Raw genomic sequence first — 49,493 nt, forward strand, 5'->3', positions numbered from 1 at the left:
TTTGCTTGACGTTGTTTATGTGTCTTATTCCTGTTCAGTTTTCAAAGATCTCTGCCCCTCTCCTTCCGAAGAGTGCTGTATTAATATACCAAGTATCTATCCTGGTGTCAATTACTTTTATAAACTTTTTGAGAAAAATTTTAGAAAAGTTTGTCTAAGCTAATTTAAACCTTATTCATTCTCAAGATTCTGGCTTGAGCTCATCTTTAAATAAAGCTGATAATACTTATCAATGCACTCTTTATTAAACGGTTCTTTCTCCTCTTCCATATCCATAATTAACTTATCCAATTGTGCTTCAACGATATCCATAACATCATCTGAATAATTCATCTTCTTCGCGTGTTCGAAATATTCGTTTTCATCAAGAACCTGATATGTACGATCTGGATAGAGCTTTACATCTAAATCATAATCAATATTCTTGATTGCTTCACCATCATATATTGTTGGGGACGCCAAGTTACAATAATAGTAGATACCACTATGACGAATCATAGAGATGACGTTGTACCATTTCTTTCTATAGAAAAAACATACAGCCGGTTCGCGTGTAAGCCACTTACGGTTATCCGCTTCAATCACCCATGCATGGTCAGTAACTGCAACGATTCTGTCCTCATCTGCTTCAAGAACAAAACCCTTGCACCATGTGCGATGTAAACTTCCGTCGTGTTTAAAACTTTGAATATGAACTGATGAACCTACTGTTGGATACATGAAAATCTCCTGTCGTCTGTTATTCATTCTACAACTGATTTCATATTTCGCAAGCGAGTTATTTGATTATTACATCCTACCTTATATATACATTCAACAAAAAAACCTTCATGGTGATGAAGGTCCAAAACTTTTATAAGTTGAAAATTTGTGATGCGATTGAGAAATACACCATAATTGCAAGTGTATCTACAATAGTTGTAATTAATGGTGCAGCCATAATTGCTGGGTCCATCTTTAATCTCTTTGCAACAATCGGTAATACACATCCTACGAACTTGGAAATCATAACTGTTACAACAATTGAAGCTGAAACAACAAACGCTAGATATACATCATGGTTCAACAATACAATTCTAATGCCGTTCGCGATACCTAGCATAATGCCCACAACAATAGAAATTCTAAATTCTTTGAAAACTACCTTGAAGAAATCGCTGAACTTAATTTCATCAATTGCTAAACCACGGATAATCAAAGTTGAACTCTGAGATCCACAGTTTCCACCTGTATCCATTAGCATAGGAATAAAGGACACCAGTACCGGCATCACTTCAAAAGCGTGTTCATAGTTAGAAATGATACTACCTGTTAGTGTTGCTGAAAACATCAAGATTAATAGCCAAACAATTCTACTACGTGCATGTTCCCACACAGATGTTGTTAGGTATGGCTTATCATTTGCCACAATCGCAGCCATCTTCTGCATGTCTTCTGTTGTCTCTTCTGTTAAGACATCAATCGCATCGTCAAATGTTACAATACCAACAATGCAATCTTCTACATCTAATACTGGCAAGGCAATCAAGTCATACTTCTTCATCTTTTTAGCGATGTCTTCTTTATCATCCCCAGTATATGCATAGATAAATTCTGTCTTCATGATGTCCTTGATAAGTACATCAGAGTCACTCAACATCAAGCTCCTCGCACTGACGATACCAATTAGTTTTCTGCTTTCTACTACATAACAGGTATACACCGTCTCACTATCGATACCAACACGCTTGATTTTAGCTAGCGCATCCGCAACTGTCATTTCTTTTGTAAACTCAATGAATTCAACCGTCATGATACTTCCTGCAGTATCATCCTTATACTTCAATAAGTGATTGATATCTTTGCGAACATCATCATCAACTTTATCTAATAGCTGTGTAACTAGATTTGCTGGCATATCAGATAGGAAATCAATTGCGTCATCTGAATATAGTTCATTAATCACGTTTACAATCTCGGTATTGTTAAATGTTTTGATTAACCGATTGCGTTCTTCATTATCTAAATAAGAGAAAACATTTGCTGCTTCTTCTTTTTCCAAAATTCTAAAGAAGATTGCTAGTGTACTATCATCCAACTCGTGGAGAAACTCCGCAATATCAACGACGTTTTGCTTCTTTAGATATTCATGTAATTCTTTTAAATTGTTGCTTTTGATCCACTCTAAAACTAAGTCCTTGTTCATAATAAAAAATCCTCCCTCATGATTGACTGATACAGCCATCATAAAAAAGGACCTTTATGGCTATATCATTTATTCGTTTTTACATCCGTGTTACACTCACCAGATATATCATCCATAGATATAGCCTCCCTCTTGTTTCATTATAATTCCATGTTTATTTTAATCAACCCTATGCTATGATTTTCTCATGAAAACGATATTAAATAAACAAATATGTGCTTTTTTAGAAGAAAGCGATAAGATTGCGGCACTTTCCAATGTCAGTGCTTGCATTCAAATAAATTACAAAAATATCAACTGGATTGGGTTTTATTTTGTAAAAGAAGGTCAACTCGTTCTTGGCCCTTTCCAGGGAAAACCTGCTTGTACAAGGATTCCTTTTGAGAAAGGTGTCTGCGGCAAATGTTATCGTGATAAATGTGTGCAACGTATTGATAATGTGCTAACTTTTCCAGGACACATTGCTTGTGATTGTGATAGTCGCAGTGAACTTTGTGTGCCGATTATTGTAAATGGAGAGTGCGTTGGTGAGATTGATATTGATTCTCCTATTATAAATCGCTTTGGCCAAGAGGAAGAAAATGAAATGCTGCAGGCTGCTTATGACATTGCACAAGCATACCTACAGCATCATTGGATTTAACGATATAAATCGTATACCATGGTCTTATCAAAATAACGCATTGCTTCATCAATTGCATTTGCAGCTGAGAATAGCGTAATCTTGCAACCACCTAACATGGTTTCTCTAACCATGTTTTTCTTTCGCATCATTTGCCCAACTTTCAGGAAGATATCACTATCTAACTGTAAATCGAGATATTTTCTCCACACATCTCCTTCTGCCGTCTTGACCTTTGCGCCTTGAATGCCGATTGGTCGACAATCGGAGCGATACTCCGCTAGATGCATGCATGTTGCGGAATCAAAATCACAACCAATTAAAAGTACATATCCTTTTAATTCATAGAGTCTTGCTGTAGGAGATTCATCTGCTAATGGAAAATGTGTTGATTGATGATTGCATAATAATCTTGCGTATCTACCCCATGCAGAATAAGAGTAGGTAGGATGTGAGGAAGTAATCACACCATCTCTCAATTTAAAGTTTTCAACAACCGATCCCATGTAATGTACATTACTTGTCTTTGCATCGTAAGCCGGGATTGCTTCACGAATTTCTTTGTATAGTGTCGGTGCAACCGCTGGATATTCCCAATCACTCGGTTCGCTGTTATCAACTGACTGTGTTGGCATAAGAATTGTTCCGCCATTTTCGCACAACTCCATCAAGCCATCTACGATTGTTCGTGCACCACCAATTACACATCCGAAACTAGACATCTGTGAATGTACTTCCAAAATCTGATTGCCAGTAATACCAAGACTTTTCAGTGCTTGAATAAAACTATCTTTTGTTACTGGATCAGAAACTGTCCGTTTCATCTCTGTCATAAGCTTACTTAAAATATTCCTTTGCAATTTCTGTGCCAACAGCCGCGTTATTGAATACTAATTGAATGTTAGATTCAAGGGACTTACCACCAGTGATTTCTGCAATCTTAGCAAGTAAGAATGGTGTGCATTCTTTTCCTTTAATCCCCTTTTCATCCATTTCCTTGATAGCAGAATCAATCACTGCGTTAATAGCATCTGCGTCCATAGAATATTCTTCTGGAATTGGGTTTGTGATTAATACACCACCATCTAAACCAAAGTCTCTCTTTGCATGAATGATTTGCGCAGCTTCAGCATAGCTTTCTAATTTGTGGTCAACCTTTAACCCTGATTTACGTGTATAGAATGCAGGAAGTTCATCTGTTTGGAAACCTAATACCGGAACACCCTTTGTTTCCAAAATTTCTAATGTCTTTGGCAAGTCTAAGATAGCCTTAGCACCTGCACAGATAACTGTAACGTTTGTATTTCCTAATTCTTCTAAGTCAGCGGAGATATCAAATGTAGTTTCTGCACCACGGTGAACACCACCGATACCACCAGTCACAAAGAACTCAACTCCTGCCTTAGCCGCAAGAATCATTGTTGTCGCAACAGTAGATGCACCCCAACTCTTTTTTGCGATAATCACTGGAATATCTCTACGAGATACCTTAGGAATGCTTAATCCACGCTTGCCAAATTCTTCAATTTCTTCTGGTGTCATACCAACAACTGCTTCACCATCAATAATACCGACTGTTGCAGGTACACCACCATGTTCACGGATGATTGCCTCAACCTTTAATGCTGTTTCAACATTCTGTGGGTATGGCATACCATGTGAGATAATTGTTGATTCTAGAGCGATAACAGGCTTGTGTTCTGCTAGTGCCTTTGATACTTCTTCATTTGTTCTTACTTTCATAATGTTTTCTCCTCTATCTTCATATCTGAAATCTTAGCGTTTACTTCTTCTGTATTTAAATTGCGTCTTCTAACTGCATCTTGTTCAATGCTGATAACAGCCGCACTAATACCAAATCTCATTGACTCTAATGGACTCTTTCCTGCAAGTCGACTTGCTACATATGCTCCCAGTAAGGAATCCCCTCCACCAGTCGCATTTTCCATATTGATTTGACGATGTGTAAACCAAGTCTTATGCTCTTTTGTTCCTAGCAAGATACCACGATCCGCCATTGAAATAATCACTTCTTTAACGCCATGCTCGATAAACCAATCCAAACTCTGTCTTGCCGTTTCTTCGTCCTTAATCCAAATACCAGTTAATTCCGATGCTTCAAACTGATTTGGCTTAAAGATATCTAGGTGATTTAATACAGACTTTAGTCTAGCTGCTTTATGCGCACTGACCGGGTCTGCCGCAATCCTTGCTTTTGCATGTGTTGCGATATATTCAATGCTCTCCATATCTAAGTTGGAGTCTATGATAATGATATCATCTTCATGCAATGTTTCTAAGATTGGTTGTAACATTTTTGCGTCCATACGACGTAAAATTCTCATGTCACTCATGCCAAGTTTCATATCACGATTATTATCTAATAACGCAATATACATGGAACTTGGAAGATCTTCTTCAGTAGACGACATGGATACATCCATTCCTAACCGCTTGCAATCTTCCTTCATTGCTTGACCATAACTATCCCCAGAGAAACAAGTCACAAACTTAATATTCTCACCAAGTAGTGCACAAATCTGTGCAATATTTCTTCCTACTCCTCCATAGGCGATGGAAATTTCACCAGGATTGGAATCAAAATTCTGTAATGGATCGATACTTGAACCAACGATATCAATGTTCGCTCCACCAATCACGCAAATACTACTCATGATGACTCTCCTTCTGTTTTAGATGTTCTGTTCCTTTAAGGGCTTCCTCTAGAATGCGAGCTTGTGCTGAAATCTGCTCATATGTATATTCTTCTTTCATTAACATCAAATAGGAATCCATGAGAGCTCGCTTTAAGATAGCGGCGTGTTCTGGTTCTAATTGATTTAAATCCATGCCATTTGTTGACTCAATCATCATTTGTAAATGATACATCTGTTCCATGATTCTAGCTTCTTGTTTTGCTTCCTCAAAAATCATTTCTAACGTCCATTCACGATTCGTTTGTGTTGCACTAACCATGATGCCATCAAATGGTACATCTGCCCCATCAAAAGATTCACTCATAATCATAATTTCCTCTTTTGATAATCCATCCATCAAAAGATAGGAACCATCATACTTCTCGTGTATCTCTGATGTAGATTCTTGCATATTTAAAACTTGCTTAAATCTTTTACTAAGACAGTCATCTCCGATGATTATCATATTAATACCCATCTGCTCTAATATATCTTTATATATTTGTGTTGCAGATGCTGATATTCCGTAAAATATTACCTTTTTCACTGATTACCTCCGTGTTATTGATGCAAATAAAGCATTGCTCTTTTATTTTATATCAAATCCATTTAAAATATACTTATTGAAAGGGGGACCATGCACATGGCTATGCCTATTTATGAATCCGCTGAAGACTATTTAGAAGCTATACTAGTGATTCAACAGCGAAAAGGAATAGTACATTCCATTGACGTTGCTGAAGAAACTGGTTTCTCCAAAGCAAGTGTAAGTGTTGCGATGAAGAAGCTGCGCGAGAATGGATATATCTCCATGGACAAAGACGGTTCTCTCAAATTACTCGCTCCTGGCAAAAAGATTGCTGAACGCATTTGGGAAAGAAATCGTGTATTAACTCATTTCTTCATCAGTATTGGTGTTGACGAAGAAACTGCCGCAAGAGATGCGCACAAGATTGAACACGATCTCAGTGATGAGACATTTGAGAAGATTAAAGAAAAATTTGCTGATCATTTTGAATAATCCGATTCTTCGGATTTTTCTTTTTATGCGATAAAAAGTCCCAGTCTATAACCGGGACAATTTTTATTTTTATTGAACCGGTATCGTATTTTCTTTTATCCGGCATCGTAGGTTTGAAACCATATTTTAAGCGCTTGCAGACAAAAATTCAATCCCTAATTTTCAATGTTTTTTAATTTTGCACAAAATAGGTAAATCCACCCTTTGCGACCAGTTTTGCCACATCGTTATAAATCTCTACTTCAATAAAATGAATATGTTTTCCGCGTTTAATATCTTTCGCAATCGCAACAAGACTTTCAGTATCTGCAGTAGAGCGAAGATAATCATAGTTTGCGGATACAGTTGGACCATATCCACCTGCTGAATAGAAGGTACATCCTGCCACAATATCCGCAAAGTTGTAGCTAATACCACCATATACTAGACCAAGGGGATTGATATCCTTTGGGGTAACTATCATTTGTGCCATCGCTACACCATCATTCATACAAATCATCGTCATATGGAATTTCTCTGCCGCATCTAATAGCAGTGGATATAATTGTGTCTCTAATTCTTTTAAATTTCGATGATTTTCTTCTTGTAGATCAACCTTCATCGCAGGCTCAAGAATCAACTTATTATCAAACTGTAGTGCAATCGCTACACGATAATCAAACAGTGCTTCTTGCGAAGTGTGGATTGGAATAATCTGTCTGGCTAGAGTCCCTATTTTCTCATCTGATATTTCAGTATGCAAAATAGGTACCAGCGCATAATCATCTTCACCATCTACAGTAATATCTTGATTACCACAGATTAGAATCTTTTTATCATCCACTTCTATGCGATATGTATCCTCAGCGATTCTTTCAATCTGTATATCACGATAAATAAACTTCTTACCTATCTCAAGTAAATCTTGATTGATGATTTTGGTTTGATTTGTTGTGATATGTAATTGTACCAATGATTTATTCGCTTCCGTGGTCTGAAGGATAATATCTGCTTGTTTGCTATAATCTTTCCCCTTTTCAGGATTCACATATAAAACGGTATTATTTTTTGAAGTTAAGCGACAACTATAGTCACCTAAATATAAAAGTTCTATCATGATTCCTCCTCTTTTACGCTGGCAAGTAATAAACTATGGATTCCTTTTGTCATTCTTAATTCAACATCTTGGAAGTGATTACCAGGATTATACTCATACATAAAATGAATATTTTGTTTCTGCAGGATTTTTATCACAGATTCAAAACATGTTCCAACGGTAGCCATGACTTTATTTTTTGCGTTTGATTCTCTATCGCCCAGACTCAGATACACAGCGTTTGTATAAATTGGATGTTGTTCAAGATAGTCCACAAAACTCATATACCACACAGACGGAGAAACAGCCGCAACCTTCTCGAAAAGATTTGTTTGACATGATGCCCATAATGCAAATAGTCCAGCCAAAGAATATCCACAAAGATACAAATGATCTGACTCTATCTGACGTTCACATTGAAACCAATCCCAAAAACTTTCTAACTCAGATAATAATACTGATGCATTCCCTGCAAAATCATGTTTTCCAAAAATTGCAGGTGCAGACCATGGAGACAGTTCCCCTTGCCAATCATGGATAGCTACCGCAATCATGCATACTTGATTTTGATGAGATATTTTTTGGAATATTTGCTTATAATCCTCTGGATTAGATTCATCTACCAAATACATCAAAAATGTACTAGCCTGTGTATCTCCTAGTAGCGTATATTTTCGATTTTGGTACTCTATTGTTTTCATATCTATATTTTACAGAGTTTTAAGTGATTAAAAAAGTGTTACAATCTCCTTTCACTTAGAAAGGCACCCGTAACACTTAACATTTATTCTCTACACAACCAAATTTGATATAAAGACACTAACATTGGCACAACCAATAGACAATATGAGATGAAGAAATAAATATACCCAATACGGAATATCAAATAGACTGTAACTAACATGATGAGTGGGACAATAGATGCCATAAATTTGAAGAATCCATCTCTTCTGCTCAACTCCATGCATTCATGTTCTTGAATACCATTATTTTTAATCATATTAAATGTTTGAATTCCTGTTATACACGGAATAATGTTGATGATGACAATTCCAATTCCTACCCCAATAAGTGAAACACAAACCAGTTGAAACATTGGTGTACTTGTCATATGTACAAAAGGTGATAAGGTTAACTTTCCATTTACATCCATTCCCAGTGTATCAAAGGATGGAACTTGATTCATCTGGACAAATATATAGGCTGAAATGCTTCCAACTACAGCACCGATTCCTAACATGATGAATGATAGAACGGTCGTAAAGACAGTAACGATTCTTATTTTGTTAATCTTATTCATCATATCCTCCTGACATGCATAAGCATTTTAAAAGATGAAATTTCATATGAAGTTTCATCTTTATTTTATCACTTATTGTTGTGCTTTTTTCAAGTTTGCAACGGAAGTTGGACATGTTTCAGGTGTACAAGCGCCGTTTGGACCTAAATCAGATGAGCGATTGATAAATCCTTCTGTATGTAACATGTGATGAGCCTTCTCACTTAGTGGAGCGTCATAGAACTCATTATACAACACTTGGATTTCAGGGTTATCCTGTGGTGCCTTGATTGGCTTGAGCTTATCTCTTTCATATAAGGACGCAATACGAGATTCCTTCGCAGCCTTGACTTGAGGAAGCTTATGACGTGGCATTCCTCCACCACCAATACATCCACCAGGGCAGGCCATTACTTCGATAAAGTCATAATGTGTTCCTGTTTCCTTCATATGTTCATAGAACTTACGGAAGTTACCTGTACCATGAATTGCGGCAACGTGTAATACTTTATCACCGATTTGTACATCTGCTTCACGACTATTTTCAAAGCCACGAATCGCATCAAAGCGAATCAAGTTAGCAGGTACTTCATCCTTTGTAACAAACTTATATGCAGAACGCATTGCGGATTCCATAACACCACCAGTATTGGCAAAGATAATTCCTCCACCAGATGCTTCACCCATTAATGGATCAAACTTACCATCTTCAAGATTAGCGAAATCTAATCCAGCCTCGCGAATCCAACGTGCAAGTTCACGCACTGTAATACTGTAGTCGGAATCACGCATCTCTTCTTCATTCCAATATCCTGCAGATGAATTCATTTCTGGACGACGAATTTCTGCTTTCTTGGCTGTACATGGTGTTACACATACAGAAACAATCTTATTAGGGTCAATATTGTTCTTTTTAGCAAAGTAAGTCTTCTCCGTTGCGGCTTGCATAGCGATTGGACTCTTCGCAGTTGAAAGATGTGGAATCAATTCTGGGTAGAATGTTTCCGCAAATTTAACCCAAGCTGGGCAGCAGCTTGTATATTGAGGTAATTGTCCATTACCATTGATTACTCTTTCAATTAACTCAGAAGCTTCCTCCATAATGGTCATATCTGCTCCAAAGTTTGTATCTAGTACGTAGTCACCACCAAGCTTACGTAAAGCTGTGATCATCTTTCCTTGTACGAATGTTCCGGCAGGCATACCGAACTCTTCACCAAGTCCTACACGTACTGCTGGTGCAGTCTGGAATACAACAACCTTTTCAGGATCTTGGATCGCAGCCTTTACACCGTCTAATTCTGAACGTTCATTTAAACTGTCAAATGGGCAAGATACTACACATTGACCACAATTGATACAGATTGGGACATCTCCGTTTGTAGTCAAGTCATAATAGTCAAATACACCGGCATCGATGGCACAAGCACGTCTGCATAGGGTACAATTCTTACATTTTGATAAATCCTGGACAATAGAAATATTGTCGTCAGCTATCGGCACTCTCTTATCTAAAAACTGATACTTACTCATGAATTTCTCTCCTCTATCCACACTTCTGAATTTACCATTATTTAATAAAAAAAACAATTCTAAGCACAGTAATTCATCCCCATGCTATACATCTTTTGTAGTTTAACATTTTAATAAATTCAGTCTATAATGAACTTAAAATTAGGAGTTCATTATGAAGACAATTTACTACTATTATGTTCGTCACGGAGAGACCATATTTAATTTGGAAAACCGCATGCAAGGTATAACAGACTCTCCATTAACTTCCAAAGGAATAGAACAGATTTTGCAAACAACGGAAGCGTTAAGAAACCAGTCTTTTAATTCTGCATATACATCCCCTTTACCAAGAACAATTCAAACCGCAAAACTAATCCTAGAGCCTCATCACATGCATGTAAAAATCTTTGACTCATTACGTGAATTTAGTTATGGATCATGGGATGGAAATATTAAAAATGAAAGTGACCCAGAATATCAATATCGTTTTTCAAATGATCTTTTTGATGATTTAGGTGGTGAAAATCCAACAATGATTCAACAGCGTATTCAAAATGCTTTTAGTGAGTTACGCAAACTGAGTCACGATCAAGATAAAGTTCTTCTTGTTTCTCATGGAGCATACTTTAGACATCTATTATTTAGTCTTATGAAAGAGAATATTCCTGATGAGCTTCTTCATCGTGAATGCTTAATTGGAAATGGTGGAATTGCTGTTTTTAAGGATGAAGATGGAAACTTCTCACTAGTCGAGGGGCCACTAAACCAAGCGGAGTATATGAATCGACATGCTAATGATTAATTCAAAAATACTTGCATGCATTCTATCACTTTCTCTATTGTCCGGTTGCACGCATTTTACAAAACATGATGCAAATCCGATTCCACCAGCAAATAGACTCATTATCTTTACAAGTCATAAGTCCGAAGTATACGCACCAATTATCAAGGAATTTGAATTACGAACAGGTATCAGTGTTGAAGTACAAGCTGGCGGCACTACAGAAATGCTCGAAAAAATAAAAAATGGAGAAGATGCAGATGTCATGTTTGGTGGCGATGTTCAAAACTATACATACTATCAGGACTATATTGAACCTTATGTGGCTAGTGAAAGCTCATCTCTTGATTTTCGATATTTAGAACAACATGATAACTACACCCTCTTCTCCCAGTTACCGCTTGTCTTTATCTACAATAATAAGTTAGTCAATAACCAAAGAGCTCCACAAAAATGGTCTGATTTTTGTGATGAATCTTGGAAAGGGAAAATATCATTTGCTGATCCACACACTTCAGGTACGAGCATCTCTATCTTGAATGCGTTCATGACATTGAATGACCCTACATACATTGATAAATTTTATCAACAGTTAGATGGTCATGTTGCCAGTGGGAGTGGAGAAGTCATCCGTGAAGTAAGTACAGGAACACGATTGATTGGAATTACCTTAGAAGAAACCGCAAAAAAGGCAATGTTAACAGATTCAAACATTACAATGGTTTATCCTGATTATCTCTTCGTTATATCCGATGGTAGTTTTCTTGTAAAAAATGCAAAGAATAAAGATAACGCACAGAAATTTATTGATTTTACAATCAGTAAAGATGCACAACAATTCCTATCATCCACAATGTACCGACGTAGCGTAAGACAAGATATTAATCAACTCACGGCACTAACTGATCTCGCAGATTACCAAAATCTTGTACCATGGTCAAAATTTAGGCAGGAGGAAATACTACAATTATGGGACATTTCTACGAAAATAAACAAATAGAGAAAAGTCAGTCTGTTCGTATTCGCCTACTCAATCGTTTCATTGCGATTTCGGTTGTACCAATTGTACTATGTGGCTTTTGTTTGATTTTCTTGTTTCAAGCGATGACATTCAATACATATGAAACTACTGTAAAAAAAGAGACAAAAGAAATTAGTACAAGCTTTCAATCATTTTTAGATGGAATTGATAAAACTCTTTCTACATTATCATCACACCAAGAATTTCTAAGTTCATCAGATAGTGAATCAATATATAATACGCTTTATCAGTTAACCAACCCCTATCGAAATTACGCAACATTCTCAATTTACGATCAGAACGGTAATTGTATGTATGCAACATGCGAGCTTGCACGTCGACCTACTTACTGGGGAATCTTACATGCATTAGAAAATCCATCTAAAGACATCATTAAGCAAGTTGATAGTGAAGGCAATCAAATCGTTTTAAATATCGCAACAAAAATAAAACATAATAATAGAACAATTGGTTATATTGTCGCTTCTATCGACAATCAAGATTTCACATATCTATTTAGTAATCAACTCTCTAACGATGAAGGATTTGGAATTATCAGTAAAGAGAATGAACCAGTTTATATAAACACTAGTTTAGGGACGTCTGGAATTTTTAATAAGTTACATCATGCATGGATATCGGGTTCAAAGTATGAAGATTACTTTAATGATTATTACATCACAATTCAAAATATAGGTAATACAGGTTTTAAACAAATTATTATTCACCCTAAAGTACTTAGTACATCTACGATGCATCGGATGTATCTGATGGTTGGCTTACTCGCTGCTCTTAGTTTTATCGTATGTATTGTTGTTGCACAAAAAACTACGACCTCTTTTACACAGCCAATCAACCAGATGAATCAAGCAATGAAGCAAGTACAAGAAGGAAAGCTAGATACATCAATTCCTGTAGTACGCAATGATGAATTCGGAGTATTATCTCAAAATTTCAATATTATGACAGAAGAGCTTTCTAACTTCTTAGAACAAAAGATAGAAACACAAAGACAATTAGCCGATATCCAAATCGCGATGATGCAAGCACAACTTAACCCGCACTTTCTATATAACACATTAGATACAATCAAGTGGATGGCAAAAGGTGCTAAAGTTGAACCAATTTCTCAGCTTTCACAAAAACTTGCACGCATATTAAGAACTTCTATCGTGAAAGAACAGTTCATAACAATCGAAGAAGAGTTTCAGATTTGTTCCGATTATGGAGAAATTCAAAATATTCGCTTCCAAGGGAAATATCAATTCCTATTCGATTGTCCAAAGGAGTTATTATCCTATAAGATTCCTAAGCTGATTATTCAACCCTTAGTAGAGAATGCAATTATTCATGGTTTACGTATGAAAGAGACTGGCGTCATCCAAGTATATGCATGCAAACAAAATGACGCAATCATCTTATCTGTAAAAGATAATGGCATCGGTATTAATGACGAAATGATGCATCTAATTAACACGCATCAATGGAATCAAATTGATGGTCATATCGGTATGTATAATGTTGATTCTATATTACGTTTACACTTTGGTGTAAATTCAGGTCTTCACGCACAGCGTCTAAAAGAAGGTGGAACTTTAATACAGATAACACTGCCATATAAGGAGGAGCCATGTACAAAGTAATGATTGTTGATGATGAACTATTTGCTAGAGAAGGAATGGTTCATGATATCAATTGGAATTCACTTGATTTTACAGTTTGCGCAGTTGCCAAAGATGGTCTTCAAGCACTCGAAAAATATCAAGAAACATTACCTGACTTAATCATCTCAGACATTAACATGCCACTTTGTAATGGTATAGAAATGTTACAGCAATTACGTAATCAAGGTAGTGATGTTCAAATCATCTTCCTAACAGCATATAGTGAGTTCGATTATGCTCGTGATGCATTACGCCTATATGCTGCAGACTACATTTTAAAACCATTTGAAGATGGCACCATTGAAACAAGCGTACAAAAGCTTATCCCAAAACTTACTAAGGTAAAAAATCCACAAGCGGTTAATGATACGAACCGTTATGTCAAAAAAGCAATTGAATACATCGAACAAAATTATGCAAACCCTAATTTATCCATCTATGAGATAGCATCTTATTTAGAAATCAGCGAAGGACATATCTCACGACTATTCCATAAGGAAACAAACTATACCCTTGCTGGATATATTACGAGTATACGATTAGAGAATGCTAAGAAACTACTTTGTAAACATAACTGTAGAATCAGCGAAGCTGCTGAACAAACTGGTTATACATCTGTTGCTTACTTCTCTTCCCTTTTCAAAAAACGCTATGGACTAACACCTAGCGAATATCAAAATCAAAATCTCTAATATCAGAAATTTAAAAAAAATATCATTTTTCTTTAATTTAAAGCGCTTACATTCTCTTTTATAATATGACTAGATTCATTAATCAGGAGGGAAAAAATAATGAGTAAGCGTTTTTTATCATCAGTACTCTCTGTAGTACTGGCCGCATCATTGGTTGGATGCGGTGGAAAAGGAACTAATAACACTTCCACAAACGATACAGCCAATCAGTCTGAAATAGACAAAATTATCGCAGAAGCACAGACAATGTCACTCGAAGAGCTTGGAAAGAAAGCAATCGAAGAATCTAATGGTAAGACATTCTTCGGATTAGGTAACTCTAGCCGCGGTAAGTCTGCACTGCCATTATTCATCGAATACTTACAGACAATCGATCCTAGCTACAAATTAGATTTCGAATGGCAACAGCCAAAGAACAATAAGATTTTCGAGCAGTTACAAGCTGACTCCCTTAAGGATCAAGGAACATTCGCAATGACTTTGATTCAGGATGGTAACCAGATTGAATCAAAGATGAATCAAACCGGTATCCTAAAAACATTCATTCCTAAGGAATGGGCAGATGCAAATGGCGTAAAAGCTAGTGACTACAAAGGCTTCCTACCATTACAAACACTAAATAAAGTATTTATGTACAATTCAACAGGCTCCAAGAAATTCACAAACTGCTGGGATTTCGTACGTAAGGATACACATCCACTATTCATGGATATCGACTCAGAAATCGTCGGCAAGAATTTCTTGTATATGTTGACAGAAGATAAGTATGCAACTGAATTAAAGAATGCCTTCGATAAGCTACCAGCTGACGCAAAAGCGGAATTCCAACCAACAATTGATGAAGTTGCGAAAGATGCTGAAAGCTTTAACTTAGGTGAAAATGGTAAATATGCTTTAGCTTGGATCAAGCTTTGGGTAAATGGATACAATGCACAAACAGATGATGGACCAATTTGTACAACACTAACATCTGCATCTGCAACGGATCAATGTGGATTATTGGTATATTCCAAATTACGTTCTATCGAAGAATCTTCAGAAACTTCTGTAAATAACATCAAAGTTGCTGCATATGAAGATGGTTACGAAGGAATCGGTGGATTTGGATATTGCCATTACCTATTCTTAACAAAGAATAGCCCACTTCCATGGACAGCTGCTGCATTTATCGCATACATGACATGTACAGAAAAAGGCTTCAGTGCTTGGGGCAAAGATATGGGTGGTTACTCCTCAAATCCAGATGTTATGACAGCAACAGAAAAGACATTCAATCATGCACAAGGTGGATATGTTGATGGTGTAGATAAGTTCCCATCTAAGGATGACCGTGGATATGATTGGTGGACAACAAAAGGCCATCTCGTATTAGAAGATCCTGAATACTGTGCTTCAGTAGCATTCACTGTTGGTTCTTGGATTGAAACACTAGACAAATTTAACGGTAATACTTCTAAATAAACAAACAGTTATCATGAGGCACCCTACGTGGTAGTTGGGTGCCTTCCATTTTTTTGAAAGGAGACACAACTTGGATACAACAATTTCGAAAAAACGCAATGCGATTTTCTTTAATAAGATTAAAACCTATTTCACGCAACCATTTAATGTGATTCTGCTCATCTTTGGTATCTTATGTACGATTGCAACAATATCACCTATTGTGGCAATCATTCGTGATACATTTGAGATTCACCCAGGAACAATTGACCAACATTTAACTGGGCAAACATCAGGATTAACCCTCATCAATTACATTGATTTATTCACAAGTAATTTAGCGAAGACAAATCTTTGGACACCGATGGGTAATACTTTAGCACTTGCCGTCCTTACATGCATGATTTCAATCCTATTCGGTGGTGTATTTGCTTTCCTTGTGACAAGAACAAATATGAAGTGCAGAAAGTACCTCAGCTCTATATTTATCTTCCCATATATTATGCCGCAGTGGACATTAGCAGTTGTATGGCAGCATTTATTTAATTCCAATGCGGTTACTGGTACATCTAACGGATTGCTTGCCTCACTATTTGGCATCAACATGCCACTATGGTGGTGTGTAGGATTATTCCCATGTGCCATGGTATTAGGATTACACTATGCACCATTTGCATATATCTTGATTGGTGGTATCTTCAAGAACATGGATGCAAACCTAGAAGAAGCCGCAACAATCCTAAATACACCTCGTCATAAAATATTGACACGTATTACAATTCCAATGATCAAGCCTGCTATCCTTTCGACAATCTTACTCGTATTTGGTAGCGCAATGGGATCCTATCCAGTTCCACATTATTTAAATTTAACTACCCTTTCTACCAAGTATATTTCACTCAACAGTAAATATACTGGTGAAGCATCTATTCTGGCAGTTCTAATGATGATCTTTGGTATGGCAATTCTCGCACTCAACCAAGCATCACTAAAGAGTAGAAAGAACTATACAACTGTTACTGGTAAATCTGGACAAATATCAAAGATCAACCTAGGTAAGATTGGTAAACATTTAGTTGCATTTATCTTTGTTATCATTACATTCTTTACAAGTATCTTCCCAATTATCTCGTTTGCTTTTGAAACATTCCTACCTAATCCAGGTGATTACTCCTTCCTATATACAGGTAACTTCGCTAATCTAACAACAAAATGGTGGATTACAAATGAAAACATCACTGAAAATGGTATGTATGGACAACGCGGTATTTTATTCAATAGTACGATTTGGGATGCATATAAAGGAACTATCCTTGTCTCAATCGCCTGTGCACTAATTGCAGGTATCATCGGTACTTTAATTGGTTATGCTGTTTCAAAGAAACGCCGCTCGAAATGGGCTAATTACGTAAATAGTATGGCATTCCTTCCATATCTAATGCCGAGTATCGCAGTTAGCGCAGCCTTCTTCATTCTATTCTCAAATCAACATATCAATTTATTTAATACGTATACGTTACTTGTTATTGTCGGTGTGATTAAATACATTCCATTCGCAAGTCGTAACGCATTAAACTCTATGTTGCAATTATCTGGAGAAATCGAAGAAGCCGCAATCATCCAAGATATACCTTGGATCAAACGAATGACACGCATTATCATCCCAATTCAAAAATCTTCGATCATCAGTGGATTCATGTTACCATTCATGACTTGCTTACGTGAGTTATCACTATTCTTATTACTATGTACGCAAGGATTTATCTTATCAACTACATTAGATTACTTTGATGAAATGGGACTATATGCTTTCTCAAGTGCAATCAACCTGATCTTAATTGTAACAATCATGCTTTCAAACTTGATTGTAAATAAATTAACTGGTGCAAGCCTTGATGAAGGAATTGGTAATTAGGAGGAAAAAATATGCCTGAAATCAAACTAACAAATATCACAAAACGTTGGGGTAAATTCTATGCTGTAGATAACCTCAACTTACATATTGAAAACAATTCATTTATTACAATCTTAGGACCATCCGGCTGCGGTAAAACAACAACACTACGTATGATTGCTGGTTTAGAAACACCTACAAGCGGACAGATTAAAATCGGTGACCAAATTGTTTATGATTCCGATCAAGGAATCAACATTCCGCCAAACAAGCGTAAAGTAGGATTCTTATTCCAGAACTATGCGTTATGGCCAAATATGACAGTTTATGACAACATCTCTTTTGGATTAAAAAACATCAAAGAAGAACTTCCAGTAATGGATATTGAATTAAAAACAACTAGTGATGTGATTCGTTCATTACAAAATACAAATAAACTCACACAAATCTTTGAAGAATGTAAAGAGAAGACAGGCAAAATTGACAAGAAACGTCTTCTTCTAAAACTGATCAATACCTATACAATTTCCAAATATACAGCTGAAAAGATCTTCAAGTTCAACTTACATTCATCAAACGCCATCGAACAAGATGCAAAAAAATATATTCAGCAATTTGAAGAGAAAAAGAATAAATTAATTGCTGCACATCAAAGCAAAAATGAAACTGTAAATGAAAAATTTGAAGTCGTAGAAAATGATTCAGTGAAAAAAATAATTCGTAAACTAAGCAATGAAGAAATCGATTTATCTGTAAATCGTGTAGCAAGAATCGTAAAAATTGGTATGTTTATGGATCGTTATCCTGCTGAACTTTCAGGTGGACAACAACAGCGTGTTGCGATTGCTCGTACTCTTGCACCTGAACCACAAGTTCTATTTATGGATGAACCATTATCTAACCTTGATGCAAAGTTACGTTTAGAAATGCGTTATGAACTACAGAGATTACATGTAGAAACAGGCTCAACATTTGTATACGTTACACACGACCAAATGGAGGCAATGACACTTTCAACAAAAATCTGCTTAATGAATAATGGTTTACTACAACAGTATGATTATCCATTATCACTCTACAACAAGCCAAACAACCTATTCTGTGCTGACTTCGTTGGTAATCCATCTATCAACTTCTTAGAAGCAAAAGGAAAACAGAACCAAGATGGAACATTTACATTCACAGTATTAGACAATAAGACAGCAGTCTTTACACCAGAACACAATTTCAACATGCAGGAATGGTTTGAACACCGTGATGCAGAAAAACATTCTAATGATCTTGATGAAAAATCTAGCACTAAGGTTGAAAAAGAAAATAAAGATGAAGTATTCAAATATCACATCCAAAAAGTTAATGAGGACTATATCAGCGATGATGATGTAATCATTACAAATGAAGACTTCATCTTAGGCATCCGCCCAGAAAAGATTACAGTCGATATAAATGGTAAGTTAGATGCAGCAGTTGATGGCTCTATGCCTACTGGTATGGAGTCAACATTAAAGCTTAACATCAATAACTATCTTCTTACATCTGTCATCTTTGGTAATCAATCATTCGTCATTGGTGACCAGGTTCATATCACAGTTCTACCATATGACATTCTTCTATATGATAGAAAATCAGGACAACTCATTGCTTCTGGTTCCGTAACAATTCAATAAACTTAATCGAAGGTCAGAAAATGGCCTTCTTTTCTTTTAAAAAAGTACTGAACTTCTTACATTCAGTACTTAAAACTTATCTTCTGTTTTTCAACATTAACTCTTGCCATCACACCAAATGGAACAATCGCACGTGGTGTAGCGTGCCCTACATTCAGATTCCACACAATTGGCAAGTTTGGGTTATTTACAACACCTACCAGAATTTCCTGATATTCCTTTGTATACATTTCATCCATTGGCTTTCCAACAAGAATACCATTGATGACGTCAAAGATACCTGTATTCTTTAATGCCTCTATCATGTGTCGATACTTTTCAGGAGTTGGCTGTTCTTCGCTAGATTCCAATAATAATATCTTTCCCTTCCAATCATTTAAATCAGGAAAGAGATTATATTTTCTACATAGTTCAACAGAATCACTATGCCTTGTTGTATCAAAAATATCATATAAACTATCGATACATCCACCTAATATCTTTCCCTGGAATACTCCACTACCTTGTAATAATTCAAATCCTTGATTTGCATGCATGATACGTTTTGTGCCGACAGATTCTGCACTATAATCACTACGTTCTTCGTACCATACATCACTTGGTGTTATTTCGTGGATTGCTCCAGTTTCTAATAATTCCAAGAAATACTTCTCAGTGTATGGCAACATTCCTTCATCTAACTCACATACATCCGGAAGAAATGCTTGTCCATAAAATGTATTGAGACCTACTTTATGTAGCATTAAGTGATTAAAGGTTGTATCAGAAAATCCAAGAAATATCTTTTCTTTTACAGCATTTTTTAACTCATCATGCTCAAAAAGATACGGTAATAAACGATACGTATCATCACCACCAATTGCACAAAGTATCATATCAATTGAATCATCTTGAAATGCATTTAACAAATCACTTGCTCTATCCTGTGGATGTTCAGAAATATATTCCAATCCTTTGCATGCATGTTCCATGAATTTCACTTGAATGCCAAATTTTTCTAAACGTTCTAGACCAATTTTCACTTCATGTTGTACAAAATCCTCCCCTAGAATGCCACTAGATAAACTGACAATCCCGATTGTTTTTACCTTCTTCATAGTACTAACCTCATATTATTTTTAGCATTATAACATAAATAAAACACAGTAGAGTTTCTACTGTGTCTTTAAACATTAATTATTCACCCTTTTCAAGAGCTAGTGTTCTAGTTGTTAAATCACAAACCTCAGCTGGTCCATAGTACTGAATTGCACCTGGGTATGTGTAGCATGTTTCCTTAGCCCACTGTTCTCTATGTGCTTCGAAGAACTTGAATGGTTTACCATCGAGCTCAACAAGAGCCTTTCTGATAACTGGCTTATCTTCACCATGTCTTCTTTCGATGTTCATCATCTTAGTGATTGGCATACCACCAGCTACCCATTCATCAGCTGACTTAGATAGGTTAGAAACCTTTGATAGGTATCCATTGTAACCATATTGGATTAACATGAATGCATTGTAACCTAATGAATAGCAGTAGTCTGCATCGAAGTTAGATGGGAATGCACATCTTCCTTCATAACCGAAGAAGTGGTGTAATGCATTGAACTTACCCTTGTAAGTACCTGCAGCCTTTCTCTCTTCTAACTTAGCTTTCACGATAGCAGAGAATAACTTCTCAGATTCAATGAGAGATACCTGTACGTTTCCGTGTGGGTCTCTTTCTAAGAATAACTGCTGCTGGATTCCTTCTGGAAGAATTGCGAATACTGACATTGCTTCCTGAGATAATCCTTTTTCAATAAATGCATACTTTTCTTTCCAGTTAGGTAAAGCATTGAATGCTTCAGCCTTACTACCAGCAAGTAATTCATTAATTTCAGCGATTAATGCAGAGAACTCTGGAACAAATTCAACGACACCTTCAGGGATAATTGCTACACCGAAGTTCATACCCTTAGCAGCTCTAGCTTCTACAGAATCAGCGATATAGTCTGCAATCTGTGATAAGGACATCTTCTTTTCAGCAACTTCTTCAGAAATCAAGCAAACGTTTGGTTGTGTCTGTAATGCACATTCCAAAGCAACGTGAGAAGCAGAACGTCCCATTACCTTAACGAAATGCCAGTACTTCTTCGCAGAGTTAGCATCTCTTTCGATGTTACCGATAACTTCGCTATATGTCTTAGTAGCTGTATCGAAACCGAACGAGCATTCAATATCTTCATTCTTTAAGTCACCATCGATTGTCTTAGGGCAACCGATCACCTGTACACCAGCATCATGTGCTGCAAAGTACTCAGCTAAAACAGCAGCATTTGTATTGGAGTCATCACCACCGATAATAACAATCGCTGTGATACCGTGCTTCTTACAAACTTCAGCCGCAACTGCAAACTGCTCTTCTGTTTCAAGCTTTGTTCTACCAGAACCGATGATATCAAATCCACCAGTATTTCTATACTGATCGATATACGCATCATCGAAAATTAAATAATCATCTTCAAGTAATCCACTTGGACCCTTCTTAAATCCATATAATACATTTTCTGGATTAGTTGCCTTTAAAGCATCATATAGACCGCACACTACGTTGTGTCCACCAGGTGCCTGTCCACCAGAAAGGATAACACCTACAACCTGCTTCTTCGCTACGGATGTATTTTGTCCCTTTTGGAATGTAATTTCCTTCTTACCATAAGTATTTGGGAATAAAGCCTTGATCTTTTCCTGATCAGCAACGCTTGTTGTTTCTTCCCCTTCCAAAACTGAAATCTCAGAGATACCATTTCTTAGCATCTTTGGAAGCTTTGGTGCATACTGATATCTAGCTTTTTGTAGTGGTGATAAATCTGTCATATTTTTACTCCTTTTCGATTTAAACCTCATTACTAGAATACCACAACTTTTTTGAAATAAACATACAGAAGATTTGTCTATCTTATTATGATTTAACCATGTTTTAAAAATTGAATACTGATATAAAAACATCGCTATTACGCGATGTCTTAACGATTTATATTTGCTTTTGAATATACTTAACAACTTTTGTTAGTTTACTCTTTTTCCATTCACCATCTTCAGCAGTATTGGCAAGTGGATAGATGATTTGAAAATCTAGTGCTTCCCCTTCTACACGACCACTACGCTTAGGATTCAAAAAGTTTTCTTCCCATTTCTTTTCACTCGCATTTTGATATTCTTTTGGATTCAAGTAAACCAACTGTCGTTTATACGCAGAAACCATCATCTTTGCCGCAAGTGCTTCTAAGTGTCTATACTCTTCTTCTTGTACATCCGCAAAGATATCCGGTAATTTTGCAGTACGCACATGTTCTAACTCACGATTGATACGAATACCACAAGCATCCCAAGTAAACTCCTTTTCAGTAAAGCTAATTTTAACCAAGATACCATACTCAGTATTGTATTGTGCACGTTGATAATCTGTATCAAAAATGAAATTTCCTAGGGAATAGAAAATAACTTTATCATTTACTGTTTCATAGTTCATTGGAACGTGAGGATGATGTGCTACCACAATATCCGCACCCATCTCTAAGAATTTATGATAACGATCTCTTGTATAAGAAGAAGGTAATGATGTAAACTCCTCACCACCATGGCAAACAATCACGCACCAACGACACATCTTTTTGATTTCATCAATATTTTTCTGGATGCACTCCATATCATTCCAAAGAAGACATCCAGCACGATTTACATCCGCTGGTTTACAACCTCTACGATAACCAACACTGAATAAACCAATTCCACCAGCTTCATCAAATACTAACGGTCTAGCAGCTTCCTCAATGTTCATCCCTGCCCCAACTGTTTGAACATGATTCTCTTTTGCAAGTTTCATTGTTTGTGCTACGCCTTCTTCACCAGCATCAAGAATATGGTTGTTACATAAATTCCAAACATCCGCATGCATGTGATTTAAAACCTTGATAGCATTCGGATTCATTGCGTGAATCAGTTGTTTTACACCAGAAGTATCATCTTGTGGAGGTAAATCAATGAGCGCTCCTTCCACATTCGCCACAACATGGTCACTACTATGCAAAAAGCGTAAAACACCATCTGTAATCAGATGTTTGTCTTCCCATTTTCGATCCATATATTTATCAAAACCGATATCACCGGTAAATACAAATGTACTCTGTTTTTTCATCTTGTCACCATATTGTTTATTACCAAAATCATAGTATAAGTTCTGTTCTCTTTCAATTTGTATTAACAAAGAATGAACCATTCACCTTAGATTGTAATTGTCGCAAAGATACTATTCTGTCCTTTGATAGTCTCAAAACCAGCCTCCTCATAAATTCTGATTTCTTCCTTTGCGTTTACATCCACCAAAGTCATCATTGTATTTGAGCCATTCAACGCAATAGCTTTCGATAGCAGTGCTTCTTCATATCCTTGATTTTGATACTGTGGTAATACAACTAAGCTATATGGCTCATTTTGTTTGTATGCGTATGTCACATCTAAGTATCCAACCAACCGTTCTTTATCAATCGCTAAATATACTCTGAAACGATCTAGTGCAGATAACACCTTTTCTGCTGTCCAATAGGTTTCTTTTACGTGCATATCAATATATGACTCTTTCCACGCATCGCTATATAGTTGAATATCTAATGAATACTCCTTCTCTATTCTATGTCTAGCAATCATTCTTTGTTGTTCATTTTCAAAGATTGCATTCTTTGAGGTAAGTATATTCTTTAACAGGATATTTTTCGGATTTATGACGAAGTCACAACGATATCCTTTATAATTCTTTTCAAGATATTCAAATAATTCTCTGTATGCATGTTCTGACTTAGATAATGCAATCAGCGTTTCCACATATTTTTCTGTTGGTAAAATCAGTAATACGAAAATCCCACGAATTTTACTATCTTCAAAATATGCATATACATGTTGATCTCTTTTTTCAAAAGCACGATATAGATTATTTTCATCATACAGATAATGAGGATCTACATAGTTTTCATCACTACATACTTCATTGATGAATGCTTCATAATTATCCAAAGAAGTAATTTCTTCCAACATTTTTTGGTACCTTTCTTTTATAGATCTCTATTTTCTAATGAATTCATGATCAACATTTTCGTTTGTATCATCCGAAACATATCTTTCAACACGCATATGTAAATCATATTTATCACGTAAGTTTGTAATTTCTTCCATCATTGGCGAAGCGTGATGAAAATCAATTGATTTCTGATCTTTCCAAGAATCAATTAATAATACTGTTTCATCATCATTTGCAGGATAGAAATATTCATAGCGTAAGTTTCCATCTTCTTCACGAATCTTCTTTGTTAATCCACTAGATTCCATCTCATTAGCAAACTTTCTTGCATTTCCATTGATACCTGTATAGTAAATATTGATTGTAATACTCATTATGTACCCTCTCTTGAATTCATTACAATCATTATACCTAAACTTCCAATATTATAAAAAGCATTTCAGAACTGAAATACTTTTTAAATATCTACTAATTTAAACGTAAGTGAATTACCATAGTTCGTTTTAATCTATCCGAAAAAAACATCACTATCTTGGATATCAGTTTTAATCCTCTGCATTGTTTCAAAGCATCCGCAAAGAATCCACTCACACTTACTGGCTTCGTGTTTGTATCATTTGCGAATTCACATGGATTATCTATCGCAAAATACATCTCTGCATTCACATTTCCAGTTCTTCGAACAAATATATTTGCGCGCTTTAATCCGATGCTATCTGTCGCATCAAATACCATTTCACATTTTGGAATTCTTTTTTGTATTTGATGAATAAAATGAATGATTTTATCTTTTGTAAAATATTGAAATACACCTGCTAAAACAATCAATGTATGTTTAGAGGTATCTAAGTATTCAGCCCACTTCATCGAGAACATATCACAACCAATGAGTATCTCATTTTTACCATGACCAAGAAGTTTTTCTCTCACTGCGATTACATGTTCCAAATCGACTTCATAGAAGTTAGAAATATTATTTCTAATGCGGAAATATGCTGTTTCTAAACCTGCACCTAAAAATACAACATTGCATGCATGGTTGTTTTCTAAAAATGAAATAATCTTTTTGTCAATCATCTGTTGTCTACAAACACTAGCCATATTGAAATACTCAAATGTATTCTGGGCAATTTTCTTTAGAGAGATATGATTCTCAAGTAATAACGCTTTTTCATCATAGAAATAATTAGGGAATCTTTTAGATGCATATATTCTCGCATATAAAGGAATGTACAATGTATCTTCTACTCCTTGTAAGGAACTTGTATCATTCATAACTCTTTCCCTTTCCATGGAATACAACGGTTTACGCGTTGTCGATATTGGACATACTCTTTTCCATATAAATCTTCTAACCATTTTTCTTCCGTTAACTTCATTAATACAGTCATAAACCCCCAGTAGATGATTGGCAATACTAACAACACTAGATTTCCGTATATCAATAAAACCCCTGTACACACAAACATGAACGCACTATATACTGGATTTCTTACATATGCATAAACACCAGTAGTTACCAACTCATTCTTTATGATATGTGCATCAAGTCGGTCAATAATAACAGCCTTCAACCATAGAGTGATTCCAATAATGAAACATAAAATACCACTTAGTACAAATATCCATCGTATATTAGTAAATGTAATGACAGGAATAATTCCTGTAGCAGAAAGAGTAATACTAATGATAGTCATCAAAATAATAGTGACGACATACAACGGCCCAACGCCTAAAATTGGTAGATGATTCTTTTTCATATTTTTTACCTTTCCATAATTTAAAATTCTAGTTAGTTTTATCTAACTAGAATTTTAGCACTATCATGATTATCATACAATTATTTCAAAAATGTATCTTCCGCTAATTCTGAACTAATAAATGGAATATATTCATCAGGCTCAATTCCTTTATCATTTATTCCATTTCCATTTTTAGCAGCATCCGTCTTAGAAATCGGGTAAGTAAACTCATAATTTTCATAGCGTACTTTAACTGGATTAAAATAATCAATATTACCCATTGTAGGTCTACCAATTAATTTTGCACGTCCTTGTTCCTTGGCAATACGTACAAACTGCTCCGCTTCATTTTCACACCAAGTATCAATCAGAACAACTACATCTTCAGGACCAACTTTTGTAATGCATGTTTCGCCATCCGCAAATAATTCTTGTTCACCCTTTATCCATCCTACTGATTTCATCTGTTCATAGTAGGAGATTGCAGATTGTACATATTCTTTTACTTCAGCATCTTCACTTTCAAGATATTGCTGGAGGTTATCGATAGAACGCTGGCAATTTGTTTCAGTATAGTTTGTCCAGATTGTACGATTACCATAGATATCCTTTAACAATCCATCATTTTTGACTATATATCCAAGCAATGGTAGATAACCTTCTTCGCTACCACCAATATTCTTACGTAAATCAATGACCAATCGTTTGCATTGTTCAATATCTTTTTGATGTGCTTGTAAGAACTGTTCCGTATCTTCACAGGATTCAAACTTTGAGAATTTTAAAATAACTGTATTTTCTATTTTTTCAAATTGTGGTTCTTTTGGAAGATCAAGTGGATATTTTTGAAATACAATATCTTCTTGGGTTCCATCTCCATGTTCAACAATCATGTGGTCTGCGAGTTTTAAGTATCCTGTCCATTGTTCACGCTCTGGTATATCAGATGCTAGAAGTGGATTTGGTAGTGTACTTACAATTCTTTCCGGTGTCTGTCCATTGATGGTAAGAACTTTATCTCCAACTTGAAGTCTAGTCTCGCTAGTCACTTCATCGACGAATAATCCTTCATCACATCTACGTACATAGAAACCTCTTGAGAATGGTTGATAGTTTTCATCAGAATCCATCGTAAATTTCAAATTACGATCACGTAGATTTGATAAGTATTGTGATACTGCTTGTAGTGGCATGATTGGGGTCATCTTGTGATCGTAGTGAGCCTGTGCAAGCATGGTTAATGCCGGTGATGGATTATGACGTTCCTTAACTTCGTCAAATCCCGCATAATCTTTACGTATCGTATGAAATATATCTTTTAGCAATGTGTATGTATCCATATGATTTACGAAACCTTTCTACTCAAGTATCCTTCGTTTTAAAAAATGAGATAGCAGTCTCCTGCTATCTCACAGTACAACTATTATTTTTCGTTATCAACGACAAACTGTCCAGCTAATCTTCCGTGTGTTACCGCCATACCGATAGAGTTACCAGCACATGGTGTTGAATAACCTGTACCATAACGTCCACCTAAGCAGTTACCTGCCGCATATAGACCTGGAATTGGGTTATGTTCAACATCAGTAACATTTAGATTCAAGTCTGCCATAACACCAGACATTGTTACCATCATTGGTGTAGTAGCGTTGTTACCTAGGTTACCCTTGCAGCCATAGAATGGAGCCTCAAGAACAGGTACCATTGCGGATGGATCTTTACCAAAGTCAGTATCAGCACCCGCTGCACATAACTCATTGTAATGAGCGATAGAGTCTAACCAAGTCTGCTTACTTTCAGCTGGAACACCCATAAGATCTGCTAATTGGTCTAATGTATCTGCCTTATAGACAGCTGCGCCCATACGTTCTGCAACAAAGCAACCACGAATTTGTGTTGGCTCACTCTTACCTGTAGGAATTGCGGCCATATCATCAATCAAGTCTTGATAATATTGTGGACGTCCACCATTAGGTGCAGCATGTTCAATACCACCTGCGCATATTGACTTCATGAAGTTGTTATCTGTTACAAGATAGCCATCTCCTGCCTTTTGACGAGCGGTTGCTGTAGCGGCACCCGTAACATTTCCTTCATTGCAATAACGCTTTCCTTCACTATTGAGCCATAACATTGAGTTATTACCCCATGGACCATTGATACCACCACCTAGTAACATTGTTCCACGAGGTGCTGGTTCAACCATACCACCAGCCCAGCATAAGAGCTTCACTGCTGAACCATCACGGCCACCCATGCCGCTCTTGAAGTCTGCTTGTAATCCGCCTTCACGCTCAAAGCGTTCCATGTATTCTGTTAATAATGCCCAAGACATCTCTGCGTTTCCAGCATAGTCACCACCGCAAACAACAACCCCCTTCTTGACATTATATTGAATCTTCTTGCCATCAACATCTTCTGCGATAACGCCTGTTACGCGTCCACTATCGTCCTTGAGAAGAACCTTTGCAGATGTACCATAGTATAGTGTTGTGCCATAGTCCTTAACAGCCTTATCCAAGCAAGCTTGTTGTACATACTTGAGTACTGAATGTGCCGCAACACCTTGTACTTCTTCAGCACTATATGGGCCCATGAATTGTACAGTTGCAGGCCATGTCTTTGTGCCAGGATGACGAGGATAATTTGTAAGATCTAAGCAATCATAGATATTATTTCCAGCCTTAATCTTTTCATAATCCATATTTACCTGAACGATCGTCCATCCATTTTCAGTGTTGTCATATGTATAGACCTTTGGATCTACGCCCATTTCCTTTGCTACATCAATCATGTGGTCTAATGTAGGACCAGAATTCTTTACATAAAGTGAAACGATACCTGGATCAACACGTCCACCACCACGGGTAACAAATTCATCGATTACTTCTCCAAGGTTCCACTCAGGAATGCCAATATTCTTAGCAAACTGTGAATTCCAAGCACCAATATCTTCTCCATACCATGAGAACATATCCAGCTCCTGCGCTTCAAGGCCTACAACCTTAGCACCCTTTTCAGCAGCACCCAGTACAGCCTGAACACCAGCATGACCTAATCCGATGACTACAACATCTGTATCAACAGTTTCGTCGACTTTATCATACTTAGGTGCTTCACCTAACCACTTATTACCAGCTGCCGCATAGCCAAATACACGTCCATCAGCTGCTGCAGCCTTCTTGGCAGCTTCACGGTCCAGCTTTGGCCCTCTTGGACCTCCAGGTCCACCAGGTCCTGGTTCAGCTTCTTCCTCTACAGCTTCACCTTTTGCTTGGGCAATACATTTTTCTAAACATTCTTTCACCGCATTTGCAGTAACAGTAGCACCTGTAATACCATCAATTTCAGTACCCTGTGCTTTCATCAACTGCTTTACAATTTCATCAGCAGCTTTCTGTCCAATGCTTTCTGTTTCCTCACTAACATCCAATTTGATATCTGTAATCTTATTTGCATCAAATGTGGCTGTCATCTTAACTGTACCAATACCCTTGGCTGTCGCTGTATATGTTCCAGGCGTATAGATACCTTTTCCAGTACCGGAGTTAGACTTACATCCAACTAAAGTACCTGCTGCTGCAATCGTAATTGCACCAGCACCAACTCCCTTTAGAAAATCCTTTCTTGAAAGTTTGAAACTCATACTAATTTCCTTTTTACTTTCCCTTTCTATTATTTTTTATAATCACTCTTCGAAAAAATACGACAGAGAACTATACTCAATTCATAAAGCGCAACCATAGGTACTGCCACCATAATCTGGGAAACAATGTCTGGTGGTGTTACAATAGCCGCTACAATAAAAATAATAATGATTGCAGGCTTACGCGCTTTGATTAGATACTTTGCCTTTAAAACTCCTACAAGGGATAAGAGAACCGATATAACAGGCATTTCAAATATGACACCAAAAATCATAAATACAGTTGTCAAAAACATGACATATTCTTGAATGGAAATACTTGCGATAATATCAGAACCTGCACCAAATTCCTTTAGGAAGTACAGCATAAATGGCACACTTATGTAGTATGCAAATAACACACCTATAACAAAAAACAATAAGCCAAATAACATCACCAACAGGACAACTTTTTTGGTTTTTTTATTTTCAATTGCAGGAGAACTAAATGCATAAATCTGATGAACAATCACCGGGATATCCGCTATAAAAGCTGCTAACATTGCGACACTAAAATGCACAAGCATTAACTCCTGTGGTGCAATATAAACAAACTCGTAGTGATATCTGGTTCCCATGTCGGTTAATAGTTGTACCAACTGTTTTGAAAAAGCAAGCGCAACAAAAAAGCCAACAATAAAAACTACCAGACATACACCAATACGATTACGTAATTCTCGTAAATGTCCCGGTAGTGTCATCACTCCCTGTTCATCTTTATTCGTTTGTATTGTCTTTGTTGTTGTCATTTTCTTCTTCAGATCCAATGCCTTCTTTGAAACCCTTTATGCTCTTACCAAACATCTTTGTTAACTTTGGAATCTGTGTCGGTCCAAATAAAATTACAACAATAAGCAAAATAATAACCAATTCATTCATTCCGATTTTCATATAGTAACTCCTTCTTTGTTTTCACCCTTATCTTTTGTATTTTCTTGTACGACTTGTACTGTTTTGTTTTCTTCTGTCACCTTTGGCGTTCCACATTCTGAGCAGAATTTACCATGATTGATGTTATTACAATTCGGACAAGTCCATTCATTCGCTTTGCGTTCTTCTAGCGTTTCTTTCGTCACTACCGTTGCACGCTTTCTAATATTGATTGCACTTGCGACCGAATCTTTGGCAGCAGAGATATTTTTGTGTACATCATCAACGGTTTCTTGTAATGGTTGTAACGCATCACGTAGTGGCTTTTGTGCTTCGTTTAAAGGTTCTACGATATTTTCTTGAACATCTTTACTTAAGTCTGCAGTTGCAGCACGTAGACTCTTTAATACTTCACCAAATTTCTTCGCATAGGATGGTAGATTGTCTGGTCCAATTACAAACAATGCAACAATTACAATCACTACAATTTCTAGTGTTCCGATCTTCATAAAAATTACCTATCCTTTTTTAATTCATCTAGCGAATTCCAAACTTTATCTAATAGCGAATGGAACTGTTTACTTTCTTCTTCACTTAAGCTCGCCAGCAAGATAGATTCTGTTGATATCATTCCTTTTCTAGCATTGGTGATTGCCGCATGTCCTTCTTCTGTTAGAGAAATAACCTTTTCACGTTTATCCTTAGAATCGATGCGTTTTAAAAGTCCTTTTTTCTCCATACGCTTTACAAGTCCACTAGCAGTAGGTTGTGCAACATGAAGTGCATTTTGGATATCTTGCACAGTTTGATATCCATCTTTACTATGGCGAAAAGATTCAATGACCATCATTTGAGATAACGTTAAACCTCCTTTGGCCAACAATAATTCTGCTCGCTTTTCTAACACATCACTTATCCAGTGAATATATTCACCACAATCTATTTTTCTTGTCATGGGAAAATTATATAGCGTGCTATATATCTCGTCAATAGTTAAAATATGCACAAACAAAAAGAAGCCCTCAGAGAGCTTCAAAATTCATGTATTATTTCATGCATTGATGCTTTTATCTTTCAAGAAATACACAGTAGATATCGATAGTATCACTTCGAGCACTACAAGAATGATAAGTGGTCCAAGCGTGCTCTTCACTAACATAAGTATCGCAAGACTATCAATCAACATATGTGCAAGCACGCATGGTATCGCTCCCTTGGAGAATTCCTTGATTGCACCAAGCATAAATGTATTCCCAAGTATCATCAAATAAAATAATAAGTAATTTGTAGATCCTGCAGTAATCCATGGCAACCTATAAATTGGTAGATGCCATACAAACCAAATGACAGATATTACAAACATTTTAAGAATGAAATTCTTACACTGAAGATGTTCTTGTAGATACCATCTCCAACCCACCTCTTCAAGTCCACCTTGAAATAATGTCCATGGAAAATAAGCTATTACAGCACCTAATGCCATACCAGTAAATTTTACATTCCCTAATAAAACGGAGATGCCATAATAAACAACTGGTACAAGTAAGACGAATAGCCAAACAATAGAACGTTCTTCCCCACAGAAGACCTTCTCTAAAAACTGCCACAATCCATTAACTTCTTTTGACTGATACGTAAATAGAAATGCCATTAGCATCGGAATGAGATTCAATAGTATAAAGAGAATACTAGCTGTCGTATTAGATTTCTCAGGAGCTATCACAAAGATAATTCCACCTAGAATAAATGTACATACAACAGTAATCACAGAATATAGGAACGCCTTTTTATTATTAGAAATACTCTTGTCCATAGGTTACCTCATAATTCATAACTTTCACTATATGCATTATAGCACTTAACTACACCGCAGCCATATTGCTAACTTTTAAATTTCCCCAAGTTAAAGTATCTTAGCCAATTACCAACAAAGAACACATGCATGCATATTTATTATACCAATTAGTAAATATCAATCAACGTTATATCTTTTTATACTTTTTACGAATGAATGTATACGTTATCATCATAAGGACTAATCCAACTGTACTATCTGCAAGTATAATATTTGCGCCTAGAATTATGCTATGATATGCACCAATTATTGTCCCTATCCAGAGCGGCAATGAGAAACAAAGCCACATGATTCCATTTGCTCGATTATATGCACAAACATCTGTAATCTCATCTTCAGGTACAGTATCACCTGCCCAATACCACATCGGTTTCTTTCTCATCCAGGCATAAATCCCAATACATGTAAATAAAAGACTTGAAGGAATCATTATAATCAGCCATATTAGATTACCCATGTTTATAACCCTCCTATTTGACTGTATTCCATAAATCCAATAAATATATCTAAATATAATATACTCTTTTTTCATAATAAAAGGCAGAGTTCTTATACTCTACCCTTAATCAAAATTATTTATTATGAGATTTACTACGCTTTTTAAAATCTTTATCAATACGCTTTTTCCAATCTGCACTTACATAACTACATTTTCTTAAAACACCAATTGCATCATTTAAAACTTCGTAGTTTAACTCTGTCCCTTCACTATCACAATTGAAATTAACTGCTCGACTTTCATCAATACCCATATAACTTGCGACATTAACAGCATCAATATTCGCACCTAAGAACATAAACTCCCAACCATACTTTTCTTTTTGATTCTCAATTAACTTCTTCACTTTTGGATATGTATATGTTTTACTTGCATTCTCCATTCCATCAGTTGTAATCACAAATAGAGTGTGTTCAGGAACATCTTCCTTTCGCGCATACTTATGAATATTACTAATATGATATATTGCATTTCCAATCGCATCTAATAAAGCTGTACATCCACCAGTTATATAATTGTTTTCTGTCATTGGTTTGACATCCTTCACATCTATACGATCATGAATCACTTTACTCTTATTTGCAAATAATACAGTTGAAATTAACGTATCTCCTTCAATCTTCTTCTGTTTTTCAATCAAGGAGTTAAATCCACCAATCGTATCCTTTTCAAGTCCTTGCATCGAGCCACTACGATCCAAAATAAATATAATCTCTGTTAAATTCTTTTTCATACACTTTCCTCCCAAGGTGTTTCCCTTTTGTATGGCTTTAGTGTATCTATATATTCAGATGTAATGGTCGCCTGTAAAGCGACATTTTTATCCACCAATCAAGCTTTGATCAAATGCAAACAATACCGCATTAATTTCATGTACATTGTAATTCCCCTGTTTTACAAAGTATTCAATTATCAAATCAAACTTACTAGAATGTGATAATGCAAATCCAGCCTTTGCAAGCATGTCCTGCATTTCTTCTATCGATAACTCTAGTGCTAAAGCAAATGCAATAACTGTTGGTTTTGATGGCTTATATAATTTATCAGAACGAATCTTTGAAAAAAGTTTTCTATCGATGTTTGCTTTCTTGTAACACTCGGCATCACTCATCCCACTCTCATCAATTTTTCTTAATAACATTTCCGAAAAGCTTTCATCAATATCACTAAGCCAATCCATTATTGATTTTTGTTCAGCAGAACTAAGTGGTGCTGAACCTTCTCTTAAACATGTATTATCAAACCCTACGAATCTAGGCTTTTGCAAAGATAAAGAATCAGAATATTCATCTACATATTGATCATCAATATATGATTCGATATCAGAATATAATTTATCCCCTATTTCATATGATTTACGATCAAATATCACAAGATATACCATCATCTCATTATCTAAAAGAAACTTTCTAATCTGTTCAACTGCAACCCTTAATGCTTGAACTTTCGGATACCCGTAAATTCCCGAAGAGATTAATGGGAATGCAATGGAATTGCAACCATACTCCTTCGCTAAATGTAATGAAGTTGTATAACAGGACTCTAATAATTCTTTTTCATGATGATTACCATCAATCCATCGTGGTCCAACAGCATGAATTACATACATGCATGGTAATTGATATCCTTTTGTAATCTTAGCACTTCCTATTTCACAACCATTCAGTAGCTTACACTCCGCAAGTAATTCAGGTCCTGCCGCACGATGAATACAACCATCAACACCACCGCCACCTAAAAGAGATTTATTTGCGGCATTCACAATTGCATCAACCTTCATCTTTGTAATATCATTTCTAATTATCTCAAAAGGCATACTCATTCTCCATTTTTCATTCTTTAAATAAATTGAGGTAATACTATTTTAATCGGATATACTTTGTTGAACGTCCGACCCCTTCTCTTCGAAGCTCACCTTCTTCAACTAGTTTCCTTAGTGAGCCTTCAATCGAACTTATACTTAAGGATGGACATAGTTCACGAATATCTTGTTTCGTAAACCGACCAAGCTTTTGTAACGTTGCTTTTCTCACCATTTCTACAGCAGATAGCTTATTTTCCACAATACTAAATCGATCATCAAATGCTTTATATGCGGCAAGTATAATTCTCAAAAGATATTTGATAAATGGAACCACATCTTCATTTCCATCGTGCCAATTCACTCCTGCCTTGTTAAGCGCTTCATAATATGCAGCTTTATCCCTAGCAATCAATGATTCAAGTGATATATATCTACCTACATAAAAACCATTCTTATATAACAAAAGGGTTGTTAACAATCTACTCAATCTACCATTACCATCATTGAATGGATGAATGCACAAAAAATCATGAATAAAAATAGGAATCATAATGATAGGTTCTACTTCAGAATTACCGATTACACGATTGTATTCATCACAAATACGATCCAAAGCACCTGGTGTTTCAAATGGACTAAGAGGTGTAAATAAAACTTCTGAATGACCATCTGGATACGTTGCACTAATGTAATTCTGTACATTCTTTGTTTTCCCCGCAAGCGGATTATTCATATGACTATACAAAATTTTATGCATCTGCAAAATATAGTTTCTTGAGATTGGTATCACATCAAAATTTTCATGAATAATATCTAGTACATCTCGATATCCTACAATCTCTTGTTCGTTTCGATTTCGCGGTGTTGTCTTTTCTTCTAATAATTGCTTAAGTCTTACACTTGTAGTAACAATACCTTCAATTTCATTTGAAGACTCTGTGCTTTGTATCTTCGCAATGTCAATCAACTTTTCCAGTTCATTCGGTCTTTGTTTTAGATATAATTCTTGTTTTCCTTGGTAGCGATAAATTGACGCAACTAAACTTAGGATTTCCGAGTCCCATTTTATATCTTTTATTTTGGAATAATTAAAGTTTCTCATTTTATTTCTCCCTTAATTATTAATTTATGCCTTAAATTATATTATTTTTTAAGGGATAAAACAATTTATTAGGAGAAAAAGTCATCTTTACTCTATTACGCTTTCTTATATGTTTTAGAATAAACAATAATTTGTACAACAATACATACAAGAATTGATACTGTAATGTACCCCAACATTTGTGTCTCATCTAAATATCCATCAAATATTCTAGCTTTAAATGAGAATAGTTCTTTGATGACTGTCACAAACATGCCCTGATCTACTCCTGCTAGCGATGTATTCATATGTTCCAATAATCCATTGATTAGGACATTCCTTAGCACAATTGTAATCTGACTTGCAGGAAAGATATTGCATACTGTTTGTACACTTTCTGAAAACTGTGAAATAGGAATATATGCACCAATGATAAATCCAGAGGCTGCAGACAGCATCCCAAAGAAAGCACCACTAGCACTTACAGATTTGAAGAACAATACTACAATCATAAAGATTGAAGTTGCAGAGATAGATCCAAGTGCCACTACACCAAATGCCTTTACAATCTCACTTGTTTCTAGATAGATATCTCCTTGCATGCCAATGACTCCAAGGCCAATCGCAAGAATCATACTTGTAAGAATCGCTGAAGATAATGCTGCAGATACAAAGTATGAAAAAATAATCTGTCCTCTTTTAAGTGGTGTTGCAAGGATATCGTAATCCACCTTGTTTTCTCTATCTTTTACAAGAGTAATCAAACAGTTATAAGGAACAGTTATCATTGCGGAACCTAGAATACCTGTTAACAAGATTAGATTTGCAAACATCTCTTTATCATTTTTATCAATGAGTGAAGATAAGCCTGGGAATTGGTTGATTGCACTATCCATCGCATTTACAAATGTATCTTTCAAGAATAATAAATATAATGCCAGTACAATCATTGATGTTAGTAATGAAAATAGTATTGATTGCTTATCTTTAAAAAATAATAATAAATTTCTTTTTGTTAGTCCTAAAAACCCTCTCATGTTATTCACCAAGCTTTCTACCTGTTAAGTTCAGGAATACATCATCCATACTTCCTTTTACGACTTCATAATCAGTAATATGATAACGATTTAGATATAAAAATTCTGTTAGACTAAAACCCTTTTGTGATTCTAACTTCACGATATAGTGGTCAACCTCATACGTATATTCAAAGTCACTGATTAACTTCTCATTTTCACAATCTTGTTGCGTGTACCAAATCAATTTTGTATTTGTATACTTATTCTTTAAACCAGCTGGAGTATCATTCGCCACAATATGTCCTTTATCTAGAATTACTACTCTATCAGCATCTCTTACTTCTTCCATGTAGTGTGTTGTAAGGAATATTGTCATGTGCTTTTCCTTACGAAGATAGTCAATATACTCCCACACCACTTTTCTAGACATAGGATCAAGACCAGTTGTTGGTTCATCCAGAAAGAGTATCTTTGGATTATGTAAAAGAGCTCTAATAATATCAACTCTTCTTCTCTGACCTCCAGATAATCTCTCATACTTTTGATTCCAGATACTATCAAGTTCAAATGCTTGCATTAACGGATTCAAATGCTGTAGTATTTCATCTTTTCCAATACCATAATAAGATGCCCTTGTTAGAAGATTTTCTTTTACTGTTAACTTTCCATCTAGTACAGAGTTTTGAAAAACAATACCGATGTTCTCTCGTATCTTGTCATCATCTTTTCCGAGTTTATAATCAAATATTTCCACATCACCTTCTGTTTTATCAAAGATTGTACACAGCATATTTATCGTTGTAGATTTACCTGCACCATTCTCTCCTAGAAAGGCAAAGAACTCTCCTTCTTTGACCTCAAATGAGATATGATCCACTGCAATCTTTTTGTCATATTTCTTTGTTAAGTTTTTTACTGTAATTGCATTCATCGTAATAACTCCTCCTGAATCTTTTTCTTTCTGACAGCATCTTATCATCATGAAATAATAAAAAAAGTGCTACTCTACCAACCTGCATATATAGGCTACTAAGTTGCACTTTTTCTTTAAAAACATCTATTTTTATGATTTAATAATCATTCTAAATCTTGCATATCTTTGATAGCTGCATTGATTTTAATCTCATCTGACTTAGCAATCCATGCAGTAACAAACCATACAAAGATATAGATAATACTATACATAACTAGAGTTGACTGAACATTAAATAATGAGCCATACCAATCAAACAAATAACCGCATAATACTACAATTCCACCAACTGATATAAAGTGAATCACTATTCTCATCCACATTACATTCTTCTTCAAACTATCTAAATCTAAAAGAAAGTAAGTTGGAAGCGAACACAAAAATCCAGTTAAACAAATCGAAATAGGAACATTCCAGCTTAAATTTAATGACTCTGTACCTGAGATATAATGTTGAAGAATCATCTGTATTCCAATTCCAAAAAGAATAGCAGCCGAAATCATAACCGTTTGATAAAAAATAATTTTTGCTTTTTGCATTTTAGATTCCTAGCCTTTCTTTTAATTCTTTTACATAACTTCTTGCGATAATAACTTGTTCTCCATTCAAAAGTTCTGCTGTCATCCTACCGTTAATTTCAGATTTAACAGATTTGATCTTTCGAATGTTGATAATCATTGCCTTTGCGGCTCTGAAGAAATTACGAGTTAATTCACTTTCAAGTTCATATAGTCGATATGAAACTTCAAGCGTATTATCCTTCGTATAGATATATGTTCTCTTATCTATAGATTCAATATAATAAATTTTATCAATCTGACACATGACAGTCTGACCATTGTATCGTGCAGCGATAACACGACAGTTATTCTCAAGTGTATCGATTGCATTTTGAATTGTATCCGTTACTTCAACAACGCTTAACTCAGCATGTTCATCATCATATGAATTTACTTTTTTAATATCAACCTTCACGATATCACCACCTACATATGCAGTCCTAATTCTATCAATATTTATTACTTTAAAATACAAGTTCATTTATAGAAAATCTTAGCCCAATCTTGTTTTGCACTTAAGATACGAGCTACAAATACTTTGTGATTGTCAATGTAATAAAATGCTAAATAGCTTTCTATTGGCATATATCGATAAGATTTACCATCACTAGTCATCTCACCATATCTCCTACTTGAAACTAATGGACAGACTTCTGGAAACATTTCCAAAGTTTCAAGAGCACTTAAAATTAAATCTATTTTTCCATCAGCAGATTGCTGACTATAAAAAATATATCAATATCGTTATAAATTTCCATTAGTTTTCTTTCACTTATTTGCAAGGAAAACAAGACTTCATTTTAAATTAGTCAAGATTGAAGTCATTTCTAACGTCAGATAGAGACGTGACCTTACCTAGAGCAATTTCTTGATGTCCAACTAAAATTTCTTTCTTTAAATTCTCAAAAGCTATTTGATACTGTGTATCCTGTAAATCACTGGAAACAAATTCCTTCGCATCAACTGTGCCGTTTGCGATTTTTCTAAGCGCTGCATTCAGCACATCCGAAACTGTAATTTTCTCATCCGCTAAGATTTCTTTTGTCTTCTGATAAGATATTGAATCTGCACGAAAATTTACTACTTGTGTACTAGCCATTCCAAATACTCCTTTGTAAATACAATTTGTATATACATAATAGCATAGAAAAGGTGATGCACTCAAAAAATATCCATCATTGTTATGTATGACAATGATGGATATAACTATATTATTCTATATAAGATTCCCTTTTCCGTTCTCCAAGGAATGATTCATAGAGATTCACATCTCTCCTATCTATTATAATTAAGATAGAATTATGATATTATATTGATATTTAAAGGAGGTAAATACTATGATTAATATTCGTCCAGTTTCTGACTTAAGAAACAAATTCCCAGAAATTGAAAAAACTGTTATAGATTCCAACACTCCGGTGTTCCTTACTAAAAATGGTTATGGAACAATGGTACTTATGAGCATTGAACAATACTCTGCACTTACAGATGATATTGAAAGAAACCTCGATGAAGCAGATGCATTTGCAGCAAACTCTTCTATCCGCCTTTCTAAATCTGATGTCTTTGATAAAGTAAGGAACAGAATTGCTGAACAAACAAACCTTTAAATTAACTTTTCTTCCGTTATTTGAAGAAGATTTACTTAAAGTCACTGATTATATAACCAATACGCTACAAAATCCCAGTTCGGATCACCGTTTGGTTGATGATATAGAACTGACAATTGTTAAAAGACTTGAAATGCCTCTTAGTTTTTCTCCCTATCATTCATCAAAGATTAGGAATCATCCCTACTATAGAATCAATGTAAGAAACTTCTCGATTTTTTATGTAATAATTGATAACACTATGGAAGTTCGTAGGATTCTATATTCAAAACGAAACATTGATGAACTGATAAAATAATCATTCTTTACGAGTGGTTATTTTTCTAACAATTCCTCTTTCTACATGAATTCTCGCATGACATGATTTGCATAATGATATCAAATTACTTTTAATAAAATTTCTACGTTCAGAGAAAGGTTTAATATCATGTACTTTTGATATGTTCCCTCTCAGTTATTTTTTTACAAAAAAACAAGGCCTACTTCTGACTACCGATACCTTTTAATGATAGTCTTAGAATAAGCCTTTAACATCTAAACTTTATTTAATTCTTGGGTGAAACTTTTGACATCAAAACTACTGTCTCCACATATCTAAAAAGTTTGGTGCGAGGAGGATTCTTCCAACTGTAATGATAACTGAAAACAAAATCACCCAAAAAATTAAGTTCCCCATGATTTTATCTACGGTTTTCTGGTCTCCTTTTCAGATTGCTCTTGATAGAACAGAAGCAGACCCTACACCAAACAAGGTTGAAACACCGCTGTTAAAAAAGGTGAGAGGCATTGCAACACCACAAGCGGTCATTGCTGTTTGTCCTATAATTTTTTTGGCAAAGATTCTGTCCATGAGAGGGTACAGTCCAATTACAATCATTCCAATCACTGCCGGAATGGATAGTTGGAACATTAGTGATAATGGTGTCTTGGTTAACAATTGCTCTTTCATGTTTTGTTTCATTTTAACCATCTCCTTCACACTAATTAGCAATCTTCCAAACAGTTGCTTTATTTTTCATATTGATCAATGTTTTATACAAACCTCCTTGCCTCATTAGTTCTTCATGATTTCCACGTTGTTCTATTTTTCCGTTATTTAAAACTAAAATCTGATCGGCGTTTCGTATGGTAGAAAGTCTGTGAGCAATCATAATAATGGTTTTGTTCTTTGTCAGTTCTTCAATAGCAGCCTTTAGCTTATCTTCATTTTCCGGATCAATATTTGCTGTGGCTTCGTCAAAAATGACGATCGGGGCATCTTTCAACATAGCTCTGGCAATGGAAATCCTCTGCTTTTCTCCACCGGAAAGAGTGGCTCCACCTTCACCAATCAATGTATCGTACCCATTCGGCAAGGCTTCTATAAAATCATGGCACATCGCCTTTTTAGCAGCTTCTATGACTTCTTCTCTTGTCGCATTTGGCACACCGAACTTGATATTATTTTCAATCGTATCTTCAAAGAGATAGACACTTTGAAATACCATAGCGATATGACTCATCAGATGGGGCAGAGTATACTCTTTGATGTTCTTCCCACCTATTAATATTTCTCCTGTATTCACATCCCAAAATCTTGCAATCAGATTGCAAAAAGTCGTCTTTCCACTTCCGGACGGACCAACAATGGCAGTAATGGTGTTTTTCTTCATCTCACAGGAAATATGATCTAAAATCGTCTTTTCATCATAAGCGAAAGAAACATCTTTAAATTCAATACTAGGGTGACGGATTGGACTTGTTTCCTGTCCTTCTTTTATTTCAGGAATCTGTTCCAAATATTTCAAGCTGTCGATGGAGTTTTCCGCAATTCTCAGTATTGCCATAGAACTTCCTGCCGCCTTGATTCCCTCAAAGATAATAAAACCGGCAATCATCGACATAATTGCATCTGCCAAAATCATATTTCCCTCCATGTAATACTTGGCAGATAAAATAATAATAGCGGCAATACTGATTCCAAGGACAATTCTCTGCAAGGCGATATATGGAGTCATAGTTTTTTCAAGTTTCATTGTAATATTACAGTTTTCTTCAAATGCATTGCTAAGTTCTTTATTATTCTTACCGCCTAAATTGTATGATTTAATCACCTGTATTCCCTGTACGGTTTCCAGTACCTGTTTTGTCAAATGCGTTTGAGCGATGCCAATTTCACTTGCATTTTCTCTTGACTTTTTCTCCATAAAATAAGTGACAATAAAAAATGCAAGGATTCCTAAAACTGCGGTGATCCCCACCATTATATGCAAATAAAACAAGGCTAAGGCAAAAACAAAAGTATTGAGTAATCCGCCTAAAACAAGCACAAGCAACATCGGTACCTGCATTTCAATCTGGCTGAGAGTGGTTGTACTCATTGTTGTAATCTTTCCTAAGCTGAATTCACTGAAAAATCCCATCGGTACTTTTTTCAGCTTGTTTCCAATACGAATTCTTTTATCCGCTGCCATAAAATAGCCGGCATGCGTTTGTTCCAGCTGAGAAACATATTGTGTGATAATCTTTCCGACTAAGCTGATAAGAAGAATCCCTAAGACAACGGCTATATCCTTCACAGAAAGAGTTTCGTCAAATATTTTAACGAGAACATAATACACACCACCCATTTGCATTGCGTTAAACGCCGCACAAAGGAAGCTGACAATAATGGACTTTCGTATATTCGATTGTTCCTTTTCCGCAAAGTTCCATATTTTCTTAAATACTGTAATCATAACGCTCCTCCTTTCCCGCAGTTTTCCACAAAGAGGAATAGACTTTTGATGTTTCTAAAAGCTCCTCATGCTGTCCACAGCTTTCAATCTTCCCGTTTTTGACCACAAATATTTTATCTGCATTAACAACGGTTCTAAGCCTATGTGCAATTAAAATCAATGTTTTTCCTTTCACCAAATTGCTGATGGCTTCCTGAACGATACTCTCATTTTCAGTATCCATATAGGAGGTTGCTTCATCTAAAATGACGATTGGTGCATTTTTCAGCATGGCTCTTGCGATAGAAATTCGTTGCTTTTCTCCTCCGGACAAATGTCCTCCGCCTTCTCCCACAATCGTGTCATACCCGGCGGATAACCCTCGGATAAATTCATCACAACCGGATAATTTTGCCATTTCCTCTACTTCCTTATCACTTGCCGACGGTTTTCCGATTCTTATATTTTCTCTGACAGACATATCAAATAGATAGTTGTCCTGTGATACATAAGAGATGGTTTCGGATAACTGTTCCAGCGGAATCTCTTTGATGTTTTTTCCCCCGATTATTACTTCTCCGGCATCTGCATTCCAAAAACCTGCAATCAGCTTCGTAATGGTTGACTTTCCGCCTCCTGACGGACCGACAAATGCCGTTACCTGATTTTCCCCAATCGTCAAACTGACCCCTTCTAATACTTTCTTATCTTCCGTATAAGAAAAATCCACATTTTTCAGTTCAATATCACTACCAGATAACGAAACATTCCCTTTCCCATGTTCAAGATCAGGAGCATCTAAAATCAATCCGATTTCCTTTGTAATCGTTCCTATTCTGGACAGATCATCCATATAATTGGTCGCCGTCAATATATTTTCTACCGTTCCAAAAGAAAGTACAATGATGGTTATAAAAGTCGCTATTGTTAAGGAACCATTTAAATAGAAATAAACTCCTAACGGCAGGATTGTAAGCAAGGACATAGGTGAAATTTTTCTGTATGCAGATACACCAATCATCGTTTCTTTCATCCAATGATAATAAAATGCCGCATTTTCATGGACCGCTTCACTGTATTTCTGATAGGAGGCTTCGCTTTGATTGAACATCTTGATGACCTCAATTCCTCCGATATATTCCACCACTGCGTTATTCATTTTCTGATTGATTTCCACCGATTGCTGATACTTTTTCCCATAAGATGCCATCACCGATTTCATACAGAACATTCCAATCACAAGAGGGATCAGGGAAACAAGTGCTAATCTCCAATCCAAAATAAACATATAAATCAGCAAGAGAATCGGACCGATGATATTGGCAGTCATTTCAGGAATAATATGTGCTAAGGTTGTTTCCATAGAATCCACCTGATCCACAATAATATTCTTGAGCTTACCGGAAGAAATATTCATAACCTTTCCAAGGGGCATCCGAAACAGTTTTTTAGAAATTTCTTCCCTTATCTTTTTTAAGGAATAAAACGTTGCCTGATGCGATATGGAGGTGGAAGCCGCCGCAAAGATTTCTTTCAAGACCATTGCGGCTAATACCATAAGACCGTATTGCAAATAAAATCCGAATTCTGTGTTTTTTCCAATCAGTCCTACAATCATTTTTGCTAATATGATATATGCGGCAAGACCGGATACCACTCCTAAAACTGCCAATAGAACAGATTGAATGTAAGTGTTCTTATATTCTTTTACATACTGTTTGATTAAATTCATAATCTGTATCCTCCTTTGATACCAAAAATTTTTATCCTATGGAAGCAAATAAAAAATCCGATATTTCAACTTCATTCTCTTTTACAGGTATTTTTTTATAAGTCTTGTCATCAATCATCAGCACCGTATTACACACCTCAAAGAGAAGTTCTAAATCATGGGTAATAATAACCACCGGTCTCTTAGTCGCATACTTCCTTATCATAGCTCCTATTTCTTTCATTCTTTTGCAATCAAGCCCTGAAGTCGGCTCGTCCAAAATAATGATTTTCCTTTTACTTAAAAAGGCAGTGGCAAGTGCAAGCCTTTGCTTTTGCCCACCGGAAAGTTCTTGCGGATGATCCATTTTTTTATCCCACAAATCAATCGCCCTAATGTAGGAGGTGACTTCTTTCAGATATTCACTATCTTTCACTTTATTCTTAGGGATCAGTTCATTTTCCACCGTATCAAAGAAAATTTGATAATCCACATCCTGCATCATATAGTATGATTGCTTCAATCTTTCTTTCGTTGTTTTTCCATAGCTTATTTTCCCTTTATTTTTAATTATGCCTGCCAAAGTTCTTCCTAATGTTGTTTTCCCGATTCCATTTTTCCCGATGATTGCCATGATTTCTCCATAATGAAGATCAAAGGAAAGATTCTTTATGAGTTCCTGTTTCCCGATATTGATACTTAAATCCACGATACTCGCAGCCTTCTCTTGTTCCGCACCCAAGTTTTGTGCTTTCAGGGACCTATAACTGATTGCTCGCAATCCATATTTTTTGCAGTCATTCTCTGTGAGTTCTCCTTGAGAAAACACCCTTTCGATCGTCCCATCTTTCATATAGATTAAGCGGTCATATAAATCATTTAAAAAGAACAATCGATGTTCCGCAACAAGGATTGTTTTCCCCATCGCTCTTAATCTGCGAATAATATCTCTAAACTGAGCAATCCCTTGATAATCCAAATTGGAGGAAGGCTCGTCAAAGAAAATAATTTTGGTATCATATAGCAAAGTGGAAGCAATTGCTACTTTTTGCTTTTGTCCTCCGGAAAGTTCGGAAAGTTTCTTGTCCATCAAGTCGCTAATTCCCATTTTTTCAAAGGCTTCTTTTGTTTTTTGTTTTAATTCCTCAAGGGGCATTCCTAAGTTTTCTCCGACAAAGGCGACTTCTTCTTCCGCAATGGTAGCAAAAAACTGATCCGATGGATTTTGAAATACATTGCCAATATATTTTGCAAGTTCACCTTTTTCGTAGTCCAGCAAATTTTTATTAAATAAATTTACTTCCCCATCTAAATCACCCTCATAGTGATTAGGAATTAATCCGTTTAATATTCTTGTTAAGGTTGTTTTCCCACAACCTGAAAGACCGGTTATAACAATCAATTCACCCGGTTCAACGCTTAAACTTAAATTTTTTAAGATAATCTCTTTGCTGTTTTTATACTTAAATTTGTTGATTTTGACATCTAAAATATTCATTAATATTCTCCCATTTTTATAGAACTCTCCATACTAAATAAATGGAAATGCATATGCAAAACAAATCAAAAACACTATATTTAGTAGAGTTGTAACTTGTTTTTTCTATCTCATATTCTGCACCTTTTGAAATAATGGAAGATGTCAAGGTTTCACTTACATGAAGACATTTGTACATCAATGGAATAAGATAAAGCTCAAACGAACGTATAGGGTGTAAGAGGCTTATTGCTAAGCCTCTTACTTTCATTCCGTTTCGTATCTCTTTAAGTCTTATGTTCATTTCACCCATAAATCTAAGTCCCGTAGCAACACTTAGATTAAAATTATTGGAAATTCCGATTTTCCTTAATGAACTCATTATAGTAAGCGGCGATAAAGCTATTAGTATTCTACCTAAAGTAAAAATGGGAAAAAGCTTTATTCCAATTAAAAGCAAGCCCATAAAAGACGCCACTCCAAGTCCATAAGGAAGTTTCTTTAATAAGTACAAAAGTAGTATGAGAAACAAATACTTTGTAGACATGTTAAGAAATATTTTTTTTGAATGCGTTAGCAACAAAACAAACGAAACCGCTAGCATAATATAATAGCCAAGCTTATCAGTAATAAAAAGCGTGATAGAGAATGAAACGATAAGAATAAACAAAACTATACTATTAACTATGCAAGTCTCTTTTATTGTGTTTTTTTGCATCAAAGTATTCCTTTTTCTTTTCTTTTTTCAAAAAATTTATTATTTATATACATTCCGAAAGTACCGGCTAAAATGACCAAAACAATATTTATTGCAATAGAAATTAGCATGGCTTTAGGTGTGAAAAACATATGCATAAATTGTGCTTGTTCTGGAGAAAAAACACTAAAAACTTCTACTAATTTTTGTGGACCTAAAACTTTAACAAAAGTCATAGCATGCATTGAAATTATAAACATTCCAGTTGCAACTGCCGCTGCCACTCGTTTATCATTTTCATAATTTCCAATGATAATTTCAGCTACAATTCCTGCGACTAAATTTATAATTAGCATAGGCCAATATCCCATTAACGACCAAAAAATAGCCAACAACATGAAAAATATAAATGCTGAAGGTTTTTTCTTAATCTTTTTTGCCATTACAACAAATGGCGGCGCTATCACAAGTGCAGAAAAACCACTTGCAACATAAAGTGAAACAGTTCCTAACATTCCTGTACCCATTGATACAGCCATTCCTAAAACAAAAGCAATAACCGTAAATACAGTGATTTGAATAATGTCTTTTAACTTCATAATGAACTTCCCTCCTAAATTCCAGTTCTTAATTTGTTAGTTTTAACTAACCCTGATGAAAAATATAAGGCACTGGTGCACCAGTGCCTTATATCACCATCCATGTTAAGTATGCCTGCAAAGTTAAAAGTTCTCTATAACCAATTGGGTATTTTTTAACTCCAAAAAGACAAATTATTCTCACTTAAATTCACTTGGATTTTTACCCATAATACTTTTAAACGCCTTTGAAAACTTGCTTTGATTTTCATAACCGGTCATCTCGGCAAGTTCCCCTATACTTAAGTATGGTTTTTTATTCAAAAGAATCGATGCTTCTTTTATTCTGTTTTCCCTCATAAAAGCACCTATAGATTTCCCAGAAATACATTGAAAGCAATTTTTAAGACTTGATTCGGAAACAGCAAACTTTTTCGCTAAATCTCTTATCTTCATCCATTCAAAAGGATTTTCTATAATCATTTTATAACACTCTTGAGTTGCTCTGTATACTGGTTCAGAAAATGATGAAAACAGTTCTGTATCTTTTGATTCTATCAAACCTAAAAACAAAAGTAACTCTATCGTTTTTATAATAGAGTATGGAAGCTTTACTCTTTCATCTACCTCATAGAGTTCGTTGATAATATGATTTATTCCATCACGAGAACGTATAATCAAAGATACTCCATTTTTACACAATCTGTCTCGTAATTTATGCAAATCAATATTTCCATACGGAAAATATTTATCAATTGATTTTTGAGCCACATTTATATCAATAAAAAGTGAAAGTCCAACATATCTCTTCATAGGGATACAAGAATTTTTAAATAAAGCTTTGCCAAGATCAACAATGCTTAAATCTCCACTCCCTAAAAAAGCATGCTCGTTATTTTCTAAAATAAATTCATAACAACCTTCTAAACAATGATCAATCTGTAACATACCCTCCTTAGGCTCTATCTTTTGATAAGTAGTTTGCATATTCAAAGTATTGTAAGAGAGTTGAATTCCTTCCAAAAGATTATAACAACGCATTTTACCCGTTCCTGTATCATTGTTTAAGCAATATATTTGTATACCTTTTGTCTGTTTTTTTTCTGTGAAAAAGAGTTTATCATAAGCATTTTCAATAACATTATTTTTATTTAATTCCATTTCTTTTCTCATCTCTTTTTTTCTCATGTTTAAATATTGTACCATAATAACTTAACATAACGCACAAAGAAAAGCTGCACGGAAGATCATCCATACAGCTGCTCCATTTCTACAACGAAGAAATGGCTAAGAGACTTCATGATTTTGGAATTACCGAAATCGCTGCAGACGAAGTAATTCTAAAACCATATCTTCTAAAGTAAGAAGATAACTCAAAAGTTTCAAAATCAATCACACACGAAGGGTCGGTATTTAACTTTCATCAGAGAACGAAGTAGAATCAACTCTTACAAATTTTTTGAACAGTAGATTCTGCCTGCCTTTTATGCGCTCATTTTTCTGTAACTTCATCTTCATTCTAACTAAAATATAATCATTTTCAACTTAAAAATAGTACCATCTTAGGTTATTGACCCTTAATAGTACTATTTCTGAATAACTTACTTCCACTTTATTTTTTATTCTTTAGAAGTGGAATTTAACTTTTCACTTGAGCGTTGACATAAAGGTAATATTCTTTTGGCATTTTATTCCCTCCATTTCTTTTTTGTCTGCGTTTTTTAACAAAAAAGGAGGACTTCTGCACATAGGTATAATAAGTCCTCTGAAATGAAAGAAACATGCTCTTTCCTTATATTTTAAATTGATTTTTTATGATAATTACCAGTATCAAAAAGGTCTATTGTTTTTTTCTATATGAATAACAGACCCTAAATAATACATAGCAATTATCTCCATTATTTAGTCCATTTTTATTTTTCTAACAAACAAAGATTGATTAAATCATTCCAGCTTTTTCAAAATGTTTTTTAAGTATCCTTGTTGCAACGAATGCTCCTATGCAAGCAAGAACAAAAGTTATCAAGCCAAATCCTACTGCCCACG

The 49,493-nt window shown here is 35.4% G+C and carries 53 protein-coding genes and 1 pseudogene; 11 read left to right on the plus strand and 43 right to left on the minus strand.

What is annotated here, in order from left to right; genetic code table 11:
- Positions 1-171: 171 nt before the first annotated feature.
- Entirely contained in the window at positions 172-720 is a 549-nt protein-coding gene (locus RWM19_RS06950) for a DUF402 domain-containing protein (protein WP_294020519.1), read from the minus strand.
- A gap of 133 nt (positions 721-853) precedes the next feature.
- Complete coding sequence (gene mgtE, locus RWM19_RS06955) at positions 854-2,185, minus strand: magnesium transporter (RefSeq protein ID WP_294023286.1); 1,332 nt, start codon at positions 2,183-2,185, stop codon at positions 854-856.
- A 187-nt stretch (positions 2,186-2,372) separates the two neighbouring features.
- On the opposite strand from mgtE, the gene RWM19_RS06960 reads away from it, so the two are divergent.
- Positions 2,373-2,828 carry a GAF domain-containing protein gene (locus tag RWM19_RS06960; RefSeq protein WP_313985318.1) on the plus strand — a complete coding sequence of 152 codons (456 nt, stop codon included), beginning with the start codon at positions 2,373-2,375 and terminating at the stop codon, positions 2,826-2,828.
- On the opposite strand, the gene RWM19_RS06965 is transcribed toward RWM19_RS06960, so the two are convergent.
- From RWM19_RS06965 to RWM19_RS06980, 4 genes are read right to left on the minus strand one after another with little or no spacing between them, the layout of a single operon-like run.
- Positions 2,825-3,640: an AAC(3) family N-acetyltransferase gene (locus RWM19_RS06965; protein WP_313985321.1), complete on the minus strand. Its 816-nt coding sequence runs from the start codon at positions 3,638-3,640 to the stop codon at positions 2,825-2,827. The two genes, RWM19_RS06960 and RWM19_RS06965, sit on opposite strands and share 4 nt — an antisense overlap.
- A gap of 4 nt (positions 3,641-3,644) precedes the next feature.
- Positions 3,645-4,550, minus strand: a complete 906-nt coding sequence (locus RWM19_RS06970) for a pseudouridine-5'-phosphate glycosidase (protein ID WP_313985324.1) — start codon at positions 4,548-4,550, stop codon at positions 3,645-3,647.
- Positions 4,547-5,482, minus strand: a complete 936-nt coding sequence (locus tag RWM19_RS06975; RefSeq protein WP_294023290.1) for a carbohydrate kinase family protein — start codon at positions 5,480-5,482, stop codon at positions 4,547-4,549. The genes RWM19_RS06970 and RWM19_RS06975 overlap by 4 nt, the downstream gene beginning before the upstream one ends.
- The gene (locus tag RWM19_RS06980; RefSeq protein WP_294023291.1) at positions 5,475-5,969 is read right to left on the minus strand and encodes a DUF3783 domain-containing protein; all 495 of its coding nucleotides are present in this window, start codon (positions 5,967-5,969) and stop codon (positions 5,475-5,477) included. Before RWM19_RS06980 ends, RWM19_RS06975 begins: the two co-directional genes overlap by 8 nt.
- 177 nt (positions 5,970-6,146) lie before the next feature.
- Between RWM19_RS06980 and RWM19_RS06985 the strand changes: the two genes are divergently transcribed.
- Positions 6,147-6,524, plus strand: coding sequence for a metal-dependent transcriptional regulator (locus RWM19_RS06985; protein ID WP_313985329.1), 378 nt, complete (start codon positions 6,147-6,149; stop codon positions 6,522-6,524).
- A 172-nt stretch (positions 6,525-6,696) separates the two neighbouring features.
- Here the strand turns inward: RWM19_RS06985 and RWM19_RS06990 are convergent, their stop codons facing one another.
- The 4 genes from RWM19_RS06990 to RWM19_RS07005 all read right to left on the minus strand — a co-directional run bounded on the left by RWM19_RS06990 (position 6,697) and on the right by RWM19_RS07005 (position 10,411).
- Positions 6,697-7,620, minus strand: coding sequence for a PaaI family thioesterase (locus RWM19_RS06990; RefSeq protein WP_294023292.1), 924 nt, complete (start codon positions 7,618-7,620; stop codon positions 6,697-6,699).
- Positions 7,617-8,300: a hypothetical protein gene (locus RWM19_RS06995; protein WP_313985333.1), complete on the minus strand. Its 684-nt coding sequence runs from the start codon at positions 8,298-8,300 to the stop codon at positions 7,617-7,619. The genes RWM19_RS06990 and RWM19_RS06995 overlap by 4 nt, the downstream gene beginning before the upstream one ends.
- A gap of 83 nt (positions 8,301-8,383) precedes the next feature.
- A complete protein-coding gene (locus tag RWM19_RS07000) occupies positions 8,384-8,899 on the minus strand; it encodes a hypothetical protein (protein ID WP_313985336.1) in 516 nt (171 codons plus the stop codon).
- A 72-nt stretch (positions 8,900-8,971) separates the two neighbouring features.
- On the minus strand, positions 8,972-10,411 hold the full coding sequence (locus tag RWM19_RS07005) for a [FeFe] hydrogenase, group A (protein WP_294025247.1): 1,440 nt from the start codon (positions 10,409-10,411) through the stop codon (positions 8,972-8,974).
- A gap of 154 nt (positions 10,412-10,565) precedes the next feature.
- Between RWM19_RS07005 and RWM19_RS07010 the strand changes: the two genes are divergently transcribed.
- From RWM19_RS07010 to RWM19_RS07040, 7 genes are all read left to right on the plus strand, one after another.
- Entirely contained in the window at positions 10,566-11,195 is a 630-nt protein-coding gene (locus RWM19_RS07010) for a histidine phosphatase family protein (protein ID WP_313985340.1), read from the plus strand.
- The gene (locus tag RWM19_RS07015; protein WP_294023297.1) at positions 11,182-12,174 is read left to right on the plus strand and encodes an ABC transporter substrate-binding protein; all 993 of its coding nucleotides are present in this window, start codon (positions 11,182-11,184) and stop codon (positions 12,172-12,174) included. The genes RWM19_RS07010 and RWM19_RS07015 overlap by 14 nt, the downstream gene beginning before the upstream one ends.
- A complete protein-coding gene (locus RWM19_RS07020) occupies positions 12,144-13,838 on the plus strand; it encodes a sensor histidine kinase (RefSeq protein ID WP_313985344.1) in 1,695 nt (564 codons plus the stop codon). The genes RWM19_RS07015 and RWM19_RS07020 overlap by 31 nt, the downstream gene beginning before the upstream one ends.
- Positions 13,826-14,551, plus strand: a complete 726-nt coding sequence (locus RWM19_RS07025) for a response regulator (protein ID WP_294023299.1) — start codon at positions 13,826-13,828, stop codon at positions 14,549-14,551. Before RWM19_RS07020 ends, RWM19_RS07025 begins: the two co-directional genes overlap by 13 nt.
- A 99-nt stretch (positions 14,552-14,650) precedes the next feature.
- Positions 14,651-16,012, plus strand: coding sequence for a hypothetical protein (locus RWM19_RS07030; RefSeq protein WP_294023300.1), 1,362 nt, complete (start codon positions 14,651-14,653; stop codon positions 16,010-16,012).
- Between the two features lie 70 nt (positions 16,013-16,082).
- Positions 16,083-17,906, plus strand: a complete 1,824-nt coding sequence (locus RWM19_RS07035; RefSeq protein ID WP_294023301.1) for an iron ABC transporter permease — start codon at positions 16,083-16,085, stop codon at positions 17,904-17,906.
- Positions 17,907-17,917: 11 nt separating this feature from the next.
- A complete protein-coding gene (locus RWM19_RS07040) occupies positions 17,918-19,552 on the plus strand; it encodes an ATP-binding cassette domain-containing protein (RefSeq protein WP_313985347.1) in 1,635 nt (544 codons plus the stop codon).
- A gap of 62 nt (positions 19,553-19,614) precedes the next feature.
- Here RWM19_RS07040 and RWM19_RS07045 read toward each other — a convergent pair whose 3' ends face one another.
- The 24 genes from RWM19_RS07045 to RWM19_RS07155 form a co-directional block, all read right to left on the minus strand.
- Positions 19,615-20,649 (minus strand): LD-carboxypeptidase, encoded by a 1,035-nt coding sequence (locus RWM19_RS07045; protein ID WP_313985350.1) that lies wholly within the window; start codon positions 20,647-20,649, stop codon positions 19,615-19,617.
- Between the two features lie 79 nt (positions 20,650-20,728).
- Complete coding sequence (locus RWM19_RS07050; RefSeq protein WP_313985353.1) at positions 20,729-22,393, minus strand: diphosphate--fructose-6-phosphate 1-phosphotransferase; 1,665 nt, start codon at positions 22,391-22,393, stop codon at positions 20,729-20,731.
- Between the two features lie 157 nt (positions 22,394-22,550).
- A complete protein-coding gene (locus RWM19_RS07055; protein ID WP_313985355.1) occupies positions 22,551-23,714 on the minus strand; it encodes a CapA family protein in 1,164 nt (387 codons plus the stop codon).
- An 86-nt stretch (positions 23,715-23,800) separates the two neighbouring features.
- Complete coding sequence (locus RWM19_RS07060) at positions 23,801-24,607, minus strand: GNAT family N-acetyltransferase (protein WP_313985357.1); 807 nt, start codon at positions 24,605-24,607, stop codon at positions 23,801-23,803.
- Positions 24,608-24,634: 27 nt separating this feature from the next.
- Positions 24,635-24,964 (minus strand): antibiotic biosynthesis monooxygenase, encoded by a 330-nt coding sequence (locus RWM19_RS07065; protein WP_313985360.1) that lies wholly within the window; start codon positions 24,962-24,964, stop codon positions 24,635-24,637.
- 94 nt (positions 24,965-25,058) lie between these two features.
- Positions 25,059-25,865: a class I SAM-dependent methyltransferase gene (locus tag RWM19_RS07070; protein WP_313985363.1), complete on the minus strand. Its 807-nt coding sequence runs from the start codon at positions 25,863-25,865 to the stop codon at positions 25,059-25,061.
- Positions 25,862-26,350 carry an isoprenylcysteine carboxylmethyltransferase family protein gene (locus RWM19_RS07075; RefSeq protein WP_313985366.1) on the minus strand — a complete coding sequence of 163 codons (489 nt, stop codon included), beginning with the start codon at positions 26,348-26,350 and terminating at the stop codon, positions 25,862-25,864. The genes RWM19_RS07070 and RWM19_RS07075 overlap by 4 nt, the downstream gene beginning before the upstream one ends.
- An 80-nt stretch (positions 26,351-26,430) precedes the next feature.
- The gene (locus RWM19_RS07080) at positions 26,431-27,672 is read right to left on the minus strand and encodes a S41 family peptidase (protein WP_313985369.1); all 1,242 of its coding nucleotides are present in this window, start codon (positions 27,670-27,672) and stop codon (positions 26,431-26,433) included.
- A gap of 83 nt (positions 27,673-27,755) precedes the next feature.
- Complete coding sequence (locus RWM19_RS07085; protein WP_313985372.1) at positions 27,756-29,978, minus strand: FAD-binding protein; 2,223 nt, start codon at positions 29,976-29,978, stop codon at positions 27,756-27,758.
- A gap of 29 nt (positions 29,979-30,007) precedes the next feature.
- Positions 30,008-30,766 carry a twin-arginine translocase subunit TatC gene (gene tatC / locus RWM19_RS07090; protein ID WP_313985375.1) on the minus strand — a complete coding sequence of 253 codons (759 nt, stop codon included), beginning with the start codon at positions 30,764-30,766 and terminating at the stop codon, positions 30,008-30,010.
- On the minus strand, positions 30,735-30,908 hold the full coding sequence (locus tag RWM19_RS07095) for a twin-arginine translocase TatA/TatE family subunit (protein ID WP_294023828.1): 174 nt from the start codon (positions 30,906-30,908) through the stop codon (positions 30,735-30,737). The genes tatC and RWM19_RS07095 overlap by 32 nt, the downstream gene beginning before the upstream one ends.
- Positions 30,905-31,396, minus strand: a complete 492-nt coding sequence (locus RWM19_RS07100; RefSeq protein WP_294023830.1) for a twin-arginine translocase TatA/TatE family subunit — start codon at positions 31,394-31,396, stop codon at positions 30,905-30,907. Before RWM19_RS07100 ends, RWM19_RS07095 begins: the two co-directional genes overlap by 4 nt.
- Positions 31,397-31,401: 5 nt before the next feature.
- Positions 31,402-31,842 (minus strand): MarR family transcriptional regulator, encoded by a 441-nt coding sequence (locus RWM19_RS07105; RefSeq protein WP_313985380.1) that lies wholly within the window; start codon positions 31,840-31,842, stop codon positions 31,402-31,404.
- A 96-nt stretch (positions 31,843-31,938) separates the two neighbouring features.
- Complete coding sequence (locus RWM19_RS07110; protein WP_294023834.1) at positions 31,939-32,700, minus strand: CPBP family intramembrane glutamic endopeptidase; 762 nt, start codon at positions 32,698-32,700, stop codon at positions 31,939-31,941.
- 169 nt (positions 32,701-32,869) lie between these two features.
- Positions 32,870-33,199: a hypothetical protein gene (locus RWM19_RS07115; protein WP_313985383.1), complete on the minus strand. Its 330-nt coding sequence runs from the start codon at positions 33,197-33,199 to the stop codon at positions 32,870-32,872.
- A 115-nt stretch (positions 33,200-33,314) separates the two neighbouring features.
- Positions 33,315-33,974, minus strand: a complete 660-nt coding sequence (locus RWM19_RS07120) for a hypothetical protein (protein ID WP_313985386.1) — start codon at positions 33,972-33,974, stop codon at positions 33,315-33,317.
- A gap of 87 nt (positions 33,975-34,061) precedes the next feature.
- Positions 34,062-35,057, minus strand: coding sequence for a macro domain-containing protein (locus RWM19_RS07125; RefSeq protein ID WP_313985389.1), 996 nt, complete (start codon positions 35,055-35,057; stop codon positions 34,062-34,064).
- Positions 35,058-35,100: 43 nt separating this feature from the next.
- Positions 35,101-36,147: a Fic family protein gene (locus RWM19_RS07130; RefSeq protein WP_313985392.1), complete on the minus strand. Its 1,047-nt coding sequence runs from the start codon at positions 36,145-36,147 to the stop codon at positions 35,101-35,103.
- 95 nt (positions 36,148-36,242) lie between these two features.
- On the minus strand, positions 36,243-37,163 hold the full coding sequence (locus tag RWM19_RS07135; protein ID WP_313985394.1) for an ABC transporter permease: 921 nt from the start codon (positions 37,161-37,163) through the stop codon (positions 36,243-36,245).
- A gap of 1 nt (position 37,164) precedes the next feature.
- The gene (locus RWM19_RS07140; RefSeq protein WP_313985397.1) at positions 37,165-38,076 is read right to left on the minus strand and encodes an ABC transporter ATP-binding protein; all 912 of its coding nucleotides are present in this window, start codon (positions 38,074-38,076) and stop codon (positions 37,165-37,167) included.
- Positions 38,077-38,222: 146 nt separating this feature from the next.
- Positions 38,223-38,657 carry a DUF3021 family protein gene (locus RWM19_RS07145; protein ID WP_313985399.1) on the minus strand — a complete coding sequence of 145 codons (435 nt, stop codon included), beginning with the start codon at positions 38,655-38,657 and terminating at the stop codon, positions 38,223-38,225.
- A 1-nt stretch (position 38,658) separates the two neighbouring features.
- Complete coding sequence (locus RWM19_RS07150; protein WP_313985402.1) at positions 38,659-39,093, minus strand: LytTR family DNA-binding domain-containing protein; 435 nt, start codon at positions 39,091-39,093, stop codon at positions 38,659-38,661.
- 62 nt (positions 39,094-39,155) lie between these two features.
- Complete coding sequence (locus tag RWM19_RS09010; RefSeq protein WP_399553447.1) at positions 39,156-39,410, minus strand: type II toxin-antitoxin system RelE/ParE family toxin; 255 nt, start codon at positions 39,408-39,410, stop codon at positions 39,156-39,158.
- 73 nt (positions 39,411-39,483) lie between these two features.
- Positions 39,484-39,777, minus strand: coding sequence for an antitoxin (locus RWM19_RS07155; protein ID WP_313985404.1), 294 nt, complete (start codon positions 39,775-39,777; stop codon positions 39,484-39,486).
- Positions 39,778-40,015: 238 nt separating this feature from the next.
- Between RWM19_RS07155 and RWM19_RS07160 the strand changes: the two genes are divergently transcribed.
- The gene (locus tag RWM19_RS07160; protein ID WP_313985407.1) at positions 40,016-40,288 is read left to right on the plus strand and encodes a type II toxin-antitoxin system Phd/YefM family antitoxin; all 273 of its coding nucleotides are present in this window, start codon (positions 40,016-40,018) and stop codon (positions 40,286-40,288) included.
- Entirely contained in the window at positions 40,266-40,586 is a 321-nt protein-coding gene (locus tag RWM19_RS07165) for a type II toxin-antitoxin system RelE/ParE family toxin (RefSeq protein ID WP_313985410.1), read from the plus strand. Before RWM19_RS07160 ends, RWM19_RS07165 begins: the two co-directional genes overlap by 23 nt.
- Here RWM19_RS07165 and RWM19_RS09015 read toward each other — a convergent pair whose 3' ends face one another.
- The 9 genes and pseudogenes from RWM19_RS09015 to RWM19_RS07205 form a co-directional block, all read right to left on the minus strand.
- Positions 40,587-40,742: an HNH endonuclease signature motif containing protein gene (locus tag RWM19_RS09015; RefSeq protein ID WP_399553448.1), complete on the minus strand. Its 156-nt coding sequence runs from the start codon at positions 40,740-40,742 to the stop codon at positions 40,587-40,589.
- A gap of 135 nt (positions 40,743-40,877) precedes the next feature.
- Positions 40,878-41,249: pseudogene (locus RWM19_RS07170) on the minus strand (MATE family efflux transporter); the annotation flags it as partial.
- Between the two features lie 19 nt (positions 41,250-41,268).
- Positions 41,269-43,005, minus strand: a complete 1,737-nt coding sequence (locus tag RWM19_RS07175; protein WP_313985412.1) for an ABC transporter ATP-binding protein — start codon at positions 43,003-43,005, stop codon at positions 41,269-41,271.
- A complete protein-coding gene (locus tag RWM19_RS07180; RefSeq protein WP_313985415.1) occupies positions 42,989-44,716 on the minus strand; it encodes an ABC transporter ATP-binding protein in 1,728 nt (575 codons plus the stop codon). The genes RWM19_RS07175 and RWM19_RS07180 overlap by 17 nt, the downstream gene beginning before the upstream one ends.
- A 31-nt stretch (positions 44,717-44,747) precedes the next feature.
- On the minus strand, positions 44,748-46,193 hold the full coding sequence (locus RWM19_RS07185; RefSeq protein WP_313985417.1) for an ABC transporter ATP-binding protein: 1,446 nt from the start codon (positions 46,191-46,193) through the stop codon (positions 44,748-44,750).
- 16 nt (positions 46,194-46,209) lie between these two features.
- Complete coding sequence (locus RWM19_RS07190) at positions 46,210-46,890, minus strand: energy-coupling factor transporter transmembrane component T (RefSeq protein WP_313985419.1); 681 nt, start codon at positions 46,888-46,890, stop codon at positions 46,210-46,212.
- Positions 46,890-47,468, minus strand: a complete 579-nt coding sequence (locus RWM19_RS07195) for an MptD family putative ECF transporter S component (RefSeq protein ID WP_313985420.1) — start codon at positions 47,466-47,468, stop codon at positions 46,890-46,892. Before RWM19_RS07195 ends, RWM19_RS07190 begins: the two co-directional genes overlap by 1 nt.
- 180 nt (positions 47,469-47,648) lie before the next feature.
- Positions 47,649-48,608 carry a helix-turn-helix domain-containing protein gene (locus RWM19_RS07200; RefSeq protein WP_313985423.1) on the minus strand — a complete coding sequence of 320 codons (960 nt, stop codon included), beginning with the start codon at positions 48,606-48,608 and terminating at the stop codon, positions 47,649-47,651.
- Between the two features lie 778 nt (positions 48,609-49,386).
- On the minus strand, positions 49,387-49,493 hold a 107-nt coding region (locus RWM19_RS07205; RefSeq protein WP_313985425.1), incomplete at its 5' end, for an MptD family putative ECF transporter S component.

Origin of the sequence: uncultured Solobacterium sp. (assembly GCF_963517755.1) — a bacterium.
Taxonomy (GTDB): Bacteria; Bacillota_I; Bacilli_A; order Erysipelotrichales; family Erysipelotrichaceae; genus Bulleidia.

What these genes read in the sequence shown, in the direction of transcription:
- RWM19_RS06950 (WP_294020519.1), bottom strand. Translation starts at nt 720, where the DNA reads ATGTATCCAACAGTAGGTTCATCAGTTCATATTCAAAGTTTTAAACAC.
- mgtE (WP_294023286.1), bottom strand. Translation starts at nt 2,185, where the DNA reads ATGAACAAGGACTTAGTTTTAGAGTGGATCAAAAGCAACAATTTAAAA.
- RWM19_RS06960 (WP_313985318.1), top strand. Translation starts at nt 2,373, where the DNA reads ATGAAAACGATATTAAATAAACAAATATGTGCTTTTTTAGAAGAAAGC.
- RWM19_RS06965 (WP_313985321.1), bottom strand. Translation starts at nt 3,640, where the DNA reads ATGACAGAGATGAAACGGACAGTTTCTGATCCAGTAACAAAAGATAGT.
- RWM19_RS06970 (WP_313985324.1), bottom strand. Translation starts at nt 4,550, where the DNA reads ATGAAAGTAAGAACAAATGAAGAAGTATCAAAGGCACTAGCAGAACAC.
- RWM19_RS06975 (WP_294023290.1), bottom strand. Translation starts at nt 5,482, where the DNA reads ATGAGTAGTATTTGCGTGATTGGTGGAGCGAACATTGATATCGTTGGT.
- RWM19_RS06980 (WP_294023291.1), bottom strand. Translation starts at nt 5,969, where the DNA reads ATGATAATCATCGGAGATGACTGTCTTAGTAAAAGATTTAAGCAAGTT.
- RWM19_RS06985 (WP_313985329.1), top strand. Translation starts at nt 6,147, where the DNA reads ATGGCTATGCCTATTTATGAATCCGCTGAAGACTATTTAGAAGCTATA.
- RWM19_RS06990 (WP_294023292.1), bottom strand. Translation starts at nt 7,620, where the DNA reads ATGATAGAACTTTTATATTTAGGTGACTATAGTTGTCGCTTAACTTCA.
- RWM19_RS06995 (WP_313985333.1), bottom strand. Translation starts at nt 8,300, where the DNA reads ATGAAAACAATAGAGTACCAAAATCGAAAATATACGCTACTAGGAGAT.
- RWM19_RS07000 (WP_313985336.1), bottom strand. Translation starts at nt 8,899, where the DNA reads ATGAATAAGATTAACAAAATAAGAATCGTTACTGTCTTTACGACCGTT.
- RWM19_RS07005 (WP_294025247.1), bottom strand. Translation starts at nt 10,411, where the DNA reads ATGAGTAAGTATCAGTTTTTAGATAAGAGAGTGCCGATAGCTGACGAC.
- RWM19_RS07010 (WP_313985340.1), top strand. Translation starts at nt 10,566, where the DNA reads ATGAAGACAATTTACTACTATTATGTTCGTCACGGAGAGACCATATTT.
- RWM19_RS07015 (WP_294023297.1), top strand. Translation starts at nt 11,182, where the DNA reads ATGCTAATGATTAATTCAAAAATACTTGCATGCATTCTATCACTTTCT.
- RWM19_RS07020 (WP_313985344.1), top strand. Translation starts at nt 12,144, where the DNA reads ATGGGACATTTCTACGAAAATAAACAAATAGAGAAAAGTCAGTCTGTT.
- RWM19_RS07025 (WP_294023299.1), top strand. Translation starts at nt 13,826, where the DNA reads ATGTACAAAGTAATGATTGTTGATGATGAACTATTTGCTAGAGAAGGA.
- RWM19_RS07030 (WP_294023300.1), top strand. Translation starts at nt 14,651, where the DNA reads ATGAGTAAGCGTTTTTTATCATCAGTACTCTCTGTAGTACTGGCCGCA.
- RWM19_RS07040 (WP_313985347.1), top strand. Translation starts at nt 17,918, where the DNA reads ATGCCTGAAATCAAACTAACAAATATCACAAAACGTTGGGGTAAATTC.
- RWM19_RS07045 (WP_313985350.1), bottom strand. Translation starts at nt 20,649, where the DNA reads ATGAAGAAGGTAAAAACAATCGGGATTGTCAGTTTATCTAGTGGCATT.
- RWM19_RS07050 (WP_313985353.1), bottom strand. Translation starts at nt 22,393, where the DNA reads ATGACAGATTTATCACCACTACAAAAAGCTAGATATCAGTATGCACCA.
- RWM19_RS07055 (WP_313985355.1), bottom strand. Translation starts at nt 23,714, where the DNA reads ATGAAAAAACAGAGTACATTTGTATTTACCGGTGATATCGGTTTTGAT.
- RWM19_RS07060 (WP_313985357.1), bottom strand. Translation starts at nt 24,607, where the DNA reads ATGTTGGAAGAAATTACTTCTTTGGATAATTATGAAGCATTCATCAAT.
- RWM19_RS07065 (WP_313985360.1), bottom strand. Translation starts at nt 24,964, where the DNA reads ATGAGTATTACAATCAATATTTACTATACAGGTATCAATGGAAATGCA.
- RWM19_RS07070 (WP_313985363.1), bottom strand. Translation starts at nt 25,865, where the DNA reads ATGAATGATACAAGTTCCTTACAAGGAGTAGAAGATACATTGTACATT.
- RWM19_RS07075 (WP_313985366.1), bottom strand. Translation starts at nt 26,350, where the DNA reads ATGAAAAAGAATCATCTACCAATTTTAGGCGTTGGGCCGTTGTATGTC.
- RWM19_RS07080 (WP_313985369.1), bottom strand. Translation starts at nt 27,672, where the DNA reads ATGGATACATACACATTGCTAAAAGATATATTTCATACGATACGTAAA.
- RWM19_RS07085 (WP_313985372.1), bottom strand. Translation starts at nt 29,978, where the DNA reads ATGAGTTTCAAACTTTCAAGAAAGGATTTTCTAAAGGGAGTTGGTGCT.
- tatC (WP_313985375.1), bottom strand. Translation starts at nt 30,766, where the DNA reads ATGACAACAACAAAGACAATACAAACGAATAAAGATGAACAGGGAGTG.
- RWM19_RS07095 (WP_294023828.1), bottom strand. Translation starts at nt 30,908, where the DNA reads ATGAAAATCGGAATGAATGAATTGGTTATTATTTTGCTTATTGTTGTA.
- RWM19_RS07100 (WP_294023830.1), bottom strand. Translation starts at nt 31,396, where the DNA reads ATGAAGATCGGAACACTAGAAATTGTAGTGATTGTAATTGTTGCATTG.
- RWM19_RS07105 (WP_313985380.1), bottom strand. Translation starts at nt 31,842, where the DNA reads ATGACAAGAAAAATAGATTGTGGTGAATATATTCACTGGATAAGTGAT.
- RWM19_RS07110 (WP_294023834.1), bottom strand. Translation starts at nt 32,700, where the DNA reads ATGGACAAGAGTATTTCTAATAATAAAAAGGCGTTCCTATATTCTGTG.
- RWM19_RS07115 (WP_313985383.1), bottom strand. Translation starts at nt 33,199, where the DNA reads ATGGGTAATCTAATATGGCTGATTATAATGATTCCTTCAAGTCTTTTA.
- RWM19_RS07120 (WP_313985386.1), bottom strand. Translation starts at nt 33,974, where the DNA reads ATGAAAAAGAATTTAACAGAGATTATATTTATTTTGGATCGTAGTGGC.
- RWM19_RS07125 (WP_313985389.1), bottom strand. Translation starts at nt 35,057, where the DNA reads ATGCCTTTTGAGATAATTAGAAATGATATTACAAAGATGAAGGTTGAT.
- RWM19_RS07130 (WP_313985392.1), bottom strand. Translation starts at nt 36,147, where the DNA reads ATGAGAAACTTTAATTATTCCAAAATAAAAGATATAAAATGGGACTCG.
- RWM19_RS07135 (WP_313985394.1), bottom strand. Translation starts at nt 37,163, where the DNA reads ATGAGAGGGTTTTTAGGACTAACAAAAAGAAATTTATTATTATTTTTT.
- RWM19_RS07140 (WP_313985397.1), bottom strand. Translation starts at nt 38,076, where the DNA reads ATGAATGCAATTACAGTAAAAAACTTAACAAAGAAATATGACAAAAAG.
- RWM19_RS07145 (WP_313985399.1), bottom strand. Translation starts at nt 38,657, where the DNA reads ATGCAAAAAGCAAAAATTATTTTTTATCAAACGGTTATGATTTCGGCT.
- RWM19_RS07155 (WP_313985404.1), bottom strand. Translation starts at nt 39,777, where the DNA reads ATGGCTAGTACACAAGTAGTAAATTTTCGTGCAGATTCAATATCTTAT.
- RWM19_RS07160 (WP_313985407.1), top strand. Translation starts at nt 40,016, where the DNA reads ATGATTAATATTCGTCCAGTTTCTGACTTAAGAAACAAATTCCCAGAA.
- RWM19_RS07175 (WP_313985412.1), bottom strand. Translation starts at nt 43,005, where the DNA reads ATGATTACAGTATTTAAGAAAATATGGAACTTTGCGGAAAAGGAACAA.
- RWM19_RS07180 (WP_313985415.1), bottom strand. Translation starts at nt 44,716, where the DNA reads ATGAATTTAATCAAACAGTATGTAAAAGAATATAAGAACACTTACATT.
- RWM19_RS07185 (WP_313985417.1), bottom strand. Translation starts at nt 46,193, where the DNA reads ATGAATATTTTAGATGTCAAAATCAACAAATTTAAGTATAAAAACAGC.
- RWM19_RS07190 (WP_313985419.1), bottom strand. Translation starts at nt 46,890, where the DNA reads ATGCAAAAAAACACAATAAAAGAGACTTGCATAGTTAATAGTATAGTT.
- RWM19_RS07195 (WP_313985420.1), bottom strand. Translation starts at nt 47,468, where the DNA reads ATGAAGTTAAAAGACATTATTCAAATCACTGTATTTACGGTTATTGCT.
- RWM19_RS07200 (WP_313985423.1), bottom strand. Translation starts at nt 48,608, where the DNA reads ATGGAATTAAATAAAAATAATGTTATTGAAAATGCTTATGATAAACTC.